This window comes from Paenibacillus phytohabitans, assembly GCF_013141775.1.
GTDB classification, from domain to species: domain Bacteria; phylum Bacillota; class Bacilli; order Paenibacillales; family Paenibacillaceae; genus Paenibacillus_AQ; species Paenibacillus_AQ phytohabitans.
This window is the reverse complement of record NZ_WHOB01000027.1, coordinates 115,344-173,014: the sequence shown is the minus strand read 5'-3', so window position 1 is coordinate 173,014 and position 57,671 is coordinate 115,344. Positions and strand designations below refer to the sequence as shown.

Annotated in this window: 43 protein-coding genes and 1 pseudogene (2 of these 44 cut by a window edge); 30 read left to right on the top strand and 14 right to left on the bottom strand. The window is 51.5% G+C overall.

Going from position 1 to position 57,671, the window contains the following annotated elements; translation table 11 throughout:
* On the top strand, positions 1-608 hold the final stretch of the coding sequence (locus GC101_RS11140) for a right-handed parallel beta-helix repeat-containing protein (protein WP_171717302.1). 691 nt of this gene lie to the left of the window's left edge; the window shows 608 of its 1,299 coding nt (coding positions 692-1,299); the start codon falls outside the window, past its left edge; it ends in the stop codon at positions 606-608.
* A gap of 118 nt (positions 609-726) precedes the next feature.
* Here GC101_RS11140 and GC101_RS11135 read toward each other — a convergent pair whose 3' ends face one another.
* Positions 727-1,608, bottom strand: a complete 882-nt coding sequence (locus GC101_RS11135; protein WP_171717301.1) for a helix-turn-helix domain-containing protein — start codon at positions 1,606-1,608, stop codon at positions 727-729.
* A gap of 123 nt (positions 1,609-1,731) precedes the next feature.
* Between GC101_RS11135 and GC101_RS11130 the strand changes: the two genes are divergently transcribed.
* Complete coding sequence (locus GC101_RS11130) at positions 1,732-2,508, top strand: sialate O-acetylesterase (RefSeq protein ID WP_171717300.1); 777 nt, start codon at positions 1,732-1,734, stop codon at positions 2,506-2,508.
* A gap of 299 nt (positions 2,509-2,807) precedes the next feature.
* Here GC101_RS11130 and GC101_RS11125 read toward each other — a convergent pair whose 3' ends face one another.
* On the bottom strand, positions 2,808-2,918 hold the full coding sequence (locus tag GC101_RS11125; protein ID WP_343049655.1) for a DeoR family transcriptional regulator: 111 nt from the start codon (positions 2,916-2,918) through the stop codon (positions 2,808-2,810).
* Positions 2,919-3,559: 641 nt separating this feature from the next.
* Here GC101_RS11125 and GC101_RS11120 point away from each other — a divergent pair.
* From GC101_RS11120 to GC101_RS11095, 6 genes are all read left to right on the top strand, one after another.
* Entirely contained in the window at positions 3,560-5,356 is a 1,797-nt protein-coding gene (locus GC101_RS11120; RefSeq protein ID WP_171717299.1) for a sensor histidine kinase, read from the top strand.
* Positions 5,349-6,617, top strand: a complete 1,269-nt coding sequence (locus GC101_RS11115) for a response regulator (RefSeq protein ID WP_171717298.1) — start codon at positions 5,349-5,351, stop codon at positions 6,615-6,617. Before GC101_RS11120 ends, GC101_RS11115 begins: the two co-directional genes overlap by 8 nt.
* Positions 6,618-6,713: 96 nt before the next feature.
* Positions 6,714-7,661 carry a carbohydrate ABC transporter permease gene (locus tag GC101_RS11110; RefSeq protein WP_246354285.1) on the top strand — a complete coding sequence of 316 codons (948 nt, stop codon included), beginning with the start codon at positions 6,714-6,716 and terminating at the stop codon, positions 7,659-7,661.
* The gene (locus GC101_RS11105) at positions 7,654-8,493 is read left to right on the top strand and encodes a carbohydrate ABC transporter permease (RefSeq protein ID WP_171717297.1); all 840 of its coding nucleotides are present in this window, start codon (positions 7,654-7,656) and stop codon (positions 8,491-8,493) included. The genes GC101_RS11110 and GC101_RS11105 overlap by 8 nt, the downstream gene beginning before the upstream one ends.
* A gap of 96 nt (positions 8,494-8,589) precedes the next feature.
* The gene (locus tag GC101_RS11100) at positions 8,590-9,942 is read left to right on the top strand and encodes an ABC transporter substrate-binding protein (protein WP_171717296.1); all 1,353 of its coding nucleotides are present in this window, start codon (positions 8,590-8,592) and stop codon (positions 9,940-9,942) included.
* A 42-nt stretch (positions 9,943-9,984) separates the two neighbouring features.
* On the top strand, positions 9,985-11,568 hold the full coding sequence (locus GC101_RS11095) for a glycoside hydrolase family 43 protein (protein ID WP_171717295.1): 1,584 nt from the start codon (positions 9,985-9,987) through the stop codon (positions 11,566-11,568).
* On the opposite strand, the pseudogene GC101_RS11090 reads toward GC101_RS11095, so the two are convergent.
* Positions 11,565-12,593, bottom strand: a pseudogene (locus GC101_RS11090) (alpha/beta fold hydrolase). The gene GC101_RS11095 and the pseudogene GC101_RS11090 overlap by 4 nt on opposite strands.
* A 227-nt stretch (positions 12,594-12,820) precedes the next feature.
* On the opposite strand from GC101_RS11090, the gene GC101_RS11085 reads away from it, so the two are divergent.
* The 12 genes from GC101_RS11085 (at position 12,821) to GC101_RS11030 (ending at position 28,719) form a co-directional block, all read left to right on the top strand.
* A complete protein-coding gene (locus tag GC101_RS11085; protein ID WP_144026097.1) occupies positions 12,821-12,967 on the top strand; it encodes a lmo0937 family membrane protein in 147 nt (48 codons plus the stop codon).
* 210 nt (positions 12,968-13,177) lie between these two features.
* Positions 13,178-13,741 (top strand): 5' nucleotidase, NT5C type, encoded by a 564-nt coding sequence (locus GC101_RS11080; RefSeq protein ID WP_171717294.1) that lies wholly within the window; start codon positions 13,178-13,180, stop codon positions 13,739-13,741.
* A gap of 1,028 nt (positions 13,742-14,769) precedes the next feature.
* The gene (locus tag GC101_RS11075) at positions 14,770-16,878 is read left to right on the top strand and encodes a cellulase family glycosylhydrolase (RefSeq protein WP_425497144.1); all 2,109 of its coding nucleotides are present in this window, start codon (positions 14,770-14,772) and stop codon (positions 16,876-16,878) included.
* A gap of 438 nt (positions 16,879-17,316) precedes the next feature.
* Complete coding sequence (locus tag GC101_RS11070) at positions 17,317-19,218, top strand: cache domain-containing sensor histidine kinase (RefSeq protein ID WP_171717292.1); 1,902 nt, start codon at positions 17,317-17,319, stop codon at positions 19,216-19,218.
* On the top strand, positions 19,215-20,510 hold the full coding sequence (locus GC101_RS11065; protein WP_246354284.1) for an ABC transporter substrate-binding protein: 1,296 nt from the start codon (positions 19,215-19,217) through the stop codon (positions 20,508-20,510). Before GC101_RS11070 ends, GC101_RS11065 begins: the two co-directional genes overlap by 4 nt.
* Positions 20,511-20,627: 117 nt before the next feature.
* On the top strand, positions 20,628-21,395 hold the full coding sequence (locus tag GC101_RS11060; RefSeq protein WP_171717291.1) for a response regulator: 768 nt from the start codon (positions 20,628-20,630) through the stop codon (positions 21,393-21,395).
* Positions 21,396-21,714: 319 nt separating this feature from the next.
* Entirely contained in the window at positions 21,715-23,085 is a 1,371-nt protein-coding gene (locus GC101_RS11055; protein WP_171717290.1) for an ABC transporter substrate-binding protein, read from the top strand.
* Between the two features lie 123 nt (positions 23,086-23,208).
* A complete protein-coding gene (locus tag GC101_RS11050) occupies positions 23,209-24,090 on the top strand; it encodes a carbohydrate ABC transporter permease (RefSeq protein ID WP_042138986.1) in 882 nt (293 codons plus the stop codon).
* A 3-nt stretch (positions 24,091-24,093) separates the two neighbouring features.
* Positions 24,094-24,927 carry a carbohydrate ABC transporter permease gene (locus tag GC101_RS11045; RefSeq protein ID WP_171717289.1) on the top strand — a complete coding sequence of 278 codons (834 nt, stop codon included), beginning with the start codon at positions 24,094-24,096 and terminating at the stop codon, positions 24,925-24,927.
* Between the two features lie 64 nt (positions 24,928-24,991).
* The gene (locus GC101_RS11040; protein ID WP_216626561.1) at positions 24,992-25,975 is read left to right on the top strand and encodes a glycoside hydrolase family 130 protein; all 984 of its coding nucleotides are present in this window, start codon (positions 24,992-24,994) and stop codon (positions 25,973-25,975) included.
* Between the two features lie 28 nt (positions 25,976-26,003).
* Positions 26,004-26,966, top strand: a complete 963-nt coding sequence (locus tag GC101_RS11035) for an acetylxylan esterase (protein WP_171717287.1) — start codon at positions 26,004-26,006, stop codon at positions 26,964-26,966.
* A gap of 163 nt (positions 26,967-27,129) precedes the next feature.
* Positions 27,130-28,719, top strand: a complete 1,590-nt coding sequence (locus GC101_RS11030; protein WP_246354283.1) for a sensor domain-containing diguanylate cyclase — start codon at positions 27,130-27,132, stop codon at positions 28,717-28,719.
* A 91-nt stretch (positions 28,720-28,810) separates the two neighbouring features.
* Here the strand turns inward: GC101_RS11030 and GC101_RS11025 are convergent, their stop codons facing one another.
* From GC101_RS11025 to GC101_RS11015, 3 genes are all read right to left on the bottom strand, one after another.
* Positions 28,811-30,577, bottom strand: coding sequence for an ABC transporter ATP-binding protein (locus GC101_RS11025; RefSeq protein WP_216626555.1), 1,767 nt, complete (start codon positions 30,575-30,577; stop codon positions 28,811-28,813).
* A complete protein-coding gene (locus GC101_RS11020; RefSeq protein WP_171717286.1) occupies positions 30,577-32,334 on the bottom strand; it encodes an ABC transporter ATP-binding protein in 1,758 nt (585 codons plus the stop codon). Before GC101_RS11020 ends, GC101_RS11025 begins: the two co-directional genes overlap by 1 nt.
* A 510-nt stretch (positions 32,335-32,844) precedes the next feature.
* Positions 32,845-33,402 carry an SMI1/KNR4 family protein gene (locus GC101_RS11015; RefSeq protein ID WP_171717285.1) on the bottom strand — a complete coding sequence of 186 codons (558 nt, stop codon included), beginning with the start codon at positions 33,400-33,402 and terminating at the stop codon, positions 32,845-32,847.
* A gap of 251 nt (positions 33,403-33,653) precedes the next feature.
* Here GC101_RS11015 and GC101_RS11010 point away from each other — a divergent pair, with 251 nt between their 5' ends.
* Positions 33,654-34,670 (top strand): suppressor of fused domain protein, encoded by a 1,017-nt coding sequence (locus tag GC101_RS11010; protein ID WP_171717373.1) that lies wholly within the window; start codon positions 33,654-33,656, stop codon positions 34,668-34,670.
* A gap of 72 nt (positions 34,671-34,742) precedes the next feature.
* Here the strand turns inward: GC101_RS11010 and GC101_RS11005 are convergent, their stop codons facing one another.
* A complete protein-coding gene (locus GC101_RS11005; protein ID WP_216626554.1) occupies positions 34,743-35,813 on the bottom strand; it encodes a sensor histidine kinase in 1,071 nt (356 codons plus the stop codon).
* Complete coding sequence (locus GC101_RS11000; RefSeq protein WP_171717284.1) at positions 35,810-36,481, bottom strand: response regulator transcription factor; 672 nt, start codon at positions 36,479-36,481, stop codon at positions 35,810-35,812. Before GC101_RS11000 ends, GC101_RS11005 begins: the two co-directional genes overlap by 4 nt.
* Positions 36,482-36,658: 177 nt before the next feature.
* Between GC101_RS11000 and GC101_RS10995 the strand changes: the two genes are divergently transcribed.
* Positions 36,659-37,765 carry an AI-2E family transporter gene (locus GC101_RS10995; RefSeq protein ID WP_171717283.1) on the top strand — a complete coding sequence of 369 codons (1,107 nt, stop codon included), beginning with the start codon at positions 36,659-36,661 and terminating at the stop codon, positions 37,763-37,765.
* Between the two features lie 337 nt (positions 37,766-38,102).
* Here the strand turns inward: GC101_RS10995 and GC101_RS10990 are convergent, their stop codons facing one another.
* Positions 38,103-38,918: a helix-turn-helix transcriptional regulator gene (locus tag GC101_RS10990; protein WP_171717282.1), complete on the bottom strand. Its 816-nt coding sequence runs from the start codon at positions 38,916-38,918 to the stop codon at positions 38,103-38,105.
* Between the two features lie 131 nt (positions 38,919-39,049).
* On the opposite strand from GC101_RS10990, the gene GC101_RS10985 reads away from it, so the two are divergent.
* Positions 39,050-42,673, top strand: a complete 3,624-nt coding sequence (locus GC101_RS10985; RefSeq protein WP_246354282.1) for a glycosyl hydrolase 115 family protein — start codon at positions 39,050-39,052, stop codon at positions 42,671-42,673.
* A 582-nt stretch (positions 42,674-43,255) separates the two neighbouring features.
* Here the strand turns inward: GC101_RS10985 and GC101_RS10980 are convergent.
* Genes GC101_RS10980 through GC101_RS10970 form a run of 3 tightly spaced genes read right to left on the bottom strand, consistent with a single transcriptional unit; the run spans position 43,256 to position 45,438 of the window.
* The gene (locus GC101_RS10980) at positions 43,256-43,999 is read right to left on the bottom strand and encodes an amino acid ABC transporter ATP-binding protein (protein WP_281365835.1); all 744 of its coding nucleotides are present in this window, start codon (positions 43,997-43,999) and stop codon (positions 43,256-43,258) included.
* 15 nt (positions 44,000-44,014) lie between these two features.
* On the bottom strand, positions 44,015-44,674 hold the full coding sequence (locus GC101_RS10975; protein ID WP_171717281.1) for an amino acid ABC transporter permease: 660 nt from the start codon (positions 44,672-44,674) through the stop codon (positions 44,015-44,017).
* Positions 44,675-44,703: 29 nt separating this feature from the next.
* Positions 44,704-45,438, bottom strand: a complete 735-nt coding sequence (locus tag GC101_RS10970) for an amino acid ABC transporter substrate-binding protein (RefSeq protein ID WP_425497143.1) — start codon at positions 45,436-45,438, stop codon at positions 44,704-44,706.
* A gap of 387 nt (positions 45,439-45,825) precedes the next feature.
* Between GC101_RS10970 and GC101_RS10965 the strand changes: the two genes are divergently transcribed.
* On the top strand, positions 45,826-46,329 hold the full coding sequence (locus GC101_RS10965) for a hypothetical protein (protein WP_171717279.1): 504 nt from the start codon (positions 45,826-45,828) through the stop codon (positions 46,327-46,329).
* Positions 46,330-46,354: 25 nt separating this feature from the next.
* Here the strand turns inward: GC101_RS10965 and GC101_RS10960 are convergent, their stop codons facing one another.
* Both GC101_RS10960 and GC101_RS10955 read right to left on the bottom strand, forming a co-directional pair.
* Positions 46,355-47,977: a response regulator gene (locus GC101_RS10960; RefSeq protein WP_171717278.1), complete on the bottom strand. Its 1,623-nt coding sequence runs from the start codon at positions 47,975-47,977 to the stop codon at positions 46,355-46,357.
* Positions 47,970-49,802, bottom strand: coding sequence for a cache domain-containing sensor histidine kinase (locus GC101_RS10955; protein ID WP_171717277.1), 1,833 nt, complete (start codon positions 49,800-49,802; stop codon positions 47,970-47,972). Before GC101_RS10955 ends, GC101_RS10960 begins: the two co-directional genes overlap by 8 nt.
* Positions 49,803-50,117: 315 nt before the next feature.
* Between GC101_RS10955 and GC101_RS10950 the strand changes: the two genes are divergently transcribed.
* From GC101_RS10950 to GC101_RS10925, 6 genes are all read left to right on the top strand, one after another.
* Positions 50,118-51,467, top strand: coding sequence for an ABC transporter substrate-binding protein (locus tag GC101_RS10950; protein ID WP_216626553.1), 1,350 nt, complete (start codon positions 50,118-50,120; stop codon positions 51,465-51,467).
* Positions 51,468-51,755: 288 nt separating this feature from the next.
* Positions 51,756-52,631 carry a carbohydrate ABC transporter permease gene (locus tag GC101_RS10945; RefSeq protein ID WP_171717276.1) on the top strand — a complete coding sequence of 292 codons (876 nt, stop codon included), beginning with the start codon at positions 51,756-51,758 and terminating at the stop codon, positions 52,629-52,631.
* Between the two features lie 20 nt (positions 52,632-52,651).
* A complete protein-coding gene (locus GC101_RS10940) occupies positions 52,652-53,476 on the top strand; it encodes a carbohydrate ABC transporter permease (RefSeq protein WP_171717275.1) in 825 nt (274 codons plus the stop codon).
* Between the two features lie 52 nt (positions 53,477-53,528).
* On the top strand, positions 53,529-55,787 hold the full coding sequence (locus GC101_RS10935; protein ID WP_216626552.1) for a glycoside hydrolase family 65 protein: 2,259 nt from the start codon (positions 53,529-53,531) through the stop codon (positions 55,785-55,787).
* Positions 55,765-56,475: a beta-phosphoglucomutase gene (pgmB, locus tag GC101_RS10930; protein ID WP_171717273.1), complete on the top strand. Its 711-nt coding sequence runs from the start codon at positions 55,765-55,767 to the stop codon at positions 56,473-56,475. Before GC101_RS10935 ends, pgmB begins: the two co-directional genes overlap by 23 nt.
* Positions 56,465-57,671, top strand: partial view of a DUF4432 family protein gene (locus GC101_RS10925; protein WP_171717272.1) — the 5' portion only. The gene runs 20 nt beyond the window's last position; only the first 1,207 of its 1,227 coding nucleotides appear in the window; it begins with the start codon at positions 56,465-56,467; the stop codon falls past the right edge of the window. The genes pgmB and GC101_RS10925 overlap by 11 nt, the downstream gene beginning before the upstream one ends.

Genomic DNA, 57,671 nt, shown 5'->3' with positions numbered 1-57,671 from the left:
GGAATAACAGTGATGACGGATTTGACAGTATCAGTTCTAGCGCAGCTGTAACGTATGACCATTCCTGGTCCTTTAACCATAGAGGAAATCAGGATGGAATTGGCGATCAGAACGGGTTTAAGGTTGGCGGATACAGTTACAGAACAGAAGGCTTCCCGGATCCAATCCCTGTTCATACCGTTAGATATTCATTAGCTGTTAATAACGGAGCTAACGGCTTTTATGCGAATCATATGCCAGGGAAATCAGCTGACTGGATTAATAATACTGCTTATAACAACAGTACATCTAACTTCAATATGCTGGAGCGTGTAAGTCCAACCGATATAAACAACATTCCTGGTTACAGGGAAGTACTGCATAATAACATTGCTTATGTGGGTACTGCAATTCTAAACGATAATCATGCGGCAGCAAATGTAACCAATAATTCTTGGACGATCAATGGCGGACTTAACATCACTAATGCAGATTTTGTAAGTCTGGATACGGCTCAGTTATCTGCACCCAGAAAAGCTGACGGCAGTTTACCTGATGTTACATTCATGAAGCCTGTAACTTCCAGTCCTCTTGCCCTGTATCAGTTAGGCTACCTTGCTGACCAATAAACGGATTTTGATCCTGTGAAAAACTAGGTTATCAGCTGGCATCGGAACTCTACCGGTGTCAGCTTGTTTAGTTTTCGCTGCGCCTATTTCGGTTGTTACATCGGCTATATACTCTAACTTAAGTCTTGCTATATATTTCTTTGACTGCTTTTCGATAAGAATTTGGAGTTAAACCCTTATGTTTCTTGAACAGCTGAGAGAAATACGGCGCACTGAAGCCTCCGGTGACGCGGCCAATTTCCCTTATTGAGGTATCTGTATTTTCCAGCAGTGCACATGCTTCACGAATACGGCGGCCAGCCAGATATTCGGACAAAGTCATACCGGTATGCTGCCGGAATAAGTGGGAAATATGAAACGGAGATAAATGAAGCTCCTGGGACAGTGACTCCAGTGATAAGGGGAGTCTGAAATGCAGTTCCATCCAGTCCACTATTCTCTCAACATGTCCTAAGCTCTTGTCTAAGGGGGAGTTCCCTTCGTGAATTCCAAAGACGTGTTGTTGAAGGTGCTTCAGCAGGGAGATGAGGAACAGCACCCTATCTTCTACACTCGGCTCGCCGCCGGATAGAGTCAGGGTATTGTTATAATTCGTGAATAAATTCTCTAAAGTCTGGTCTTCGCAAACCGTAAACACTTGTTGCTGGAGTGAACCTTTCATGAGGCTCTGCAAAAAAGCCTGCAACTGGGGGTACGGCTGCAGATAAGGATCCAGGATGTGGGGATCAAAGGTGAGATTTGTTCTAATGTAAGTGGAGCCCTCCATTGCGGGGACATCTACTTTATGCAATTGATAGGGCTGAAAACAAAAGAGTGTGTTCTGCCGCAGCACATACTGCTGGCTCTCTAGGGTTACAGTACCCGTCCCCTCATGTATATAAAGGAGCTCTAAACCCTGATGAGCATGTGACATTAGCCAATGCTCATTGTGTGTTTCTTTTTTATATTTTAAGAAAAAAGCGTTTGCTCCCAGGTTAAGAGGCTGGATGATCTTCGGCATAATGCCCTCCTTGCAATCTTGGAACCGCAATTTAGCTACATTATAACACAACCTTACTTAAACCAGCTGGGAGTATAATCATATTGTAAATTGATTCTGAAGTGGAATGGAGTGTCGTTGGGTATGGACGAAACAGGAAACCGGCAAATTGTAGATTTAGTGATGTTCATGGGACAGTCGAACATGGCAGGAAGAGGGACAGCGGAGCAAGCCCCCGTCGTTCCGGCGGGAACAGGATATGAATTCCGGGCGATGACCGATCCCGCAAGGTTATATGACATTATGGAGCCGTTTGGAGTGAATGAGAATAATACTGTCAGCGGTATAGCGGAAACGATTAAAACGGGGTCGATGATCTCGGCTTTTGCGATAGAATACTACAAATTAACCAGCCGGCCGATTGTAGGCGTGTCTTGTTCGAAAGGCGGTACTTCTATTAATCAATGGCAGCCGAAAGGGTCATTCTTGAACGATGCCATTAATCGGTTCAACTTAGCCGGCAGTTATCTTGAGCGCAGCGGCTATTCCGTGAAGCATAAATTCATGGTCTGGTGTCAGGGGGAGACGGACGGCGATCACGGCATGAGTATAGCTGAGTATAAGACGAAGCTTACGGCAATGATAGAGGCTATGCTTGCTGCCGGGCTTGAACATTGTTATCTCATCAGAACCGGCAACAACAGAGACCAGTCGACGCTCTATAATCAGATTAAAACGGCTCAGACAGAGCTGTGCGGAGAACATGAGAACACCACGCTAGTGTCTACCAAATTTGAAGAAATGGCAGCGGCAGGTCTCATGATAGATGCCTTCCATTACACTCAGAAAGCTTACAATATAACTGGTGCTGATGCGGGGAGGAACACTGCACGGCATATTTTGAGTCTGAAGAACTCTTGAGCACTTGGAAATCAATAAAAGAACGAAATCGTTCGGAATTTCCAATCTCAACGACCAACGTCATGGCAAAGGTACTATGACAGCGCGCAGGTTCACGCCCCTCTTCTGCAATCGCCACCGCAATTTTTTGACACATCCAAACCTACGTATTTTATGGTATTCCTCATAGTAACAGCTCCTTTCGTATCTAGCTCAGTTTATTTCAATTGATGATCCGGTATGATTGTGACCCAAAGTAATGTAAGACTCGAAACCAAGAAGCTCCGTTTAATGCCGATGACTCCGAAGCAGAGCCTTTGCTAAGACCCTCCATGCACTCGATGCAGCACCCCGATCATATCCAGTTCCCGTAAATCACGTCTGATCGTATCTTCGGAGACATTCAGGCGGCTGCTCCCCCTGTGCTGCACTTACGGACACAGGCGCTCTTATTTCTGCTGCAAATCATTTTTTCGCAGGCTAACGGACCTGATGTATATTGGGATTTGCACACTGATTTTAGCTGTTGCAGAGGCAATAAGTCGCTACGGTCCGTTAGCCGGCTCAATGTGTCTTTTTCGGGGAAATAAAGGCTCTGATGTCCGTAAGAAACAACAGAACGAAAGAAGCCTGAGCCTGGCGCTAGTGAAAGGGCCTTGGCCGTCAGCGGCGGATAAAGCGATATAATCGAACGCCGTGTTGCCAAACTGGATGCAGCACAGCAGTACGCGGACAGATACATAATCATCACGCAATGCTACCAGCTGCAGAACTTAGGAATACAGTACAAGAGTAGTGAATTATAACGGATTTCAAGCGGAGAGGGATGAACTCTGGATGGGCCATTGGCTTTGCCCTCTAGCGATTCTTAAGTACATTACAAGCACCTGAATGCTTCATTTCTTACTCCGGTATAAGCTGGTGCATCCCTGTTGCCCCTTATAATCAGGTGATAAGTTATGTTTCCAATTGCCCGGTTCTGTGCTAGACTCAGACTTTATTAAAGCCCTTACATCTGCGTCAGCAGGCAAAAACATCCGCTGTGCTGCGAGACAGGGGAGAGGAAGAGTCCATGAAACGTTATTTTCTCGATAAGCCCATACAGACCAAATTGCTGATTACCTTCCTGCCGGTCATGATTCTATCCGTTATTGCAACAGGCTCGTTCTCCTACTGGTCCGCCAGTGATCAGCTCCGCAAGAACTCGCTGTATTCATTAGCCGATACAACCTATCAGACCGCCTTGTTCCTGGATGATAAATTTCTGACGATCTTCGAACAGCTGGTTAATCTGGAGGATACCACCTCGCTGCGCAATCTGCTATCCGTGAACGATCAGGGTGACACTCCCCAGAAATTCAACGACATTATTGAACTTCATAACCGTCTTGAAAGCGTATACCACTCCTATAATGCCATGGTCGATTCCATTTATGTTGCCTTCAACAACGGCCGGTCTTTCAACCTCCAGCAGGAATACGTGCCCCGGAGCGTCTCAATCGATCTTCCGGCGTGGCAGGAACGGTATAACCATTCAGATAAAGGCTACTACTGGCTGAACAGCCACAAGGATGCCATCTTCGATACAGTGGAGGACAGGCGGGTGCTCAGCAGCTTCAAAATGATCGGCACGCCGACTTCCTCCTCCAGCGGAATTGTGCTGATCAATTTGCGTGAAAGCTACTTCCTGGAAATTATGCAGAATGTACAAATTAGCCCGAACGGCGCACTGGCGCTGATCAGCCCGGACGGGGAGCTGTTCTCCAAATCCCTGAAGGCGGATTATGGGGTGAAGCCGGATACTATTGCTGAATTGCGGCAGCTGGCAGGCGGGAACGGCAGCCTTGCCGTGGACAGTACAGCAGGCCAGAAGCTGGATATTGCCTATCAGACACTGCCGCTGAACGGCTGGGTGCTGGCCGCAATCGTGCCGGAGAAGGATATTCTCGCAGGCGCGTCGCGGATTCAGTGGATCGTTCTGGCGGTCACGCTGGTTATCCTCGTGCTGGCCCTGGCAGCCGCGACGCTGGCAGCGCGCAATCTGAGCAATCCGATCCGTTACCTGTCCAAACAGGTGAAGCGGTTTGAACGCGGGGATTTCAGTGTCAGCTTCCAGATTGACCAGCGCAATGAAATCGGCGTCCTGGCCACCGGACTGACCCGGCTCTCCGATTCGGTGGAGCAGCTGCTGAATGAGGTGCGCGAGGAGCAGGAGCAGAAGCGTAAGGCCGAAATGCGGGCACTGCAGGCGCAGATTCAGCCGCATTTCCTGTACAATACGCTCGGTTCAATCAAGCATCTGATTGATCTGGAGGAGCGGGAGCGGGCCTCTGTGATGGTGGGAGCGCTGACCCGGTATTTCCGCATCGGCATCAGTAAAGGCGCCGAGCTGATTACTGTCGCGGAAGAGATTGAGCATGTGCGCAGCTACCTGCTGATTCTGAACATCCGGTATAACCAGGATTTCGATTATGCCATCCAAGTGGATGAAGAGCTGCTGCCGCTGCGCATCCCGAAGCTGACGCTGCAGCCTATCGTGGAGAATGCCGTCTATCACGGCATCAAGAACAAGCGCGGCAAAGGAATGGTGACGATAACGGGTTATGCAGATGAAGCATCCGCAGTGCTGGAGATTTATGATAACGGACAAGGCATCAGCCCTGAGCGGCTTGCGCAGCTGCGCAGTTCACTGCAGGCGGACAGCACAGGCGACAATGCGCTGAGCTTCGGACTGTGGAACGCCCACCGCCGGCTGGTGCTGCAATACGGGCCGGTCTATGGCCTTGTCCTGGACAGCGAAGAGATGAAGTTTACCCGGGTCACGGTACAGCTGCCCCGGGTGCAGAAGAAAGGAGATTCCCATGATTAAACTGCTTATTGTGGATGATGATATGTGGATCCGGGAAGGCCTGCGGCGCAATATCCGCTGGGAGCAGGCCGGCATTGAGGTAGCCGGCACAGCCGCTGACGGGGAAGAAGCGCTGAAGCGGATGGAGGAGCTGCGGCCGGATCTGGTGCTGACTGATATCCAGATGCCTTTTCTGGACGGGCTGCAGCTGGCTGAACGAATTAACGCAGACTATCCGGGAACCAAGGTCGTCTTCCTGACAGGCTACGATGACTTCTCGTATGCCAAGCAGGCGCTGCGGCTGCAGGCGGCCGATTACATTCTGAAATATGAGGATAATGAAGTGATTCTAAATGCGGTTGCTTCTGCCGCCAGCACACTGCTGGCCGAGAAGAGAGGAGCCGAGACAGCCCGGAAGAGCCAGGCACTGATTCAGAACAAGTTCTTCGCAGAGCTGTTCGAGGGCTGCGCCAACCCGGAGTGGGCGCGGCAGGAACTGGACAATCTCGCCATAGCTGCGCCGGAGGCTTGCTTCCGGGTAGCCGTGATTCAGCCGGAGGACAACCGCCGCTTCGCCCGCTCCGGAGAAGGGGATAATGCGGAGCTGCTGCTCTTCTCCATCCACAATATCTGCTCGGAGCTTGTGTCAGAGCCATTTCCTTACCGGTATTCGGCAGTCTATAACAACCGGATCAACCTGCTCTTTAACCTGCCTGCTCCGGCAGACCGTGAAGGCACTGCAGAACACCTGACTGAACATCTGGAGGAGATCCGCCGGACACTGGAGAACTGTCTGAAGCTTCAGGTCAGCATTGGTCTGGGCAGCTGCCGGGAAGGAATTGAGCGCATCGCAATCTCCTACAGCGAGGCTCTGAACGCTGCCCAGCTGAAGCCGATCATCGGAGGGGCCGGTGTATTCGTCAGCGGTGAGATCCGCCATTCGCAGAATTCGCATCATACGCTGCTGAAGGAGATGGAGCAGTATATGCGGCTGCATTTTCATGAGGAGGAGCTGAACCTGACCGCCATCGCGGACCATGTTCATATTTCATCCGCGTATGCCAGCACGCTCTTCAAGAAATATAAAGGCATGAACTTAAGTGAGTATCTCATTCAATTGCGCGTAGACAAGGCAGCGGAGCTTCTGTCTACCACTGATGCGAAATCCTATGAGGTATCGGAGCAGGTAGGGTACCGCAATCCCCAATACTTCAGCGTGCTGTTCAAGAAGCATTACGGCAAATCGCCCTCCGAGTACCGCAGGGACCAGCAGCATTCCTAGAGCAAACAAAGGAGTGAAAGAAAACAAACAATCTTCGAAAGATAGTGTATTCAGCATGTTCACGCGCTGGTTTAAGATAAGCGTGGAGGTGCTGTTATGGAATTATCCCAATCAACCGGCGGCAAGACAATGTCCGTCAAATCTAAATCTTCCCGCAAAAAAATGGGCGACCGCTGGTTCCCTTACCTGCTGATCGCACCGACAGTCCTGCTGATCGCGGGACTTCTCGTCTTCCCGATCTTCAGGGTGTTCGATCTCAGTGTGCAGAGCTATGATTTCACCCGGCTGCAGAAAGCGGGTTACATCGGACTCGAGAACTTCAAGAATATATTCACGCAGGACGATATGTTCTACTCTTCTCTGTGGATCACGGTGAAATGGGTGCTGATAGAAGTAGTGCTGCAGCTAGTATTCGGACTCGTGGTTGCGCTGCTGCTGAATCAGGCGTTCAAGCTGCGCGGTCTGGTCCGTTCCCTGGTGCTTGTTCCCTGGGCGGTGTCCGGTGTGCTGACCACCATGCTGTGGTCGCTGATGTTCAACCAGCACATAGGAATCATTAACGACATCCTGATGAAGCTGGGCGTGATCTCCGAGCCGGTCGCCTGGCTGGCCAATATCCATACTGTTTTTGGTTCCGTGATTGTCGCCGAGCTGTGGCGCGGCATTCCGTTCTTCGCGATCACGCTGCTGGCGGCGCTGCAGACCATTCCGCACGAGGTCTATGAATCCTGTGAGGTGGACGGTGCGGGGAGCGTGAAGAAGCTCTTTTTCATCACACTGCCTTTCCTGAAGGAAAGTATTGTGTTCGCAACGCTGCTGCGTGCCATCTGGGAGTTCAACTCCATTGATATGATCTTTACGATGACGAACGGCGGACCAATGGATATGACCACCACGCTGCCGATTTATATGATGAAGACCTCCATCCTTGAAGGAAACTATGGTTATGGTTCCGCCATTGGCGTGGTCACCTTCGCGTTCCTGATGATCTTCGTTGTCCTGTACCTCAGACTGAACCGGTCAGGAGGGATGCAGGATGAATAGCAAATGGCAACGCAAGCTGGGTTCGAAGCTGCTGTTCTACATACCGCTGGCCCTGACACTGATGTTCGTGCTGGTTCCGTTCCTGTGGGCCATCTCCACCTCGCTGAAGCGGGAGGGGGATGTACTTAGCGGCACGGTCCGGTACATTCCGAGTCCGGCGACCTTCGAGAACTTCGTACATGTGTGGAATGACAACAATTTCTCGCAATATTTCATGAATAGTGTGTTCGTGTCGGTGCTGTCGGTAGTGGCGATTACGGTACTGTCTGTGCTTAACGGTTACGCCATGAGCCGCTTCAAGTTCAAGGGCAAAGGGGCCTTCATGCTGGTGCTGCTGGCGACCCAGATGATGCCGGTCATTCTGTTCGTCATTCCGCTCTTCCTGATCTTCAAGAATCTCGGGATGATCAACACGCCGTACGCGCTCATCTTGTTCTATATCGTGCTTCAGGTTCCATTCAACACGATTCTGATGCGCGGCTTCATCTCCTCGACACCGAAGGAAATCGATGAAGCGGCGATGGTCGACGGAGCCGGACGGTTCCGGATTATCTTCGCGATAATTATGCCGATCGTGCTGCCGGGAATAGTAGCAACAAGCGCGTTCGCCTTCATCGGGGTATGGAATGAATTCCTGGTTGCCTTCTCGTTCATTACGACGCCGGACCGCTTCACCATCCCGATCGGCCTCAAATTCATGGTTGGCGAATTCAGCGTCCAGTACGCATCGCTGGCGGCCGGCAGTATTATCGGGCTGATTCCGCCTGTGCTGCTCTTCATGTTCATCCAGCGTTATCTGGTCGAAGGATTGGGTGGCGCAGTCAAAGGCTAGTGTCCGGTATCGCAAGGACGGACACGGCCAGGCAGAATACGCCGGGTTTCGTCCTTTGAGGTATATACAAGAAATACAATTAGGGAGGATCACAGAATGATGGGGAAACACAAAGCGAAACGCACGGCGCTAGTATCGGCAGCATTGCTGCTGCTGCTGGCCGGCTGCGGCGGAAATAATGGCGGGAATAACGGGGGGAACAGCGCGGCAGCGGCGGATAACGGGGCAGGTAAAGCAGCAAGCGGAGAGAAAGCCAAAATCAGCTTCTGGGCTGCAGCTGTAACCACAGAACGCAATGCCTTCTTCGAAGAGATCGTGAAGCAGTTCGAGCAGGAGAATCCGGATATCGACGTGGATTATCTTGGCGTACCGGGAGACCTCGCGGCTTATGAGCAAAAGGTTAACGTGGCCATCTCTGCCGATCAGGCGCCGGATGTGATGAATGACTTCAAATCCGATCTGCTGGCCCGGGGGGTGCTGGAGCCGCTGGACACCTATTATGAGCAGTGGGCGGACAAGGACCTGCTCAACCCGGAACTGATTGCAAGTAACCGCAAGCTGGATACGGCAGAAGGTAAATTGTATGCGCTGCCATACAGCTCGCAAACCTGGAATCTGTGGGTTCGTCCGGACTGGTTCAAGGAAGCCGGACTGACCTTGCCCGATACCTGGGACCAATTCTTCGATGCTGCCGCCAAGCTGACGGATAAATCGAAAGACCGTTACGGGCTCAGTATCCGCGGCGGCGCAGGCAGTGCCAATACGCTCGAAATGCTGATGTATGCTTACTCCGGCATTACCGATTATTTCACGGCAGACGGCAAAGCAACAATTAATGACCCGCTTAATGTTGAATTTGTAGAGAAATACCTGGGCTCTTACAATGTCTATACACCTGAGGATGACCTCAATAAAGGCTGGAGTGAACTGGCCGCAACCTTCCAGTCGGGCAAAGCCGGAATCGTTGTGCATAACTTAGGCTCGGCCAGCTCCCATGAGAAAGCCTTCGGCGGTGACTATACGAAGTTCGAAGCTGTACCTTTTCCGAAGAGCGTGAAGGGCTACCGCGAACACCCTGGCCTTATGCCGCTGGGGCTGACGATGAGCAAATCGGCGAAGAACAAGGATGCGGTCTGGAAATTCATGACCTTCTACCTGTCGCATGATATCAACAGCAAATACGGCAAACTCTATGGCGAAATTCCTGCCAATACAGAAGCTGCCGGCGATGAATGGGTGCAGAGCGTGCCTTATATGAAATCGGCCTCCGATCTGCTGAACAGCCAGGAGACGAAGTTCTCCGATGTGCCTTATTATCTGGCGGGATATTCCAATGTGCAGAAATCGGTGGAACCGCTGATTCAGAAGGTGATGGCCAAGCAGCTGACCGCGCAGGAAATGCTGGATCAATGGGCATCGCTGCTGGAACAGGAGAAGGCGGCACAATAAACTGCCCGGGCGGTAGGCGTCCGGCGCTGAAGGAGTTATTCAATGGAGACAATCAATACGCCCTGGGTATCCGACCTTGGCAACGGCCGGTACCGCAATCCAGTGCTGTATGCAGATTATTCCGACCCGGATGTGATCCGGGCCGGGGATGATTATTATATGACCGCGTCGAGCTTCAACCACATGCCGGGACTGCCGATTCTGCATTCCCGTGACCTGGTGAACTGGACGATCGTCAATCACGCGCTGGACAGGCTGGATCTGCCGGGATATGACCGGGTTCAGCACGGTAAAGGCGTATGGGCACCCAGCCTGCGCCATCATGACGGGAAGTTCTGGATCTTCTTCGGTACGCCGGATGAAGGAATCTTCATGACGCAGGCTGAGGACCCGCTCGGGAAGTGGACTGTACCCCATCTGGTCAAAGCAGCCAAAGGCTGGATTGATCCTTGCCCCTTCTGGGACGAGGACGGACAGGCTTACCTGGTCCATGCCTTCGCGAAGAGCCGCAGCGGCATCAAGCATATTCTGCATGTGTGCGGGATGAGCCCGGACGGCAGGGAGCTGCTGGATGAAGGCCGGCTGATTATTGACGGAACGGTCGATCATCCGACACTGGAAGGTCCCAAAATGTACAAGAGGGACGGATGGTATTACATTCTTGCCCCTGCGGGCGGCGTGTCCACCGGCTGGCAGGCTGCCTTCCGCTCCAAGTCCATCTATGGCCCTTATGAGGATCAGATTGTGCTGGCACAAGGGGATACCCTGGTGAATGGTCCTCATCAGGGCGGCTGGGTAGAAACACCTGGCGGGGACAGCTGGTTCCTGCACTTCCAGGACAAGGGAGTGTACGGGCGGATTGTCCATCTGCAGCCGGTGGAATGGGTGGACGGCTGGCCGGTCATGGGGCAGGCAGCAGCGGGAAGTTTAACCGGAGAGCCGGTATCTGGGTGGTACAAGCCGGAGTCTTCAGGCACCGGGACAGCGCTGCCGGCGGCTCCCCGGACCTCCGATGATTTCGCGGACGGGCGTCCGGGGCTGCAGTGGCAGTGGCAGGCCAATCCGCAGGACGGCTGGCTTGCCTCCGGTCACCCGGCTCCGGGGCTCCGGCTCCGCTGCGCGCCGCTGGAGACGCAGCGGTTATACGATGCGCCGCAGCTCCTGATGCAGAAGTTCGCTGCGCCTGCATTCACGGCGCAGGTACAGATCAAACCGCATTTCGGAGCATTGTCTGAACGCGCAGGCCTGGTAGTGCTGGGGCATAAAGCGGTACATTTAAGCCTGTTCTCCGGTGAAGACGGCGGCTTATGTTTAGGCCGGTTCGAGAGCCTGCCGGCAAGCCCGGAGGAAGAAGCGGAGCGGGAGTGTGCGTTTACGGATGATTTTGTGAAGCTGGACGCTGACGCTGTATACCTTCAGCTTACGGTCTCGGAAGAAGCGGAATGCCGCCTGGCGTACAGTCTTGACGGAGAAGCTTACACGGATTTGGGATCTTCTTTCCGGTTGAAGGAAGGCGAAGGAGCCTGGGTGGGTGCCAAATTCGGCCTGTTCGCGCATGCTTGCGGGCCGGTTAACGCTGCGGCGGAGAACGGCTACGCTGAGTTCGGGCGGTTCGGGGTGCGTTAAGACTTTTCTTCGAGTACACTCAGAATTGCCCTGACGACCAGCTCCGGCTGATCGTGAATCACCATATGTCCGCTCTTCCCGGCGACGATAAGCTCACTGTTGGAAGAAAGGTTCAGCATGTTGCGCTGTCCTGCCTGCCAGATGGCTTCCAGCCGTCGGCCCGATTCTTCGGACATCCCAAAAGCAGCGTAATCCTGCGGCATTCCCCGGGCGATGATCTTCACCGGAAGTGTGCCTAAGGTCTGTCCGCGGATAGCATCCTCGGTAGAGCTTGCCAGCGCTGCTTCCTGCTCCTTGGCGGCAAAGTAGCTTGGCGTAGAGATGACGTTAATGAATTGCCCGCGGTCTTGTTTCGCAACCAGACCCTACAGCAGCTGGTTCTGGAACAGTCGAAGCGCACCCGAGCGCTTGAGTAAACTAAGCATGGAAGTGCTCGGGTTGCCGGCATAATTCTCGGCCTCCAGAATCGGCTTCGTCTCCCGGTCGTCATTCTCGGGTCTGGCATCAATAAGCACCAGTCCGGTTACTTCCTCCGGGTAGGTCTGAGTGAAGAGACGGGCATACATGCCGCCGAGGGAGTGTCCGACCAGCAGGTAAGGGCCGGGGATGCCCGCATTCTGAAGTGCGTTATGTAGTTCACGCACAATATTGGCGCCTGAGCGTTCCGTATCGGCCTGCTCACTCCAGGCATATCCAGCCCGGTCGTAACTGACAACGGTAGCTGTTTCGGCTAACTGTTCAGGAATATTTCTCCACGACAGGCTGGTTTCCCCGCTTCCGGCTTCCAGAATAATCGTGGGAGCTCCGGCTCCTTGTTGCAGGAGATGCAGGTTGTATCCTCCGGCATCCACCAGTTTCCCCGGTGCAGGATAATCTTTTTTGGCGGATGCGGAGGCAATGGCTTCATACAGGAACCCCAACCCTGTAATAAGAACAGCTGCGGATATAAGAATTAACAATAGCTTCATCAGCTTGCTACGCAGTTTGCGGGAAGCTGAATTCTTAATAATGGAAGAATTTATCATGGCGTTTGGTTAATCTCCTTTTATAATACAATTGTATTATTTAAAACAGTATAGCAGTATGCCCGCTATTCAAGCAAGCTACGGGTCATGGGAATGGCTCCAGCCGGAACGGCATCTGCCGGTTGGGCACAGGACCACGGCCTCCGGTCTGCTAAGCAGCCGTTTGAACCTCCTTCCAGAAGGGTAAAAAGAGAGAAACACCCCTCGAGGAGAAAGGCGGTAAGCTTATGCTGTGGGGATTAATCGGACTCGTTGTCGTAGTATGGCTGTTCGGCTTTATCTTTGATGTTATGGGCAATCTGATTCACCTTCTGCTATTTGTCGCTGCGGTACTGTTTGTAATTAACCTGTTCCGGGGACGATCCCGGAGTTAACAGGACATAAACAAGAGCTGGTTCAAATACTTAATTAAGCAGTTCACACACAAGCACGCGGTACCCTCATAGGGACGCGTGCTTTCGTGCGTAATCCTTAAATTCTCCCGCAGAGGAGACCTTAAGGAATAGTCCTGCTTCCGGCAAGTCTGGACACGTCCCCTCCGGATGCCTATAATGTAATCACTATGCAACCCTGGAGGAGAATCAATGAATAAGCCGATCATCGCCGTTGATATGGATGATACCATCTGCCATCTCGTCAAACGTGCGATATACCACAACAACATTGAGTTTCCTACGCATCCGCTCCGCTACGAGGATATGATGGACTGGAACACAGACCACCTTCGCCATCCGGACAGCACGATGGACCTTTTCTTCGGCAGACCCGGTCTGTACGAGGAGTTGGAGCTGTTCGATGAATATGTGACCGAAGAGATGGAGAAGCTTCACAACGCGTATGATGTCATTATTGTTACAGCCGCTGTGCCCAAAACGGTGCTTGAGAAATGGAACTGGCTGCAAAAGCACATGCCGTATATCCCGGCCGAGAACTTTTTCACCTGCAAGCGCAAGCATCTGATCGGCTTCGATCTGCTGATTGATGACGGTCCGCATAATTTGCTGCCCGCTGTACAGGCAGGGAAGAAGGTGCTCTGTATCCCGCATCCCTGGAACCTGCGGGCCCGGGAGGAATATGCCTTCCCGCTGATGACCTCCTGGCAGGGGGCGAAGGAGCGGGTGGATGAAATTCTGCAGACACGGCAGTAGCCGTAGTCCGGAGAATGCATCTCCTATAAAGGGCTGTCCCAGCAAGCCATGAAATGGCTGCCTGTGATAGCCTCTTTTTATTGTTAAGGAAATTGTAGAGTTTCCGGAAATGTGGAGAGGAACCTGGTTATGAACGGAGGCACCCTTGCCGGGCAACAGTTGGATAAACAGCACTTAATATGTCGGGAATCACTCCCAGTAGGGTGAAAGTATGAAATTAAATGACTTTTATACAACTAATTACCTTAAAACATCCAAAACCTCTGAATTAAGATACGTTTTTCCAACTAATATTTGCGGAGCCGGAGTCAGCGCCAGAGCTAGAGCCGGAGCCAGCGCCGGGGTCACTGGAGGTGTCTTGGCCAAGCACCCGCGGAAGCCTGCGGGAAGTGCTGACCGCAAACGTTACTCACCCGTTAGGGTGATTTTTCTCTAGTAGAATTATCTTGAGCGCATGGTATACGCCGCACGCAATTCCGTATTCCACACTCCTAAGGTGAGTACAAAGTCCCGGATGCTGAAAAAATGTAATCCAGTCATACTAACAAGAATCTAATATTTATATAAATGTTGCAAAATGAGTGTCTTAAACTACAGCTCTTGTGTATAGAAAGGATTCGCTTTCCCGTCAATGACAGCGGCCATAAGGAATGGGCTGAATTTCATGTATCGGGATAAGCGGCGAAAAGGGGAGGAGTTGTCCTTCATTTTCCGTTAATCGAAATAATAAGGAGGAAATGTATTATTTTTTTGCTTTTTTATAAGAAGAAATTGGGTTTATGTATATAATTTGCTATAAAGCGGATGTTCATCTAGATAACAAAACAAATAGGCGGAAAGAACCAAAAGTTATAATTATGTTATTGAAACCATTGACAGTTATGCTAACAAAACAATATTCTGTAGTCGTTAGAGGGCTACTGAATCCATTAGGAGAAAGGAGGACGGGGCTGGGTCTATATCCATTCAAACGAAAGTGGAATTAATGCAGGGATTATCCATTACGGGAGGGATGTTGCTTGAAGAAAATGTTGTCATTAATTATGGTGTTCGGATTGCTTATTGGGGTGGTACCGCCCTTGGAGACTAGTGCAGCGGCCAACCTTGCAGGGAACACAACCGCAGCTGCAAGCTCAAGCGAGGATTCAACAAAAACACCGGATATGGCCGTTGACGGAAATTCTTCCACCCGGTGGTCCTCTGATTATGCAGATCCGCAGTGGATCAGCGTTGATCTTGGAAGCGCAAACAATGTGAATGGGGTTAGGCTAAACTGGGAAGCTGCCTACGCAAAAGCGTATCAAATTCAGGTCTCAACAGATAACAGCAGCTGGAGTACGGTATACTCGACAACAACAGGTGACGGCGGGATTGATCAAATTTCATTTGAACCCAGAAGTGCCAGATATGTGAGAATGTATGGAACGCAGCGGGCAACCCAGTACGGGTATTCCCTCTGGGATTTCGAGGTGTATTCGGATAGCGGACCCGTGGATAACGGCATTACTTCCGGAGCGGTGTATAAGCTTACCGTCCGTCATAGCGGCAAAGCTCTTGATGTGGCTGGAGGTGCAGCCGCAGACGGAGCCAATGTGCAGCAGTGGACAGATAATGGCACCCCCCAGCAAAGGTGGAAAGTGATTGATGCGGGGGATGGGGCCTATAAATTGATCGCCGAATCCAGCGGCAAGGCACTGGATGCTGCAGGACCTGCAAATACAGACGGAGCCAATGTCCGCCAATGGACGGACAACAATGCAGCCAGTCAGAAGTGGAGCATTGTTGCTGCAGGCAACGGATATTACAAGTTAATATCCAATAGCAGCGGTAAAGCCCTGGATGTAGAAGGAGGCTCATCTGCAGATGGAGCTAATGTACAGCAATGGACAGATAACGGGAACGCACAACAGAGATGGAGATTTACACAGATCGTAACTACCCCGGACTCCACTCCGCCAACTGCACCAACAAATCTCCAGAGCTCCTCAAAAACGGAAACCAGCGTAAGCCTTACCTGGACAGCATCTACAGACAACGCGGGAGTAGCAGGGTACGACATTTATAATGGATCGGCTCTGGCTGGAACGAGTACAACCACAAGCTATACGGTAACCGGCTTGACTGCCAATACAGCATACAATTTCACAGTCAAGGCGAAGGACGCAGCAAGGAATATATCTCCGGCAAGCGCAGTTTTGAGCGTAATCACCGCTTCGACTTCCGATAACAAGGGATTTTATATACAGGGAACGACCTTGTATGAGTCTAACGGAACTCCGTTTGTGATGAGGGGAATTAACCATGCTTACACCTGGTACAAAGGCCAGGACGCCGTTGCCATCCCTGCAATAGCGCGGACAGGAGCAAATACGGTAAGAATTGTTCTCTCCGATGGGCAGCAGTGGTCGAAAGACAATCTGGCAGCCATCCAGAGTCTGATTACCTTGTGTGAACAGAATAAACTGGTAGCCGTCCTTGAAGTCCATGATGGAACCGGCTCGGACAGCGAGACTGTTCTGAATAATATTGCGAATTATTGGATTGAAATGAAGAGTGCGCTTATCGGTAAAGAAAAGACGGTTATCCTCAACATCGCCAATGAGTGGTACGGCACGTGGGATGGGGCTAACTGGGCTAAAGGATATACAGCTGTAATACCGAAGCTTAGAAATGCCGGTATCCAGAACACCCTTATGGTTGACGGAGCAGGCTGGGGGCAATATCCGCAATCCATAGTTGATTATGGAACACAGGTATTTAATGCGGATCCCCTGAAAAATACGATGTTCTCGATTCATATGTATGAATACGCAGGCGGGAACGCGGCAACGGTTAAGACTAATATTGATAATGTGCTGAACAAGAATTTGGCGCTGGTTATCGGTGAGTTCGGAATCAGACATACGAATGGTGATGTCGATGAAGCGGCTATTATGAGCTATTCCCGGCAAAAAGGCGTCGGGTATCTCGGATGGTCTTGGAAAGGAAATGGCCCCGGTCTGGAGTATCTGGATATGTCCAATGACTGGGCAGGAACCAGCTACACCGAACAAGGAAATGCGCTCATCAACGGGCCGGACGGAATCAGAGCAACCTCGAAGCGGGCTGCGGTTTTTGATGCAGCAGCAAACAATTAAGCAACTGCCATTCATGTATCTTTCACCGCTCCAAGACTGTGTACCCGTTATCGGGTTGCAGTCTTTGTTTTTTACAGCTTTTTTTAATGGAATACAAATACAGTTATATAAATGTAAACACAGCCCCTGTTCATTAAAGAATCTGCTGATAAAATAATAATAAATCGCTTTCATGACAATTATTTAGTTTGTTTTGATAATTATTTACAGGGAATAGAACCGCAATCCTAATCACGTGAGCTTTAACTTTGCTGCCCTTTCACTTCCCGCTAAGAAGTGAAAGGGTATTTATTAATGTTTCCGCGGCATTACTAGTTAATAGAAGCAACAGGCAGTTTTCCTTGTGTATGCCAAAGCTAACAAGTATAATTGTTTTGTTAGTTAAATGTTATGGTTTATTGTAAAAAGTTAGGTAAAGCTGATGAAGGGGAAGACCAAATGATGGATCAACACAAACACAGCAGGTGGTCTTTTATCAGGGACATGGGCATGGAGCGTAAGCTGCTGCTCGTCTTTCTGGTTATTATCACACTGCCTCTTTCTATTATCAGCATCATCAGCTTTAAGAGCTATTCCGAGTCGATTCAAGCGAATACCGTCGCTTATTCAGAGAAGCTGATTGATCAAATGATGGATGGGATCGATGACTACATAGAAGATATGAAAAGGATCTCCTCAATGCCGGCTTATGTAAACGATATCAAGCAGAATCTGATCGCGTCCAACCGGTATTATGAACAGAAGAAAATGACCCAGGGGGACCATGGAAACGCCGGGGTAGCGCCGGGCGATTTCGATCTGCTGCTGTCTATCCAGAGGGGAATAGAGGGCAACATCTCCTTCATTAACAATATCAAGCGGGGGACGAACTCCGTCTATATTTTTGACGCCTACGGTAACGGTTATTACTCTGCCAAGGATGGCGGCGTGCGGCTTGATCTGGATCAGAGCTACGCCTTCTGGACCGAGCAGGCCAAGGATTCCAGCGGTGAAGCGCTGCTATTCGGCACACAGGCCTACACTACCAATCTGCAGAGCACCCGTTATGCTTATACCGTTGTCCGCAAAATTGTCGACAGTCTCTGGAATCCTGTCGGACTGATTGCGGTGGAGGCTAATATCAGCAATATGGAGACCCAGGTAGCGGAGCTTGACCGGGTAACCCGCGGTACATCGCTGATCGTGGACGAGAAGGGCAAGGTCATTTATGACAGTGACCAGAAGCTGCTGACGAAGGATATCTCGCAGACTCCGCTATTCCGCAGCGCTCAGGGCGCGGCCGGAAGCTTCTATGATACAGTCTCGGGCAAGGAGCGGCTGAATATTTACTCCAGCTCCTCCAAGACGAGCTGGAAGGTGATTATCTCCATTCCGGTTGATGAATTAACCCGTGATGTGAAGCTGACCCGCAACGCGACCCTGGCGGCGACACTGATTATTATTGTGCTGGCCTTGTTCATTTCCATTGTGCTGTCCTTCGCGCTGACCAAACCGCTGACGCAAATGATTCAGCTGATGAAAAGGGTGCAGGGCGGTGATCTGGATGTTAACTTCCGCGTGAAACGCCGGGATGAGATTGGCCTGCTCGGCCATCAGTTCAACCGGATGCTGGCCCGCATCAGGCAGCTGATTCAGGATATATACCGGATCGAGGAGCAGAAGAAGGAAGCGGAGCTGCATGCGCTGCAGAGCCAGATTAACCCGCATTTCATCTATAACACACTGGAGTCCATCCGGATGACGGCGGAGATTAACGATGACGTAGAAGCTGCCGATATGATCTCAATTCTGGGCAAGCTGCTGCGGTATAGCACCAGTGAATTGTCAGGCCGGACAACGATGAAGCAGGAGCTGTTATATGTCCGCAATTATGTTGAGCTTCTGGGCTGCCGTTATCCGGGACGGTTCGTGCTGCAGATTGATGTACCTGAGGAGCTGGATCATTATTCGATCATCAAGCTGGTGTTCCAGCCGATTATTGAGAATGCCGCGTACCATGGGCTTGATGACAGTAAAGAGCATATGCATCTCAGCATCAGCTGCGAGATCACCAGCCAGAAGCTGCTGTTCCATATCCGCGACGACGGCTGCGGGATGGAGCAGGCGACCCTGGACAAGCTGAACGATGATCTGAAACGGGAATCGCCTCCGAAGAAAAGCATCAATGGCGGGATCGGCATGAAAAATGTGCATCAGCGGTTACAGCTGAACTACGGGGCAGCTTATGGCATTGAGGTGTTCAGTAAGCTAGGCGAGGGAACGGATGTTATCCTCTCGCTGCCGCTTCCCCCGTACCGCTCGGCCAGTGAATCAGAGACAGAAGGGAGTCAACCGGATTGAAAAAGACGAACGCACACCGGCCTCTGCGTATAATGTTGTTACTGCTGCTTCTGCTGTCTGCGGGCTGTGACAACTCCGGCAGCCAGCCGGCCGTTCCGGCAACGCCTGCAGCAGACCATGAACAGCAGAGCCTGTCCGGTACCATTCTCATGCTGACGAACCGGATTGATCTTATTGAGAACGGTACAATGCAGGGGTATGCCGACCAGTTTATGAAGAAGTATCCGGAAGCAAGCGTAGAATTCGAAGGCTTATCCAACTATGCGACCGATATTATGGTGCGCCTCTCCACCAAGGATGCCGGTGATGTGCTGCTGCTGCCGGTCAATCTGCCGGCGAAGGAGCTGGATTATTTTTTTGAGCCGCTTAGTGCGGAGATGTCTGCCGGGGAGAGGTTCACTACCTTTGCTGCCTATGACGGCAGAAGATACGGACTGTCTACCGGGACAACGACAAGCGGGATTGTCTACAACAAAAAGGCGTTCAAGCAAGCGGGCATCACGGAAATTCCGCAGACGCTGGATGAATTCTACGCCATCTGCGCCAAGCTGAAGCAAGCGGACATTACGCCGATCTATATGAATTACGGTGCAGTCTGGCCTCTGCGGGAATGGGGCAATAATATGGTTAATTACATGACCGGGAATCCCGATTACCTGAACGATATGGTTCATGAGAATGCTCCCTGGCAGCTTGATAATGAATGGGGCCGCTTACTCGGAATTACCCGTACCATCATAGCCCGCGGTTATGCAGAGGAGGAGCTGTTCTCGAATAATTGGGAGATTTCCAAAACCAAGCTGGCTAAAGGGGAGGCCGGGATGTTCCTGAGCGGCAACTGGACTATCCGCCAGATCCTTGATGCCGGAGCGGCTCCGGAGGATATCGGTTTTTTCCCGTTTCCCTATGATAACGGGCTGAAGCATTATGCACCTCTGAATCCCGACTGGTTCATCGGCGTCAGCAAATTCAGCAGAAACAAGGAGCTGTCGATGGCCTGGGTGGAATTCCTGGTCCATGAAACCTCTTATACCGCAGAAGGATTTCTTCCGCTGGACGGTAACGCAGAGCCTTCCATGGAACAATACCGTGAATTTCTCTCCTATCAGCCTGAGCTGGTAGAGGCGACCGTACAGACGGACACCTTTATTGATATGGCCAACCGCTCGAAGCTGTCCTTTGCCTCCGGAGACTATATCCAGGAGCTGATTGCCGCGCCGGATTTACAGAAGGCCTTTGACGGGCTGAATGAGAAGTGGGAGGAAGCACGCACTTTAACGGACACAAAGTAAAGAGAAGACTATAAAAAAGCAATACAGCACATTTTATATTGCCGGGATGAAGCCTATAATTGAAATGGTAACGCAATCATTGTGCAAGCGATAATAAGGCTGGAGGCGGTTTGCCAAGTGATCAGAATCATGATTGCGGATGATGAGGAAGTGATTCGCCGCGGGCTTGAGAAGATTACTTCCAGAATGGATGTGGAAGTGGAGGTTATCGGCTCGTATGGTAACGGTCTGGAGGCGTGGAATCACCTTTCAGCAATGTCATCAGGGGATCTTGATCTGCTGATTACGGATATCAAGATGCCTAGGATGGACGGCTTTAAGCTGATTGAAGAAGCCAGAGGCCATATGAAGAATCTGCCCATTGCGGTACTGAGCGGGTTCAACGATTTCGAATATGCCCGGAGGGCGATCCGTTTCGGCGTGATGGATTATCTGCTGAAGCCAATCGAGAAAGCCCAGTTATACGAACTGCTGAAGCGGGTAGAGGAGAACAGGCAGCTGAAGTCTTCCGGAACGGAACAGCCGGTATTGCAGGCTCCGGGAGGCAGGGAACATCACGTGGTCGAACAGACCAAAGTGATCCTGGAGAAGGAATACAGCCATAACTTCGAGCTGGAGCGCCTGGCGGAGACGGTCGGAATGAATGCCAGCTATATCAGCCGCCTGTTCAAATACAAGACCGGACAGACGATTACCGATTATCTGATTGGTATACGGATTGCGAAGGCCAAGGAGCTCCTGACCGGGCAGCCTGAACTCAAGAATTACGAGATTGCCGAACGGGTCGGCTATAATGATCCCGTATATTTCAACAAGCTGTTCAAAAAAATATGCGGCATGACTCCCAAGGATTATAAGAGCGGCTGCCGAGTTCCCAAAGAGTAAGAAGCGCGGATAAATGCATGTGAACAGGATGAAATGAATTGCGGAGGGCGAAAGCCCTCTTTTTTTGATGTTTTTTTGTATTAAATAATAAAATAATAAAAACAAAAATAACAAATTGAAGACCAGAAAAAACAATTCAAACCATCGTTTTAGGGTTGGATACGATCTATAATTAGTCTGTAAGCGATACCAACACTCTTTTTCACGAGAATAGGCATTAATTAAGCTCATGTGTGGGGAATTAATCTTTAATTCCGTGAAAGTTTGTTAGTTTATTGTTATTATGATCTGTGAATCGGAGAGAGGGGTCTAACCAGCAATGAAGAAGACAAAGGCAGTTACAAGTTTAGCAGCATTGACGCTGATGGCGGGTTTATTCGCAGGCTGTTCGAGCAATAACAATGCGGATAATGCAGCAGCAACTAACGCAGGGAATACGGGAACAGGCACGGAGGCTACTGCCGCTCCTGAGGGAGATGCAGCCAAGGATATTAAAGGCAAAATCACGGTAATCACCCAAAGAACGGATATCGTTGATACCGTATTCAAGGATTACGCAGCCAAGTTCAACGAGAAATATCCGGATGTCAAAGTAAACTTTGAAGCGCTGTCGAACTATGAGGACCAGATCAAAATCCGGATGAGCACGAGCGATTACGGTGATGTGCTGCTGCTGCCAACCAGCGTGGCGATCAAGGACCTGCCGGAGTTTTTTGAGCCGCTGGGTAAAATGTCCGATCTGGAGCAGCAGTATACGGGCCTGGAAGAACGCACGGTTGACGGCATTTCCTACGGGATTCCGGTCACCGTTAACTTCTCCGGTGTGATCTACAACAAGCAGGTATTCAAAGATGCAGGTATCACTGAGGTTCCAAGAACCTTTGAACAGTTCCAGACTGCTCTGCAGAGCATCAAAGACAAGACGGATGCAGTTCCGCTGTACACGAACTATGCAGCAGGCTGGACGCTCACCCAATGGGAATCCGATCTGGCTACGGTTGCCGGAGACCGCGATTATGTAAATATCGCTCAGGTTGCCTCGGATGATAACTTCGTGCCGGGACAACCCCACTACGACCTGTACAAAGTAATGTACGACGCCGCGAAGAACGGACTGATTGAAGAAGATCCTACGACTACGGACTGGGAATCCTCCAAGGCTGATCTGGCGAACGGTAAAATCGGGACGATGATGCTCGGCTCCTGGGCCATCGGCCAGATCAAAGGCCTGGCTGCCCATCCGGATGATGTCGGCTTCATGCCTTTCCCTACCAACGCAGACAAAATTCTGGTCCCGCTGTCCGACGATTATAACCTGGGTGTAAGCATCCACAGCCAGAACAAGGAAGCGGCAAGAGCCTGGGTGGACTGGTTCATTAATGAATCCGGCTATCCGACCACAGAAGGCGGCGGCATGAGCCCGGTTAAGGGCGCTGAGCTTCCGGAAATCCTCAAGCAATTTGAAGGCACGGACGTAACCTTCGACACCCTTGCACCCGCCAAAGCCGGTGAAGAGGGCTGGGTGGATGCGATCGATAAAGAGGCAGAGATCGGCCTCTGGCAGCCTGACTTCAAGAAGGTAATCATTGAAGCCGCCATCGGCAACCGCAAGGATTCCTATGACGATATCATGAAGGACCTGAACGACAAATGGAAAGCGGCAAGAGCTAAGATTACAACTGCACAATAAGCTTTAAACCTCGCAGAGTGAAGACAAATTCAAGAGAACGGGGAGATGCGTCAGCGCATTTTCCCCTTCGCTTTTGCGGGTACAGGCAGGATATGGAGTAATAAGCTAGTGTTCTTAGGAGGTGTGGAGAGATTGTCCAACTTAAGCTATAAAAATCAGCGGATATTGATCATCCTGCTGTTCTCGTTAGTTCCGGTACTGCTGCTGTTGACGTTCTCATATTTACCCGTATTCAAAATGTTCCAGTACAGCTTCACAAGCTGGGACGGCTTCAGCAAGAAAATGGATTATGTCGGTTTCGACAACTATAAGACGATCTTCACCAAACCGGAGTATTTCGCCGTGTTTAAGGTCAGTCTGTATTATTTCTTCGCCACCTTTGTGCAAATGGGACTGGCCCTGTATTTCGCGACCATCCTGAGCTTCAATGTCCGTCTGAAGAACTGGTTCAAAGGCATTCTGTTCTTCCCGACACTGCTCAACGGGGTAGCCATCGGGTTCATCTTCCTGTTCTTCTTCAAGCCGGAGGGAACCCTCAATACGCTGCTGGACCTGGTTGGACTCGGCGCATGGCAGCAGAAGTGGCTGCTGAATCCGCATCTGATCAACATTTCCCTCGCCTTTGCTTCCGTCTGGAGATACATGGGGATGAACTTCATCATCTTCCTCGGAGCGATTTCTTCCATCGGCAGCGATATTTATGAAGCTTCGGAAATTGACGGTGCGAACCGCTGGCACCAGTTCAGACATATTATCATTCCGAGCATCAAGCGTATTCTGCAGCTCAATCTGATCCTCGCGGTGAGCGGAGCGATCGGTGTCTTCGAAATTCCGTATGTCATGACCGGCGGCTCTAACGGCAGCGGTACCTTTGTCATTCAGACCGTCGATGTGGCCTTTAAATACAGCAAGCTGGGTCTTGCTTCGGCAATGGCTGTAGTGCTTCTGGGTATTGTTATTGTCGTGACCATTCTGCAGCGTGTGCTGATTAAGGAGGAGAAGTAAGAGATGCAACCTTTCAAATACAGCGCAGCTTCTTTCTTCAAGTACCTTACCTTAGTCTTAGGCGCGCTTGCCGCCCTAATTCCGATTATTGTCGTCTTCTTCGCCTCGCTCAAAACCAATGCGGAGTATGCCAGCACCGGACCGCTTACCATGCCGGAGAACTGGCTGAATTTCACCAACTATACCAAAGCTTTTGTCGACGGCAAAATGCTGCTGGGCTTCATGAACACCATCATCATCGTACTGATCTCCATTGCCGGCGCTACCCTGACCGGATCGATGATGGCTTATATTCTCGCCCGCTTCAAATTCAGAGGCAGCAGCCTGCTGATGGGCGCTTTTCTGCTGGCAACCCTGATTCCGGCGGTAACCACACAGGTTGCTACCTTCCAGATCATCAACTCGCTGGATTTGTTCAATACGCGCTGGGCGCCCATTCTGATGTATCTTGGAACAGACATTATCGCCGTTTATATTTTCATGCAGTTCCTTGACTCGATTTCCGAGTCGCTGGATGAATCGGCCATGCTGGACGGGGCCTCGTACTGGACGATTTACTGGAGAATTATTCTGCCGCTGCTGAGCCCTGCCATTGTTACGGTCATTATCGTGAAGGGCGTTAACATCTACAATGACTTTTATACGCCTTTCCTGTACATGCCAAAAAGCAGCCTGCAGGTCGTTTCCACCGCGCTGTTCAAATTTAAAGGGCCTTACGGCTCGCAGTGGGAAGTCATCTGTGCGGCAATTATGATTGCGATCATTCCGACGCTGATTGCCTTCGTCTCCTTGCAAAAGTACATTTACAACGGCTTTGCACAAGGTTCAGTAAAATAAAAACATTTGGAGGAATCCTACATTGAAAGAAATTAAGCTGACTACTGACCAGAATATCCCGAACATGCCTTGGCAGGACAGACCCGCAGGCAACGACCAGCCGGTGTGGAGACACAGTGACAACCCGGTGATCAAACGCAATCCGGCCAAAGGCGTTGCCCGGATCTTCAACAGTGCCGTTATTGCTTATGAGGGCAGCTTTCTCGGCGTGTTCCGTGTAGAGGACAACACTACCCGCCCTCACCTGCGGATGGGCCATAGTGCGGACGGTCTGGACTGGAGAATCGATGACGGGCCGATTCAGTTTATAGACGAAGCGGGCCAGCCGTATGCACCGCGTTATGCCTATGACCCGCGTCTGGTGAAGGTGGAAGACACCTATTACATCATCTGGTGTACAGATTTCTATGGTGCTGCCATCGGGGTAGCCAAGACACAGGATTTCAAAACGTTCATCAGCCTGGAGAATCCGTTCCTGCCCTTCAACCGCAACGGCGTGCTGTTCCCCAAGAAGCTGAACGGCAACTTCGTGATGCTGTCCCGGCCGAGCGACAGCGGACACACGCCGTTCGGCGATGTATTCCTGAGCGAAAGCCCGGACTTCGTGTACTGGGGCAAACACCGTCATGTCATGACCAAGGGCGGACAAGGCTGGTGGCAGAGCACCAAGATCGGCGGCGGTCCTGCCCCCATCGAAACGAGCGAAGGCTGGCTGATGTTCTATCACGGGGTTACAGGAACCTGCAACGGCCTCGTGTACAGCATGGGTGCGGTGATTCTGGATAAGGACGAGCCGTCGAGAGTCAAATACCGCTCGAGAAACTTCGTGCTTACCCCGGAAGAATGGTATGAGGAGAGAGGTTTCGTCAACAACGTGCTGTTCCCTTGCGCAGCGCTGACCGACGCCGAAACCGGCCGCATCGCCATCTACTACGGCGCTGCTGATACCTATGTAGGCGTGGCTTACACCACTGTGCAGGATATTGTGAACTACGTCATCGACACCCATGAGGAAGTGGGCGATGATGCCGGCCTGGGCAAGATCTAGGACATCATCAACCCTAAGGAGAGTCAGCATGAACGAAAGATCACTGCCGCAACTGCAGGCATACGAAGGCAGCAGCCCGAGGCCCGTGGACTTTGAGGACTACTGGGAGCGCGCGCTGCGCGAGCTGGAGGCGCAGCCGCTGGATTATGAGCTGGTTCCGGCGGAATTTACGAGCCCGTTGGCGGATTGCTTCCATCTGTATTTCACCGGTGTCGGCGGAGCCAGAATACACTGCAAATATGTAAGGCCGAAGACCCTATCCGGCGGGAAGGGCGGTCCGGGCGTGGTCATGTTCCACGGCTACGCCTGTGACAGCGGCGACTGGCTGGAGAAGGTGGGGTATGCCGCCCACGGAATCAGCGTACTCGCCATGGATTGCCGCGGCCAGGGCGGATTGTCCGAGGATAACCTGAGCGTTCAGGGCACAACGGTCCGGGGGCATATCATCCGCGGGATCGATGATCCGGACCCGGATCATCTGTACTACCGCAATGTATTTCTCGATACCGCCCAGACCGCGCGTATCCTGATGGCCATGCCGGAGGTTGACCCGGAGCGGGTCGGCGCGTTTGGGTTATCGCAGGGCGGAGGGCTTACTATTGCCTGTGCCTCGCTGGAGCCGCGCATTAAGGTGGCCGTACCTGTATATCCGTTCCTCTCCGATTATAAGCGGGCCTGGGAGACGAATATTACAACCTCTGCCTATGAAGAGCTGAACTATTATTTCCGCTTCTTCGACCCGCATCATCTGCGCGAGGATGAAATTTTTGGCCGCCTGGGTTATATCGATATTCAGAATCTGGCAGACCGGGTGCAGGCTAAGGTGCTGTGGGTAACCGGGCTGACAGATACCATCTGTCCTCCTTCGACCCAATTTGCTGCATATAATAAAATCACGTCTGACAAGGAACTCCTGGTATATCACGAATACGGCCATGAGTACCTTCCGTATCTTGCCGACCGGACATTGCAGGCATTTATGGTGTTGTGAGATGAACAACAGCCCGTTCACCATTGTGAACGGGCTGTTTTTTGTTGTCTTTTTTTCTGAAACTAATCAAGAATTCTCCTGCAAATAATCCATTGTCGAACAATACTATAATTCATTGTAATATTAAGTTACTATGTTTTCAGACACCAAGGAGGATTGCAGGTTGCTTAATAGGTTAAATAATGCGCTTCTCATGAGTAATAAGCTGAGTCTCACAACGCTGCTAACGGGGCTCGTGACGCTGGTAATTCTGCTAACTTCGGGTATTCTTCTGGTGGGTTCATATGAGTCCAAGAAACGATCATTGACGGAGACGACGCTCCATCTGAATTATATTAATGCTGACCGTATGTCGAGGACGATGGATTCCTTATTTCTATCCATGCAGGGCAGCTTGAAATACAATGCCGGTATATTGTCCGGTATCGAGACCATGGCACCGGAGAAAGTGAATGAATATTTAGATCTGATGCGCAGCAGCAGCAATTTCTTCAATTCTATGACAGTGGTCGAAGCAAGCGGATTAATCCGCAATGTATCACCTGTCAGCTTGGGAACAGCAGGTAAGCACATCACCTCCAGCAATAGTCTGGAAGCCTTAGCGGTCCAAAAACCGTATATATCCTCCCCGTATCTGACAGCAAACACTAAGCGGCTGATCGTGTTTTTGAGCCAACCGGTCGTTGGTAACACCGGTACATATCTCGGAATGTTAAGCGGCACGATCTATCTGCAGGAGAATAATGTCCTGTCTGAAATTTTTGACAACGGCCAGGAGGAGGATTCCGGCGCTTATTATTATATTGTGGATTCGGACGGGCATCTGGTGTATCACCCGGACAAGCAGCTTATCGGAGAGAGTGTCAGCAGCAATGCAGTTGTCCAAAGATTGATGAATAAGGAGAGCGGGGAGCAACAGGTGCGGAATACCCGGGGCACCGAGCTGCTTGCCGGCTACTCGAGCGTTCCGTCCAATGGATGGGGAATAGTGGTTGTCTCACCGATTGGTCAAATCCATAAGGAACTGATCGGCCACATTCGTATCCTGATCGGGTATTCCTTATTCCCGTTTATCATCATGCTGCTGGGCGTTATTCTCTTGGCGCGCAAGTTTGCGAGCCCCTTTGTCTACCTGGCCAATGTGGTGAGCAAGATGGGGAAGGAAAAGATAGAATTACGGGAAGCGAAGCAGTATTGGAGCCGTGAAGCCTATTTGCTGACCAATGGTGTATTGCTAGCCTTGGCCAATATTCAGGAGCAGACCGATCAACTGACCCAGGAAGCTGCGACGGATGCTCTGACAGGCCTGATGAACCGGAGATCCCTTGAACAAACGATAAATCAATGGATAACCGCAGATTTACCCTTTTCACTTGTCATGCTGGATGTAGATAAGTTCAAGCTCGTTAATGACACTTATGGCCATAACAGTGGTGATGAAGTGTTAATACATATTGCCAGGGTGGTGGCGGCCTCTCTCCGCCCGGACGATATCTGTTACCGCTATGGCGGTGAAGAATTCGTTATTCTCCTGGCCCGCACCACGCCTGAAGAAGCCTTTAAGGCAGCTGAACGCATTCGCCGGGCAGTAGAACAAAGCGAGGCACCGGTTCCTGTGCAGGTTACGGTTTCTCAGGGCGTCGCGCATTATCCATCGCATTCCCCTGAACAGGAGGGATTGCTGGAGAAGGCGGATCAGGCGCTGTATCTGGCGAAGAGCGGGGGGAGGAACCGAACGGTTATCGCTGAATGAACACGAAACAACGGCAGGCTCATTTACGAGCCTGCCGTTGTTTTTGCGGTTTCAATGTGAAGGAGGCTCCACATTGAAGGGCAAGCTCCGCTTAGGAAGCCTGCTCAAACTGGCTGTTATAGAGCTCGGCATAGAATCCGTTCTTCGCCAGCAATTCTGTATGGCTGCCGCTTTCCAGGATATCGCCGTCCTTCAGGACCAGAATCACATCGGCGTTTTTGATTGTGGACAGCCGGTGGGCGATGACGAAGGAGGTTCTGCCCTCCATCAGCTGATCCATCGCCTGCTGAATCAGCAGCTCAGTGCGGGTATCCACGGAGCTTGTAGCTTCGTCAAGAATGAGCATCGGCGCATCCTTCAGCATCGCGCGGGCAATGGTCAGCTGCTGTTTTTGTCCGGCGGACAGGTTGACCTTATCGTTCAGTACGGTATCATATCCGTCGCTAAGGCTCTGAATGAAGCGGTGCAGGCCAACCGCCTTGCAGGCTTCTACAAGCTTCTCATCCGTGATATTCTGCTGATTGTAGATCAGGTTCTCCCTGATTGTTCCTTCAAACAGCCAGGTATCCTGCAGCACCATGCAGAACAAATCGTGGATGTTCTCCCGGGTCAGGCTGCTAATCGGTGTGTCATCGATGTAGATTTCTCCGCCGGTCAGCTCATTGAAGCGGATGAGCAGATTGACGAGCGTAGTTTTGCCTGCGCCGGTCGGGCCGACGATGGCCACCTTTTGCCCCGGCTTCACTTCTGTCGAGAAGTTTTTGATTACCAGCTTCTCGGAATTTTCATAAGCGAATTTCACCTGGTCAAAGCTTACTTTGCCTGCGGCAGTTGCCAGTGTGTTCTCTTTGCGGGTCTCGTCTTCCATTTCCGCTTCTTCGAGGAATTCAAACACGCGTCCGCCTGCGGCCGATGCCGATTGCAGGTTCTGCGCGGCCTGGGCGATCTGGGATAACGGCTGGGTGAAGTAACGAACATACATAATGAAGGCGACGATAACCCCGAAGGAGATAGTTCCATCCAAGGCCAGTACAGCACCAACGACACAGACGGCAACGAAACCAAGATTACCGATAAAGCCCATTAGCGGCGGCATCAGGCCGGAGAGGAATTGCGCTTTGAAGGCGCTGTTCTTCAGCCCCTGATTCAGTTCCTGGAAGGTGGTGCGCATCTGCGCTTCACCGTTGTAGGCTTTTACAACATTATGTCCGGTATAGACTTCCTCAACATGACCGTTGATTTTGCCCAAGAATTCCTGCTGGCTGGCAAAATACTTCTGCGATTTCTTCATAATAACCGCCATCAGGCCGAAGCCGATAATTGTTGCTACGATAGCGGTAAGGGTCATAATTACATTGGTCCGGAGCATCATGATGATCGAACCGATGAACATGGCTACGGCGGTTACGACTGTACCGATGCTCTGATTCATCGCCTGGCCGATGGTATCCACATCATTCGTTACCCGGGAGAGGATATCCCCTGTGGCCGACTTATTATAGTAGGAGATCGGAAGCCGGTTCATCTTATGTGCCAGATCGGTTCTTAATTTCTTGGAGACCTTCTGGGTAATATTCGACATGATCAGGCCCTGCGAGAGTGAGAGCACCGCACTGATGGCGTAGATCACGACGAGGGTAATGCCTATGGCAGCAATGCCGTCCATATCGATTCCGCTTGAGAGACCGGCAGTGATTTTGTCCGTAATCTCGGAGAGCATATCCGGACCGAGCAGGGTGAGCACGGTTCCGGCCGCCGCGCAGATCAGCGCAATGACGATCACCGGAACGTATTTACGGCAGTAACGGAGCAGCTTGCTCCAGGTATTCTGTCCTTTAGCTTTGGTTTTCATCTTCATTAGGCGAGCTCCTCCTTGGTCAGCTGTGAGTAAGCAATTTCCTGATAGACGGCGCAGGTCTGCATTAATTCGTCATGCGTGCCCATACCGGCAATTTGCCCGGCTTCCAGCACGATGATTTTGTCGGCGTCTTTAATGGTACCAATGCGCTGGGCGACGATCAGCATCGTGGACGCATGAGCCTCCTTCTTCAGCTCGCTGCGCAGCTTGCGGTCCGTCTTATAGTCAAGCGCCGAGAACGAATCATCGAAGATCAAGATTTCCGGGCGCCGGGCAATCGCTCTGGCAATCGAGAGCCGCTGCTTCTGTCCGCCGGACAGATTGGAGCCGCCTTGGGCGATGTGGGCCTCATAGTTGCCCTCCAGCTTCTCCACAAATTCAGAGGACTGGGACGTGTACACCGCATCTACAATATCGGAGCTGAGCACCTCACCGGCACCGTTCTCGCCAAAAGCAATATTCGAAGCCACCGTTCCGCCGAACAGTACCGCCTTCTGGGAGACATAGCCCATTTTATTACGCAGCACCTGCTGGTCGTATTCTTTGACATTGATGCCGTTCACTAGCACTTCGCCTTCAGTAGCATCATAGAAACGTGGAATGAGATTAACGAGCGTACTCTTGCCGCAGCCTGTTGAGCCGATAAAAGCAACCGTCTCCCCTTGCTTCGCCGTAAAGCTGATATTCTCCAGCACATAATCCTCTGCGTCAGGATATTTGAAGCTGACTCCCCTGAACTCAAGCTCATCCTCACGCTTCACAGGGAAATGGGTGATTGATCCATTCTTCAGGCTAGGCGCAGTTTCCAGCACTTCGTTGATACGTTTGGCCGATACCTGGGCACGGGGCAGCAGGATGAAGATAATAATCAGCATCATAAAAGCCATTACGACCTGCATCGCGTACGATGAGAAGACGATCATATCCGAGAACAATCCCATCTTGGCCGTGCCCTCGGCGGCTTGGATAAGCACGGCACCGATCCAATAGATCGAGAGGCTGAGTCCGCTCATGATTAAGGAGATACTCGGCATCAGCGTGGTCATTACGTTGTTGGCGAACAAATTGGTGCGGGTAAGCTCATTGTTGGCAGAAGCGAATTTCTCTTCCTGATAGCTCTCGGCATTGTAGGCCCGGATGACCCGCAGACCGTTCAGATTTTCTCTGGATACGCGGTTCAGGTTGTCCGTTAACTGTTGCAGCTTTTTGAATTTAGGAAGAACGAGAGTGACGCTGACTGCGACAATCAGCACCAGCAGCGCAACAGAGGCGCCGGTCGCCAGCGTCCACTGCCAGCTTTTACCCGTAATCTTGAGGATCGCCCATACGGCAAGGATGGGTGCTTTGACCAGCAGTTGCAAGCCGATGACAATTAGCATCTGCACCTGGGTGATATCATTCGTGGAGCGGGTAATCAGGCTGGCGGTCGAGAAGTTGCTGATCTCCTCCATCGAGAAGGACTGCACCTTATCGAACAAATTGGCGCGTAATCTGGCTGACAGGTCGGCCGCGATTCTGGCGGCAATCCCTGCCACGACAATCGAGGTCGCCAGACTGCCGAGCGCACAGAGCAGCATCCAGGCTCCGGCCGTAATGATCTCACTCATTTCGCTGCCCGGGGTCTGGATCAGCCGGGTAATATCACTCATGTAGTCAGGCAGCTCCAGGTCCAGCCAGACCTGCGCAATAATGAACATGAGGCTGATGCCGAATAAGAACCATTCTTTGGGCTCCAGGTTCTTCAGTAATTTCAACATAAGAATGACTCCTTTGCGTGTTTGTTGCTATGATCGTACCGGAGAATGATAAACTGAAAATTAACTTTTGCTGAAACAAGCTGAAAATACTATGAAAAAGAGGCCGTCCCGGGAGCGGCCAAGAGACTTGCTATGATAAAGAGGCCGTCCCGGGAGCGGCCATGAGACTTGCTATGACAAAGAGGCCGTCCCGGGAGCCGCCAGGAGACTTGCTATGATAAAGAGGCCGTCCCGGGAGCGGCCATGAGGTGGCCGTTCAGCTTGGGATAGCCTCTAGTCTGGTAAGAGTCATCAAAATCCTGTACAAAATACAACAATTCCCTCGTCAAATCGGCCAAAATTCGAAATTGTTGTACAAAATACAACATTCCACTTCCATTTAAGCGTTGTAGCGGGATAATTGTTGTATTTCATACAACAATCCTTCTGAACACCTGTGGTTCTTGGGATCAAAGTTGCAATTTGTACAACAATTAGCAAGTTCGGCGATGCGATAAATACCTCACTGCTTCAAGAATTATAAAGTACATCTTCCGCCGAGACGGTTCCCCGGCATAGCTCTTCGAAGCTGCCGGCAATCCATGCCGCATCCTCATAACCCAAGTTGCCGGAATGGGCGATGAGGATGGGATAGGCACCATCTTCCCGGGCCGTGCGCATATCCCAGATGTAGTGATGGCCGCTGCCGTCCATAGCGAAGGGAACCCCGCCCGGCATGTATTCGGGGAATTCGTAGGCAAGCATCATAGAGCGTAACTGGTCCGTACCGAACAGCTGGACATACCGTTCACCGTTGCCGAATTCTCCGCCGTTAGAGTAACGCAGGAAACTCAGGTATGCTGCAGGCAGAGGCAAGTCAGGAATGGTCCAGAGTGCCGGATCGAACGGCCGGTATACGGCATAAAGCGGATCGTTAACCGGAAAGGGATTCCGTTGCCGTCCGGTGATCTCCGCAATTTCCTCTTGCGTCAAAGGCTTCTGCCATTCCTCTGTGAAGCGTGTCAGCTCAGGCTCAGAAGCCCCCGGATGCTTCTGGTAACAAATCTCAAACAACGATTCTACATTCATCTTCTGGTAGCCCCCTTAAGTCTTGTAGATTTAGTGTAACATGAACAAGAGCGGCAGGTTAATCAGGGCAATTACTTGGAGGCAGCTGAATCTTGCACTGGTTATAGCTGATTATGACAGATAAATTCCGGGTAATGAACGGGAGATTAAGGGCTTGAATAGGCCGAAAATACATAATTTCGAATTCGGAGGGAACCAAAGTGAGCGAGGAAGAAGTGGAAGCAACCGGCTGGGATGCCATTGAGGAACAGATGTCGGGTTTGTATGGACAACAGGAGCCGAAGCATTATGCTGCCTTGTTGCCTTACATGCTAGGCGGAAAGGACCCGCTGAACGGAATCAGTGCCTATAAGGCGGAGCTGCCTTATCCCCATTGGCACTTTGTAACCTTCGGATTCTCTGAGCTATATGACAAGGAATCAGAGGACCCGGAATACAGCGGCTACGGATTTGAGCTGACCTTCCGGCTGGCACGTACTGCCGGAGAAGAGGAGCCTCCGGCCTGGGCGATGAACCTGCTGCAGAATATGGCCAGATATGTGTTCAGCAGCGGCAATATTTTTGCTTCCGGACATTATCTGGATGCGAACGGTCCTATCTGTCTGGGTGCAGACACGAGGCTGACCGCTCTGGCTTTTACCGGTGATCCGGAGCTTCCGGCAATTGATACCCCGAATGGAAGGGTAGAGTTTCTGCAAATGGTGGGGATTACCGCCGATGAACTGGAAGCCATGATGTCTTGGAATACCAACGCATTCCTGCAGGCCAGCCAAGAAGTACTACCTGCATTTATCACCGATCTTGGACGGGATTCACTGCTGCGGCTTCCGGTAATAGAGGATGCAGTGCGGCAGGGGATTGAACGTGACGGGTCCCAGACAGGCATCCTGTATGTGGATCAATTGGACTTCGAGCCTGGCAGAAATCGTCTGCTCAGCAAAGCACCGGCCGTCCTGGCTATGGGGGCACAGCAGGCAGCAACGGTAGCCAGGCTGCTGCGCGGCCGTCTGCTGAAGGGCAGGAAGCTGACGCTCACCAGCCCTAAGCTGCAGGTTGTGCTGGAACCGGCACAAGAGACCGGCTGCAAGGAAGACGGCGGGAACATCCGCATCGGCCTAAGTGAAGCTGCTGTCCTGGAGCTGGAATCGAAGCTTAAGCCTAAGGAAAGCGAGTTCAAGCTGTCCACGGCCAAAGAACTGATGATACGGGTGAGAAAGACGTATATCAAAGACCAGGAGGGCAAAGTCGTGGATACCATCGGACAATAGGTGGGGGCGGTCAGGTGGACCGCCCTTTGTTGAGTAATCATCGAAGATAAGGCCCCACTTTGTGGGGATATTTTATTTGGTGGACGGCAGCTTCTTTGAGGCAGGGAGCAGCAGGGTAAAGGTGGTTCCTTGCAGCGGAACACTATCACAGGTGACGGTTCCGCCGTGCAGCTCAGTGATTTTACGGACAATGGTAAGCCCCAGCCCGTTACCCGCAGTGGAGTGGGAAGTATCCTGCTGATAGAACTTGTCGAACACCCTGGGAAGTGCAGCCGCACTGATCCCGGCACCGTTATCCCGGACGGTGATTTCGATCTTGTCTTCGGCCTGTCGCATCGAAACTTCGATTTCGCCATGCTCGGGAGTGAACTTGATGGCATTGTCGAGCAGGTTCAGCCAGACCTGATTCAGCATCTCTTTATTCCCCGGCACCTCATAGTCCTGTACGTTGGCTGTGATGGATATATGCTTTTTCTCCATTTTGGGATGCAGAAGTAAGACACATTGGCGGATCTGTTCGCCAACGTTGAAGGGCTCGCGGCCCGTTAATATTGTCTGGGCCTCCACTTTGGACAGGCTCAGGACGTTGGAGGCGAGGGCGGCCAGACGGGTGGATTCCTCAATGACAATATCCAGATATTCATTCCGTTCTTCCTTGCTCAGCTCATCATCCTTGAGAATTTCGGCGAACCCTTTGATAGACACAATCGGGGTGCGGAACTCATGCGAGAAATTGTTGATGAAATCCGTGCGCAGAATCTCAATGCCGCCCAGCTCATCCGCCATCCGGTTGAAATTAGCGGAGAGAATCTTGAATTCTGGCGGATTATTGAGCCGCAGCCGGGTGGTGAAATCTCCTCCTGCCAGCTGGTTGGTGGCATCGATGAAGGTACGGATGGATTTCAGCATCCTCCGGCTGGCCAGACCCGAGGTGACGGTGCCGATCATGATGCAGGCAATTAATGTGATAAAGGTAAGGACTTTGAAATCCTGAATGATGCGTTCATTGAGCACACCAAAGACCATCAACAGATAGACCAGTATACCGGTAATCAGAACGGTAATGAGGAAGATGATAAATACAGCAAGCGAGAAGTAGAGCGACAGGCCGATTTTACCCGTCAGCCTCTTGATCATGTTCATGTTCTCACCGCCTTATATCCGAGCCCGCGGACAGAGACCAGCTCGAACTCCGGATAGGCTTCAAAACGTTTGCGCAGGCGGTTGATATGCACATTCACCGTAGTGTCCGTGCTTTCGCTGTCCATCCCCCAAATCTCGTCCATCAGCTGGATGCGGGTGAAGATGCGGTCCGGATAGGATAAAAGCTTATAGAGCAGATAGAATTCCTTCTGCGGAAGCGTCTGCTTGTCCTCGTCCCGGGTCACGGTTAATGTGTCATAGTCCAGATGAACCCTGCCGATCACCAGCTTACGGGCACTCGCAATCTGCGAGCGGCGGAGGAGGGCCTGGATTCTCAGCAGCATTTCTTCTGTATCTACAGGCTTGGTCATATAATCATCGGTTCCGAGCCGGAAGCCTTTTTTCTTATCCTCAGGTAGCTGTTTGGCTGTGGCCATAAGGATGGGAATTCGATTGTCCGCTTCCTTGAGCTCTTCGGCAAATTCGTACCCGTCCATCTCCGGCATCATAATATCCAGAATAATCAGATCGATATGCTGGACTTCAAGAACCTCCAGAGCTTCTCTTCCATTCTCAGCCGTTACCACGTCATAACCTTCCCGTTTCAGGACAGCGTTCATCAGCTTGCGTACATGCTTATCGTCTTCTACAACAAGGATCTTTATCATGGTTTCACTCCATAGGTTATCGGATTTGACCGCGTTTCCCCATCATTCTAATGTAAAAAAAGGCTAAAGACAAAATCTTTAGCTTTTCTTTAGACTCGATTTAGTCTGAATTAAGAATGACGCACTATATTATAGGGAAAAGAACCGCCGGTTCAAATATGAAAACGGGAGTCACTCATGGCCAAACTGAATTTGTTTATCCGCATTTGTATTGCAGTGCTGCTGGTGCTGGGAATTATCTATGTAAGCTCACTGGTGGACTTTATTTTCACACCTATTATCTCGCTGTTCAGTGTTGTCATTGTGCCGTTAATGCTGGCCGTCTTCTTCTATTATCTGCTGCGTCCCTTGATTGATTACCTGGCCTCCCGCAGGCTGAACCGGACAGTCGCTATCTTGCTGGTCTATCTGGTTATCGCGGTGCTGCTGCTGGGATTCACGGTAGGTGTCTGGCCGTCGCTGCAGAATCAGCTGGTGAATCTGGCTAATAATATGCCTGGCGTATTCAATGCCGTGGGAGAGCAGCTGACGAAGCTGGAGGACAGCGATTTGTTGTCGAAGCTGATTCCTGCGGATATGAATCCGGCCAGCCAGCTGATGGATTATTTGAATAAGGGCTTTTCGCTATTGACGGTCTATGTGTCGGGGCTATTCTCCTTTGTCTCCAATTTCGCCATTGTACTCTTTACCTTTCCGATCCTGCTGTTCTATATGCTCAAGGAAGGCGGGAAGTTCGGCGATAAGCTCGTGAGCTTCTTTCCAAAGCGGTATCATGAGGAGGGGGCGTCCGTTGTTGCTGAAATCGACGGGGTGATGAGCAGCTTCATCGTCGGGAGGGTGCTGGTCAATCTGGCGCTGGGGGTGCTGATGTATTTCGGTTTTCTGCTGATTGGGCTGCCGTATGCGCTGCTGCTGACACTGGTGGCTGTGCTGATGAACTTCATCCCGTTTATCGGGGCAATTCTGTCCACCGTGCCGATCTTCATCTTCGGTCTGATCGAGTCGCCGTCCACGGCCATCTGGTCAATCGTGGTTGTGCTGGTGGCGCAGCAGATTCAGGATAACCTGGTGGCCCCTTATATCTTCGGGAAAAGCATGGATATCCATCCGCTGACCACGATCATTCTGGTCCTGGCCGGAGGCGATTTCGGCGGTATTATCGGCATTTTGCTGATTATTCCCGTCTACATGATGCTGAAGATTATCACAGTCAAGCTATATGAGCTGTTTGTCCGGCAGCGCTGGGAAAAGGAACCGGAGGTGCCTGCGGAAGCGGGGGATTAAATGGTATAGAGGAAGGACCGGGAGGCCGTTTTTAGGCTTTCCGGTCTTTTTTGGACTTGATGATGCTTATTAACGGCGCCGGGGATGGCCCGAATGGTGAAAATAGAGGGATAAATCCCACTACCAGGGCCGTGGATGGCCCGAATGGTGAAAATAGAGGGATTAATCCCACTAACAGCGCCGGAAATGGCTCTGATGGTGAAAATAGAGGGATAAATCCCATTAACGGCGCCGGAAATGGCCCGAATGGTGAGAGATAGAGGGATTAATCCCACTAACGGCGCCGGAAATGGCTCTGATGGTGAAAATAGAGGGATAAATCCCACTAACAGGGCTCTTACTGCGCGGCCTGTTTTCTGAACTCGCTGGGCGTTACCGATAGCGCCTGTTTGAAGATTTTACAGAAATACATGGAGGAGTTGAAGCCACAGGCATTCCCGACCTCAAGAATGGACAGATTGGAATTCACAAGCAGATTGCAGGCATGCTGGATCTTGATATTGTTCAGGTATTGGATCAGGGTGAGACCAGTCGCTTCTTTAAAGACATGGCATAAATAATATTTGGACATGAAAAACTCTTCGGCGATTTCTTCGATTTTGCTGATCCGGTTATAGTTCTGACTGATGTATAGCAGGATCGGGGCGAAGTTTGCGTAGGCCGCAGGCACATGCTCCACTCTGGGTGATCTTACATTCTCATTCAGGATGTTCAGGATATCCGCTAAATAGATGAAAATCCGGTTAGAGGGATCATCAATGTTCTCCTTGTCGAGCAGCAGCAGCAGCTTCTTAATTCTCGGAAAAGTTTCTTTGCTGGTGGAGATGATTTCTTTGTCGAAGCAGCTCAGCAGCGACTGAATCGAACGGTCCGTGAAGTGCAGCCGCAGAAAACGGTCGGTGAAATACAGGCAGGTCCTGGCACAGGAGTGATTACCCCGGCTTTTGTGAAAGGAATTGGGCTTGAATAAGGCCACGTCATGCATCGTGATGTCGTACAAGGCGTCATTGACCACGAAATGATGATAGCCGTCTTCGAGAAAATATAGCTCATAAGAGTTGTGATAGTGGAACGCCGGCATCTCGTAGTTGGAGTCATGTTTCTCGTATTCCATGGAGAATAACGGATGGGCTTGATATAAATCAGCTTTCATAAATGACGCCTCCCTTATCTATAGCAATATAATACAACAAATCGTGAAATGAACAATATACTAAAAGATTATTGCTGTGATTTGCTGTATATTCGAGTCAATAAATAGAGTTGATATAGGAGGCAAACAATTTGTCGTACGAATTAGTTAAGAGAAACACCACAATCCAAATCTACATGTCCGAAAGAGAGAATAGCGCGGTACATATAGCGGTTAACAATCTTATCCGTGATATTGCGGCGGTATGCGGCTGCAAGGCGGTCCTTTCCCAAGAAATTGGTCAATGCAGTATTGTAATCGGGACGGCAGATAACGAGGCGGTGGCTGAGAACATTTCAGGGAAGTGGTTATCGCTTGACAAGCTTAGAGCTGAAGGCGCTTACCGCTGGGAGGGTTTTCTACAGGAGCTTGTAGACGGTGTATTGTACATTATCGGTACAGACAGACGCGGGACTATTTATGGAATATACGATTTATGTGAGCAGCTCGGCGTTTCTCCGTGGTATTACTGGGCGGATGTTCCGGTTAAAGTTAAAGACACCTTCAGTCTCCCTGCGGATTACTCCAAGGCGGATTGGCCGTCTGTGAAATACAGAGGGATCTTCCTGAATGATGAAGAGGAGCTGAATGATTGGGCGAAGCTGCATACCGCTGACGATACGATTGGCCCTGAGGCATATGAGAAAATTTTTGAGCTGCTGCTCCGCCTGAAAGCCAATTACATTTGGCCGGCGATGCATGTGAATTATTTTAACGGTAACCTGGAGAATGGTGCTCTTGCTGAACAAATGGGCATTGTTGTCGGGACGTCCCACTGTGATATGCTGCTGCGCAGTAACCAGAACGAATGGACACCGTGGATCATGAGCAAAGGGTATACGGATGCTGTCTACGACTACTCTATTGAAGGCAGAAACCGCGAGATTCTACTGGAGTACTGGCAGGAAAGTGTGGAACAGAATAAGAATTACGAAGTCAGCTTTACGATGGGCATGCGCGGCATTCATGATTCCGGATTTCATACGAAGGCGATCGATGAAGATGATTCCTTAAGCGCGGAGGAGAAGACTGCGGCTAAGGTCCGCCTGCTCGGTGAAATTATTAAGGATCAGCGGGAAATTCTGACAAAAGCACTCGGGGAAGCTAAAGGGACGGAGGTGCTGCAGACTTTTGTCCCCTATAAAGAGGTGCTGGATCTGTACAATCTCGGTCTTGAAGTGCCGGAGGATGTCACGCTGATCTGGGCCAATGACAATTTCGGGCATGTGCGCCGTTATCCGAATGAGGCGGAACGGGGGCGCAGCGGCGGGCACGGGCTGTACTACCATTCATCCTACTGGGCGCACGGGGGAACAGCGATGAGCTATCTGTTTATCAATTCGATCCCCCTGGCCCACACCGGCAATGAACTGCGGAAGTCCTATGAATCGGGAATCCGTAATATATGGGTGCAGAATATAGGCGGACTCAAGCCGCTGGAGCAGGATATGGAATTCTTCATCCGCTACGGCTGGGAAGCAGGTAGAGAAACGGGAATCACCAAGAACACCCGGCAGTTCACCGAGCACTGGATCAATACGAATTTCTCCGGCAATCACGGTGCTGAAGCGGCTGAGTTATATGAAGTTTTTGCCCAGGTAACCAATGTGCGGAAGATTGAACATATGAATTCGGATGTTTTCACGCAAACGGTGCTGGGTGATGAGGCCGGACGGAGGCTGATGAAGCTTGAGGATATTTATAGACGGGGAAATGCCATTCTGGACAGCCTGCCGCCGGAGGAGCATTCTGCATTCTTCCAATTGTTCCTGATGAAGATTCACGCATCCTACTATACCAACCATGAGTTCTATTATGCTGACCGGAGTAACCTTTCCTACGCGCGGGGGAATATGCAGGCAGCAGACCAGTACACGGAGCTATCCGGTAAAATGCTGGATTACAAGCGGACCATGCTGCATTTCTACAATTATAAGATGAGCGAAGGAAAATGGGAGGGCATCCTCACGCCTGAGAGCTTCCCGCCGCCGCCGACAGCGATGTTTCCGGCAAGAACACCTGCGCTTCGCATATCCGGAAGCGGTGCAAAGGTGGATCTATGGAATAATGATGAGGTGCTCTCATTCTCAGCTTATGGAGTGGCGCAGAAGTGGATTGAGATTGGGAACCAGGGAGCTGGCAGCCTTCCTTATTCTATCGAAGTCACTGAAGGTACGGACTGGATTACCCTCTCTGAGAGTGAAGGGACGATCCATACCGAGAAAAGGATTCTCGTATCTGTATTGAACCCAGCGGAGCATGCGGGTAAGCAGGGAGTTATTAATGTCCATGATCACAGGGACGGCAGCGTATTTCCGGTTAAGATTCAAGTTGAGGAAGCCGCAGACCTCCCCGAAGGGGTTGCCCCTTATATTGAAGCGGACGGCTATGTATCCATCCCGGCAGCCGGATACGACCGGAATATTTTTCATGATGGTGTGGAAGGAGAAGCGGCGAAGGCTGGCTGGGTAACCGTGCCGGGCCTCGGAAGACATGAAGGGGACGCGGTAATGGCCTGGCATTCGGAGCTCACTCCGGCCGGGGATGTGCTGAAGGAGAATCCTCATCTGGAATATGATCTGTATTTGCAGCATAGCGGGAAGTTCAAGCTGGAAATCCACAGGTTTCTTACGCTGGATTCAACGGGGCAGATCCGCTTCGGCGTCGGCATGGATGAAGAAGAGCCTTTTATTGTAGAAAGTGAGACCCGTGACGAATGGCTCGGCAACTGGAAGGAAGCTGTGTTCGATAATGGCGAGAAAATCATGGTGGAGCTTCCGTTCCTCTCTTCTGGAGCCCATACCCTAAAAATTTATATGGTCGACCGTTATGTGACCCTTACCAAACTTGTGCTGTATACCAACGCGCAAAGCGGAAGCAATCTTGGTCCTGTCTTCAGCAGACATGGTGAAACACCGGTTCCCGCCTATGGACTCGAGAGTCCCGATGTGCAGTGGGATAAGCTTGAACAGCTGGGCAGCGGGCTTTATTTAACAAGTGCGGATGAAGTTCCTCCCCCTAATGTCCTGTATGCGGACCGGGAGTTCTTCAAGACGATGAACACTGAGATTTTTAATAAGCTAGTGAATTCCCCGCAGACTGAGCTAGGTGAGCCGCGCTATGCTAACATCAGCGGAAATGACGGGAGTAAGGATTGGCTTCAGGAATTTGGTTCGGGTGTCTTCGTTGAACAGGACGGGGTTCTGGCGATTGAAGCGGAGTATGCCCTGGAGAATTCAGCGAATGCTTATCTTACAACGGCTGCGGACGGAAGCGGCCTGAGCTGGAGCCATCTGCAGGCGGAAACGAACGGACGGACCGGGCTGGCGATGCACGTAGCTCCGCCGGGAATCCGCTGGGATCACCCGGAGCAGGCTCCGGCGTTGCATTACCGGCTGAATATCAGTACACCGGGAACTTACCAGGTCTGGATGCTGCTCCGGCATTATAATGACAAGTCGGACTCCTGCTATCTGGCGCTGGATGGCGAGGTGCAGCCGATATCCGAACAGTTCGGCGGAGGTACGCTGCATACGTACAACACTGCGTATGTGTACTATTGGTGTGCGATATCTGACCTTGCCCTCACCGCCGGGGAGCATGTACTCTCCGTCTTGGCCAGAAAGTCGCAGCTGCGGATCGACCGGATCTACTTGACCACCGGTAACGAGCTGCCGCCAGTTGATGCGGAGTGGAAGGACTCGGAGCGAAGATAGCTACGGGGAATTGAGGAACTCGTGGGGAATTGAGGGGATTAAGAGAATCGAGGGAATCAAGGAATCAAGGGAATAAAAGCGGCAGCCCGGGAATTGGAATTCCCGGGCTGCTGTTTTTTTTGTTACGGATATAGAGGGATTCCTCTGAATCCACCGATAGCGGGCAAACTGAGGAAATGAAGAGCATAAGTGCCCCTGAATCGGCCGGAAGTGGGAAATATGAGGAAATGAGGAGCACTAGTGCCCCTGAATCCGCCGGAAGTGAGCAATGTGGAAGGGTAAACGAACCGAATGTATGCGAAAAACCGAATACAATATCCCCCTGCGGAGGTAAACGACCCAAACGTATGCGAAAAACCGAATACAATGTGCAACTGCGAGGTTAAACGAACCGAATGTATGCGAAAAACCGAATACAATATGCCGCTGCCAGGGGTAACGACCCGAATGTATGCGAAAAACCGAGTACAATGTGCCACTTTGAGGGCAAACGAAAAAGAGAAAAGGGAAAAGGGAAAAGGGACAGTCCCGAGTGGCCATTGTATGGCTAATGGGACTGTCCCTTTCCTGATCCACTTTCCGTTACTCCCGGTTCAGAAATGTCCGGGTCCGCTCCAGCTGCGGGTTGCCGAAGATTTCCTCCGGTGTGCCGGACTCGGCGATTTCGCCGTTATCCATGAAGAAGACGCGGTCGGCCACATCGCGGGCAAAATTCATCTCATGCGTGACGATAATCATCGTCATGTGCCCCTCGGCAAGCTGGCGGATGACCCGCAGCACCTCGCCGGTGAGCTCGGGATCCAGTGCCGAGGTCGGCTCGTCGAACAGGAGAATGTCCGGATTCAGCATCATCGCTCTGGCGATTGCGACCCGTTGCTTCTGCCCGCCGGACAGCATGGAGGGATACACGTCTGCTTTATCGGCAAGACCTACTTTGGAGAGCAGCGCCTCGCTTTTGGCCGTAATATCCTGAATACTCTCCCGCTTCAGCGTTCTCGGCGCAAGCTCCAGATTCCCCCTTACGGTGAGATGCGGAAACAGATTAAAGTGCTGGAACACCATGCCCATGGTTGAGGTGATTTCCCTAATCTCCGCGCCGCTGGCATATTTGCCGTTCTCCACGAGCGCCCGGCCGCAGATCAGGATGCTTCCCCCGGTGACCTCCTCCAGATGCACAAGACTGCGCAGCATGGTGCTTTTGCCGGAGCCGGAAGGCCCGATCACCGCAACGACTTCCCCGGGGTTAACGTCAAAGGTAATCTGTTTCAGCACATCAAGGCTGCCGAAGGATTTCTGCAATTGCGATACTTCAATCATACTACTCATAGCCAAACAGCCCTTCTACTCAAATTTGAAACGTTTCTCCAGCGTCTTGAAGAACAGCGTAAGCACCAGTGTCATCAGCAAATATATTACGCCCGCTACGACAAAAGGGGTGACCGTGAAATCACGGTTTACCGCCGTTTTGGCGAAATTGAGCAGCTCCGGTACGGCTACGGCATACAGCAAGGCAGTGTCCTTGACCAGGGTTATGGACTCATTGGCTACCGCAGGCAGCGCCACCCGGAACATCTGGGCGAGAATTACCTTGCGCAGGGTCTGCCATTTGCTAAGCCCGAGTACCTTGGCTGCCTCATGCTGGCCTTTATCGATGGAGAGCATTCCCCCGCGGAAGATCTCAGCGAAATAAGCGCCATAATTCAGAATGAATCCAAGGCTGGCCGCGACGAAACGGTCCATGACCAGATATTGCCCAATCACGGGAATCTGCGGCAAGCCGAAGCAGAAGAACAAGAGCTGCAAGAGCAGCGGAGTGCCGCGCATTACGTAAATATACGTATGTGCGATCCAGGCCAGCGGCTTGATCGAGCTTTTGGCCATCAGGGTAACCACCATCCCAAGCGGAATGGATAATACAATCACGATCAGGAATAGCAAAACCGTTGTCCGTGCCCCCTCCAGCATCGGTCCGGAAATTTTAATAATATAGTCCATATTCATATCTTCACCCGACTCCTAAAGGAAACCATCTAGTTAAGTACTTTGTTCTCTCCGAACCATTTCGTGGAAATCTCAGCCGCCGTTCCGTCACTGCTCAGCGCGTCCAATGCCTTTTGCAGCTCCGTCAGCAGGTCCTCATTGCCCTTCTTAATCCCTATACCATACTGCTCTGGGGCCAGCGATTCATCCATCAGCTTGTAAGTTTCCGGCTCCTTGGCTATGTAGTATCTGGCCACAACTTCATCAATGACCACTCCATCCAGTCGACCCGATTTCAGGTCTGTCAGGGCGAGCACATTATCAGTGAATTCGGAGACATTTTTAAGCTCTGCCTTAATCGGATTAGCATCCAGGGCATCGGCAGCAGAGGAGAGGCTTTGCAGTCCGACCTCTTTGCCGGCCAGATCCTTAAGCGTAGACAGCGCTGAATCCGCAAGCACGACTACAACCTGGCTGTTCTCCAGATAAGGCTTGGTGAATAACACTTTTTCCTTACGCTCGTCCGTAATGGTGTAGCCGTTCCATATCATATCAATGCGTCCGCTATTCAGCTCCGATTCCTTGGCAGACCAGTCAATCGGGAGGAAGGTAACCTCTTTGCCCATTTTCTCAGCAGCCGCTTTCGCATAGTCAATATCGAAACCTACAATTTCATTGTTATCATCCCGGAAGCCCATCGGGGCAAACTTATCATCTATACCGATCACCAGCTTACCGTCATTGCCACCCGAACTGGAGCAGCCTGCTATTATAGCAATCGCCATAATTACCAATAAACCCAATATCCCTTGTCTCTTCATCTCTCTATTCCCCCTAGTAGATTACACGCAGCAGACTGCGCTTTAGTTCGTTAATACGTTATCAGTTTATCATAATAACATATGATGTGAGTTAATGTCGATAGAGTAGGGGAACACATTTGTGTCCAAAATAAATCAAAGCATGCCGCTCCGCAGACTCTTATTTTATTTATTTTTTCCATTTTATCTCAATTCGTAATCGGATACGATTCCTGTAACAGGTACACAGGCGGCCTGAAATAAGGAGGAATGTCTAAGGTGATAGAATTGAATAACGGGCAACAATGTTTTTAACCAGGCGCTCACGGAATCACTGGGGTTCTGGGATCAGGTCACACCGGATAATGAAGAGTGGAGATTGAAGATACCAGAGGTTCATCGGTTCATCCCAACAAATATATACGGGAGTATACAAGACACCGGTACATTGTAACCCGTGAGACGTTCACGCCAATCGAACTATCGCTGCCTGAGGGGGATGTGCTGGAGAAGATAGATTTGCCGGAGCTGCGGAAGAAGCGGGCCGTAGCAGAGCGGGTAGGCTTCAAGCTGGCGGATACCTATCCCTCTTTCACTTCCTATGCTCCAATTGAGAATTTTGCGGATCTTAATGATGACGGCTGGTATGAGTGGGGGGGCTATCTGCAGCAGGCTTCACAGAAAGAGCCCCGGCTGTACCTGGAATGCCTGCACTGTTACGTCAAGGCAAATGCCGTGGAGAAGGCACAGGAAATCGTGCGGGAAATGACTAAGGCAGAGGTCGAATGCGATCGGGAGGAATTGAACGGAGCCATTGCGTACTACCGGAGCGAAGGATTATGTTCGGCCTTCAAGGCTCCGGAGTGGAAGATATGATCAACGTCTGGTGCACTTCTTCCGGTTATCCCAGTTCGGTCTGTGAATAATTCAGCTTATATTCCTTGGGGCTCATCCCTGTGTATTTGGAGAACACATGAGTGAAATAGGCAGGTGTCTCAATGCCGACGGCTTCCGCGACTTCGAATACTTTACTTGCCGGGTTCCGGAGCAGCTTCTTGGCCATGTCAATCCGGTATTTGTTGATCACATCGATGATGGACTCACCGGTGACCTTCTTGTACAGGCGGCTGAGGTAGCTGCTGTTGATATGGATATGGTCGGCAATAATCTGCAGGCTCAGGTTCTGATTGTAGTGTTCTCGTATATATTTCTGGCATTCAATTACGATGTAATTAGGCTGTCTGTCACTCCGCGCCACGGCCCTTGAGCAGCTTAGAATCAGGCGCCCCAGAATATCTGCCAGCAGCTGGATGCTTTTGCTCTCCTGAATCTGCTTATACACGGCGGATTGGCTCTCCTCCATCTCCGGTGCGAAGGGCTGGCTTGTGCTCAGCAAGCGGAAGCAATAGGAGCTGATCAGCAGACAGGCTACCTTCACATTCTCAATGGGCTCTTTAATGCTTCTGTAGTTCTCCAGCAGCTGGTCCAGCTGCCGGATGGCCGACTCGCTGTCTCCCTGCTGCAGATGTCCGGCAATCTGCTCGGCGGCATGATGGGGAGGGGCTGCAGGCGTAAGGGCCTGGTTCGTATGAGGGATATATACAGCCACATAATTATCATTATAAAAGCTGCCCTGCAGCGCCTCTCTCGCTTCAAGATAAGCCGTTGACAGCGTCGATATATCCCGGTGCCGCAGGCTGATGCCGATATTGACATGATATTGCCTGAAGTTCTCCGCCATGGCGAGGATTTCATTGCTGATCGTGAGCAGGGCCTGGGTGGAGACCGCGGTATTGCCGCCGGTCATGGAGACAAGCGCCAGCAGGGTGTTTTTCTCCATGGCCATAATATAAGAGGGATGCTCCCCGAAGGCCAGGGCAAGGAATTGGCGGATGGAAGCCAGGAAGCGGTGATGGTCATTCGCCGGGCTCCCGGCAGAGCCATGGGGTCCGGGTATATCTTTTACCTCCATATAGATGGCGAAATAGTCCTCCAGCTGCAGCCCCAGCTCGCTTGAGCGGCTGAACAGACCGGCTTCATCGCTAATCAGGCCATAGACGGCTTCCCGGAGGAATTTTTCGCTGATTTCGGACAGATTATCGTTGATTTTGCTCTCCAGCTGCCGGACCTTCTGCTTCTGCTCCCGTTCTTTTTCCAGCAGCAGTGTGGCTTTCTCAATCGCCCGGGGAATCTGCTCTGTGGGATTGGTCTTGACTACAAAATCGACGACTTCATATTGAATGGCCGTTTGGGCATAGGAGAAGTCCGCGAAGGCCGTAAGAATGATAACCTTCGTCTGCGGAAAGTGCTGGTGCACATAGTCTGAGAGCGCAAGCCCATCCATTCCCGGCATGCGGATATCCGTGACAACGATATCGACATCGTAGTAGCCCAGCAGCTCGACCGCCTCCAGCCCGTTCGACGCCTCACAAACAACCTCGCACTCAAGAATACTCCAATCGATGAAGCACTGCAGCCCTTTTTTGATCACAGGCTCATCGTCTACAATCATCACCTTATACATGTGTTAGTTCCCCCTGATCTGCCGGTATATGTAGAGTGACTCTCGCGCCTGCCCCAGGCTCGCTCTCGACCTCAATGCCATAAGGCTCGCCGTAGAGCAGCTTAACCCGTTTATGCGTGTTGATCAGGCCGATATTGTTGTGGCCCTGCTTGCGCATCGTGTCGCTCTCGAAATGATTCCAATTCTTAGGCACATGCTCAAACCCGCTGCCGTTATCCGTAATCTCGAAATAGACCGAATCATTATCGCGGTAAATGCGGATGTTGATGTTTCCTTTGCCGAGCTTCCGCTCCACCCCGTGCACCACAGCATTCTCGACCAGCGGTTCGACACTGAGCTTGGGCAGCAGCAGATCCAGTATGGCCTCATCCTCGATCTGGATCGTGTACTCCATTTTGTCCTCGAACCTTTCCTTCTGCAGATACAGATAGAATCTGATGAAATCGAGCTCCTGCCGGATCGGGATTTTGGCCAGGCTGTTGGAATAGATGCTTGCCTGCAGCAGCTCAGTGAGGGACGTGACCATTTTGTAAACGGTCTCATCTTTGGACAGCTTTGCCTTATAACCGATGGTAATCAGTGTATTGAACAGAAAATGCGGATTCATCTGAGCCTGCAGAAATTTGAACTCTGACTCTTTGACCAGCAGATGCTTCTCATAGACTTCCTTGATCAGATAATTGATTTCGTCAGTCATGTTGTTGAAGGTGGAACTGAGCTGGTTGAGCTCTGCATCCTTGAAGGCCGGCATCCGGGTGTTGTAATCCCCTTTCTTGACCTTACGGATACTCCGCAGCAGATCACGGATAATCCGGGTGAAGCGAAGCGACAGCAGGACACCTGCTGCAAGCGAGACGAACGCAATCAGCGCGATAAACCAGATATAATTGTGCATGCTTCCCGATAATTTGGCGAGTACCTGCTTCCTCGGAATGCCGGCAATGAAGGTAAGACCGGTAGTACCGATGCTGCGGGAAGCGGCCAGATAAGTTTCCTGATTAAGCTTGACCTCACTTACTTCCGTATGATCCCTCAGCGCGAGCACATCGGGAGGAACAGTTGAACCTAATTCCTGCTTACCCGCACTAGAATAGATGACTCCCTGGTTATCAATAATGTAAGCTATGGCGCCCGGGTATTCGAGCAGTCCGGCATATTCCTCTGCTAAATCAGCTTCATTCGTGCCGAAGATCAGCACCAGGCGCTGCTCGGGAAGATTAATATTGGACATCACCCGGGTGAAATAGAGCGTGGGATCGCCGGGACTTGGCGTCAGGATTTCTTTGCCGCGGACCATTCTGCCGTTAACCGACTGATAGACTGCGAGATTGTTCCGGTTAATCTGCTCAATGTTTGGCGGGGACTTCAGAACGGATACATAGTTGTCGTTATCAAAAAATACATAGGCCGTTGACAGCAGGCTGATATTCCAAGCATTGTTGAACATAAGGCTGTACTTCAAATCCTCCTCCATTTCACTTTTATTGACGAATTTCTTGTAGAAGTCATCGCTTAGCGACATATCGTCGATTAACCAGTTTCTTAACATTTTAGTAGAGAGGAAATGCAGGGAGGTATTATCGATAATTTGAAAGGACTTCTCGATATTGTCGTTGGTCTGGCGGATCAGCAGGGACAGATTATCATTGGCATTCCTCGTTAGAATCTGGGAGATGCTCCAATAGAAGTAGCAGCCGGCGAACGTCATCGGAAGCAGAATTAGCAGGAAGATAATAATGACCATTTTATTTCGTACCGGAATTAGGGAGAAACGTCCGAGTAGGGGACGAAGGCTGATCCGCTTCAGGATATGCTGATTGGACATGTTGGTTGCTCCTTGCTGATGAGTCTGTAGTACAGCCATTATATATTCATTTCTTGGCAGCGAATAGCAGAGCCGGGTGAAATCGGGCCGTTTCCGGCCAGATGGTAAAGAAAACGATACAGAGTTAAAGAAATCTGAAAACCCTTACACCCGCCCCGCTGCCAAATCAGATTTGCTCAAGATATTATAAAAGATCATGCGGAAAAACGAATTCATAACTTTTTTTCTATGTTCTACAATGAGAGCTGTAAACAACTGTAATCGGCTGCAGGGTGATGCCCTGGCTTAAGCCATCATTCTAAAGGGGGATTTATTGTGCAAAAGTCTTTGTACAAAGCGGGCTGTACCTTAGCAGGCATGCTGATGCTGACCATGTCCATTACGGCATGCGGATCAGGGAATTCAGCAGAGAATAATGGAGCGGCCGCAACGGCAGGCTCAGGAAATGCAGCAGCGCCTGCGGCTAAAGCGCCGGTCAAAATTTCTTATCTTACGTTCCGGGTCGGCACGCATGCATCAGCCAAGATGGAGGAAGAGCAGATCAAGCAGTTCAATGCCAAATATGGCAATGAAGTGGAGGTTGTGGTTGAAGAGATTCCAAGTGATGCGGCATACGTGGATAAGATTAAGATTCTGGCAGCCTCCGGGGATGTGCCTGATGTCGTAATGGGCAAGGACGGAATTAATGATGTCTTGATCAAAGGGAATCTTGCAACCCCTTTCAATGATTATTTAGACAAGGACGCGGAATGGAAGGCAGCTATCGGAGAAGATGCACTTGCTTCCAATACCCGGGACGGGAAGATCTGGTCGATCAGCGATCAGAAGCAGAATATCGGCTACTTTTACAATAAAGAAATGTTTGACAAGGCAGGCATTAAGCCGGCGGAGACTTGGGATGAATTCATGAGCAACAACGAGAAGCTGAAGGCTGCAGGCTTCGTTCCGCTCGCCCTGATGACCGGGGAGAATGCCTGGACATCCAACCTGATTCTTGCTGCGATGATCGGCACTAACGGGGAGAACGGCAAGACGTTCATGAACACCCTGCACCCTACCGACTTCAATACGCCCGAAATGATTCAGGCGCTTAATATGATGAAGGAGCTGCTGGAGAAGTATACGACGAAGGATGCGCTTGGGGCGGGATATGCCAATGCAGCGAACGCGTTCAGCCAGGGCAAGGCTGCGATGATTGCCAACGGTCCCTGGATGATTGGAGACTTCAGCGATCCGACCAAATCCAGTGAAGGTTTCGATGCAAAAGTGGGTGTCGCCGCGTATCCGAATAACAGCCTGATTTCCACTTATGAGGTTGGCTATATGATCGGAGCCAAAACGCCGGAAACCCGCGATGCTGCGGAGAAATTCATCAAGTTCAAAACAGGGCTTGAAGGACAGACCCTCGCTCTTGAATACGGCAATGTCATGCCGGTATCGAGTGAAGTTCAGCCATCAGATGCACTAAAAGAGAAATATCCGATCATGGTCGAATCGATTACAGTCGCTCAAAAGACACAGCTGCATTACCGGACACTGGATTCCATCGTCTATCCGAACGTAACGGATGCCTGGAAGAACCTGTATCCGAAGCTGGCAGCGGGCCGGGCAACGGCTGAAGAGATTGCCAAGGAACTGACGGAAATTGCCGCTAAGAATAAATAAAGAGCAACGTAAGCTGAATAAAAGAAAATAACAAAAAGTGAGAGGACCGGAGGGGGATTTTGGAACTGTAGGAGCGATAGCGATCGCCTGAAAGCTTTCCGAGGAAAGCTCACTCCGGAAGCATAAGCAGTCACCGGATTTCACCCGCGAACAGCGGTTTAAATCAAGAAATCTGGGGGCGGGCAGCGGCCGGAAGTCCAAATATTCACCGCAGTGACGATTGAACTTTAAGTTAGCATCTTAATTTTAGCTTATATTGCATGACGAGGATTGGGGAGGACCATATGGATGGTTAGGAAAAATAGAGGATATATCACGCTTTTCCTGCTACCGACTGTAGCATTGTTTATTATTGTCTATGCCGTCTCACTTGTCATTCTGTTCAGCACATCCTTTACGGAATGGTCGGCAGGACGCAGCCCGGTGTTCATCGGTCTCGCTAACTATATCAAGCTGTTCACGGACGATGCCGATTTTCGCCAAAGCGCACTGAATACGGGGATCTGGGTCGTGCTGCAATCTACGGTCCACGTTGCCATCGGCACCCTGTTCGCGGTTATTCTCAGTATGAAGGAATTCTACTGGAAGTTTGCCCGCACAGTGTACATGTTTCCGAATATTATCTCAGGGGCTGCCGTAGGTATGCTGTTCCTGTGCATGCTCAATCCTGAATTCGGTGCAGTGAACAGTATCGTCCGTTTATTCGGCAATGCGGATTACTCCCAGAACTGGTTCATGGATTATGCCACAGCCTTTCTATCCGTTACGATGACCTGGCTGCCGTATGCGGCAGTCGTCACGATTCTCATTCTGGCCGAGATTGCGGCCATTCCGGAAAGTCTGTTCGAATCGGCACGTATCGACGGGGCCAGCAATTTCAAGATCAACCTGTACATCATCATTCCTATGCTGCGTAACATTATCGGGACCTGCGTGATTCTGTCGGGAACAAGCATGCTGCAGAAGATGGATATTATTCTAATGACGACAGGCGGCGGACCCGGCAATCAAACGATGAATTTGCCCATTTACATTTACAAGACCGCTCTCATGGACAATAACTTCGGTTATTCCAACTCAGTGGGCGTTTTCCTAATCGGCTTTGGCTTGATCTTTGTCCTGCTATGCCGAAATCTGTTCAGAATAGGCAGCTCCCAAAACTGAATGGAGCGGATGGGGTGAGAATGTTGAAAAAAAGTTTGGGTGTACTTAAGTATGGATTTGTAATCCTGATTGTCCTGTTGTCGCTGGGCCCGTTCCTGTGGGTGCTGCTGGCATCGTTTAAGACGAATGCCGAGATTCTGAGCAATTCGCTCGGCTGGCCAAGCAGCTTCCGCTTCTCCAATTACACGAAGGCCTTCCAGATCGCGCCGATATCCCGGTTCTACATCAACAGTGTAATTGTAGGGATCTTCGGAACACTGCTCAATCTGCTTCTGCTCGGAATGGCAGCTTATGTCCTGGCGCGCTTTCACTTCCGCGGCAAAAAGCTGCTGATGGGAGCCTTCTCCCTCTCGCTGCTGATTCCCGGCGCTGCGATGCTGCAGCCGCTGTACTTGACGGTTAACGCGCTCGGGCTATATGACAAGCTGATCGGACTTATTATTGTCTATACCGGCTTTGGGTTGCCGGTCTCGCTCTACATTCTATCAAGCTACTTCCTGACGATCCCCAAGGAGATGGAGGAATCGGCTTACCTGGATGGTGCCAGCTTCATTCAGACCTTCTTCCGGATTATACTGCCGATCTCGAAGCCGGGCTTCGGCACGGCGGGAGTCATGCAGTTTCTGCTCTGCTGGAATGAATTTCAATTCGCGATCATTCTGACGACAGGCAATCAGAGCCGGACCCTGCCGCTGGCGCTCTATTATTTCAAAAGTCAGTTTGCCAGTGACTACGGCGTCATGTTTGCCGCTACGATGGTCGTCATCATTCCGAGTATTGTAGTCTATATCCTGCTGCAGGAGCAGGTAGTATCCGGACTTGCTGCGGGAGCGGTCAAGGGATGACGGAGCGGATGAGAATGCCATGGAAAGATACCGGAGAATTGAGGGGTTGCAGATGAATGAGGAACACCTGTGGTGTCTGAAAGAAAACGGGTATCATGCCGGACTGCATAAGCATTATGAGGGGCTGTTTACCCAAGGGAACGGCTACATGCATGCCCGTGGAAGCTTTGAAGAGGGATGCAGCGATGCCCCTCAGGATGAGGAATATCTGCGTTTTCCGGATAACGTCACGCTGGAGAAACCGCGGCATCCGAAGTCCAAGCAGGGGACATTCATCCCGGGCATTGTGGCCCGGCATCCGCTGCTGAAGGAGGAGATTGTTAATCTTCCTTATATGTTGGGGCTTGAATTGTGCTCTGCAGGGGAGAGCCTCGATATGGACCGCTCCCGGATCAGCGGCTACAGACGCTGGCTGGATCTGCGCGATGGAAGCCTTCATCGTACATTGATCTGGGAGACAGCAGAGGGCATGCAGCTACAGTGCACCTTCGAGCGCTACATCAGTATGGCGGATACCCATCTGTGTATCCAGCGCATACAGGTTGAGGTGCTGGCGGGGGAAGGCAGGCTGGAGGTTGCTGCTTCCCTCCGGGGAGATGTACGCACCAATGGGATGAATCATTTTGATAGTGTAGTTCCCATGGCGGAAATTGGGGGCAGCCTGTCGCTTGAAACGCTGACGGAGCAGGGGAACCGGATCTTCATGCACTCTGCGCTGGAAGCCTCTGAAGCGGTGACATGGCAGGAGGAGAATAGCCTGGTGACGGCTGCGCTCCGGGGTGAATTCGCTGTGCAGACCGGGGACCGGCTGACTGTCAGCAAGTTGACGGCGGTGACCACGGACCGGGATATGGAGGAAGGCGAAGCCGGCAGCAGAGCGCTTGCGCAGCTTAGCCGTGCACGTGAAATAGGATGGGACCAGCTGTATGAACGGCATGCAGCTTGCTGGAAGAGCAAATGGCAGGAGGCCGATATCATCATCAAAGGAGATGATCTGGCGCAATTAAATGTCCGCGCTTCACTCTATCATCTGCTTCGTGCCAACGCACCGGAGGATGCCCGGGTGGCGATTTGTGCCAAGGGGTATGCCGGTGAGGCCTATTTCGGCCGGTATTTCTGGGACACAGAGATCAACCTGCTGCCCTTTTACCTGCACACCAACCCGCAGGCGGCCCGCAATCTGCTTCTGTTCCGCTACAATACACTGGACGGAGCCAGACGCAATGCGCAGAGTTATGGTTACAGGGGAGCAAGGTATGCCTGGGAGTCCTCGTTAAGCGGGGAAGAGCAATGCGCCAACTGGCAATACGCCGATCATGAAATTCATGTAACAGCGGATATAGTGTATGCTCTCTACCATTATGTGCGGGCAACAGGCGATGAAGATTTTCTGGAGCACTACGGCATTGATATTCTGGTGGAGACGGCACGGTACTGGTGTGACCGGGTAGACTGGAACCGGGAAGGAGTGGGCGAGCTGCTCGGCGTGATGGGACCGGACGAATATCTGCCCTTTACCCGTAACAATGCCTTCACCAACCGCATGGTCAAATTCAGTCTGGAGCAGACCGTAACCTGCCTGGACAGCCTGCAAGGCAGCAAACCGGATAGCTATGCAGCTGCTGTAGAGCGGCTGGGTTTTCGCCCGGAGGAACAGGAGCTGTTCCGGCATACGGCAGAGAAGCTGCGGCTGCCCTATGACAGCGGGACGGATATTGTTCCGCAGTCTGACGATTTTGCTTCCTTTGCGGATGTGGATTTTGCCGGGATCTGGACTGACAGGTCCAGACCCTTCGGCCATTTCATCTCCCAGGAGCGCAATTACCGCTCCAAGGCGCTTAAGCAGGCGGATGTGCTGGAACTCATGCTGCTGTTCCCGCAGGAATTCTCCCGGGAGCAGCTGAAGGCGGCCTATGACTATTATGAGCCGATCACAACCCATGATTCCTCCTTGTCCGTGGCGGTTCACGGCATTGTGGCCTCCTGGCTGAATCAGCCGGAAGCGGCGGTGAATTTCCTGCAGCGGGTAATGGCTATCGACCTTTCGCTAGAGAAGAAGGGTGCTGCCGAGGGGATTCATATCGCCAATTGCGGCGGCTTGTGGCAGCTGATCGTATACGGGTTAGCCGGTCTGAAGAGTGCGATGTGGAGCAATGACATTGAGCTTGAGCCGCAGCTGCCTAAGGGCTGGACGGAGCTGAGCTTCCAGCTTGCCTGGCAGGGGGAGCGCTACCGGATCACGATTCATCCGGATGCTCATGAAGTGCACAAGCTGGAAGGGAGGAGCTATGTTGCGGGCACAACCCTTTGAGGCAGCTATCTTTGACCTGGACGGTGTCATTGTCGATACCGCGAAATTTCACTATCAGGCCTGGAAGCGACTTGCCGGTGAGCTCGGCTTCGATTTCAGCGAGAGCACCAATGAGCAGCTGAAGGGCGTTAGCCGTATGGAATCGCTTGAACTTCTGCTGCGCTCCGGCGGAATCACAGACCTGACGGCGGAACGTAAGGAGGAGCTGGCTTCCCGCAAAAATGAGTGGTACAAGGAGCTGCTCGATACGCTTACTCCGGGCGATGTATTACCCGGTGTAAGCGGCTTTCTTGGGCTGTTGCGCTCACGCGGAGTCAGGACAGCGATTGCCTCGGCGAGCAAAAATGCTCCGCTGATTCTGGAGAAGGTGAACATCAGACCGCTGTTCGACGCAGTGGCGGACGGGAACACCATCGGCAGGGCGAAGCCGGACCCGGAGGTGTTCCTGCAAGCAGGCAGGCTGCTTGGAGTAGCCCCGGCCGCTTGTTTTGTCTTTGAGGATGCGGCCGCCGGTGTAGAAGGGGCGATCCGGGCGGGCATGCGGGTTGTTGGTATCGGTGACGGGGCACTGCTTGCCCGCGCTCACCTTACCATCGCCAGCTTTGAACAGCTCGAACCCGTGTTTCTGCTTAGCCACATTGGCTTAAACGGTGACAGCGGAAGGGGGGATTGTTCGAATGAGGAATGAGAGGGAAAGTGAGGAGCTAGTAAGCAATGGGCGAGTAAGCGATGAGCGGATAAGCAATGAACGAATAAGCGATGAGCAGATAAGCAGTGCACAGATTAGCGAAGGGCGAATAAGCGAATTGACGCTGGAGCAGCTGCAGCCGGGCACTCCCCAGGTGCTGCCTGGAGGAGGCTTTGTCACCCTGACACTTGTTACGGACTCCTTCGGCTCGCACCTACACCTTTTGACTATATCCAATGGCCGGCTTGTCTTTACCGTGATTCTGGAACGGGGGATGGACATTGGGGAAATCCGGCTGGATGCGGAGAAAATTAGCTGGGAGCGTGAAGAGCGGTACCTGCTCCATCCGGATCATGTAGATCTATCCGATAATGAGCATTCGGGCTGGGATTCAGGCTTCTATGCAGCGGTGGCTGCCATTGGGCCGGAAATCTTCGGTACCCCGGATGAGGTAAGAACCGTCCACGGGACGGGGTCCTATTCCCCGGCACTGCCGGAATCGGTGCGGCTGACCTGGGATGAGCAGCAGATCTGCCTGGAGGGTAATGTTCCGGTGAGGGGATACGGGCCCTTGCCTGTGTATGCCAAAACAGTCCGGATCGTAACCCGCTACGGGGCAGCCACGCTGTTCCGGGAAGATACGGTACGGAATTTAACGGAGGTTGCGCAGCCAGTGGATGACGGGTTCCATATTCAGCTGGCGGGAGCGTATATGACGGGTGGGGGGAGTTATATCCTGCCGGTCTCCACCGCAAAAATGCTGCTCCGCGACTCTGCCCCGCCTGAGGTGGACCCGTTAACCATCTACGATTCCGAGACCAGGCTGGACCCGATCCGCTGTTATCAATACGTTCCTGAGCCGGTAGAGGGGCTTGCGGATCTGCCGCAGGTCCGGGACTATTGCGCAGACGGGGGCGGGGAGCAGCTGACAGCCGAGATGCTGGTGAACGCCGGGCAGGATACGGCAGCCTATGTCATTCGTTCCCTGCAATGTTATCCCCGTTCACTAATCGCCAAGCGGGCGGTCACTGACCGGATGTATGCGCTGGAGCCTAGCAAGACCAGACCCAATTCGCTGGAGCAAAAAACCATAGACGGTGAAGTAGTCTATATCGGCCCCCGCGGTCAGAGCACCGGCTGGATCATCATAGGAGCAACACGTGATCCGCAGGAAATCACAACCTTTGCGCACATGA

Bases quoted from the DNA above. Each gene is read 5' to 3' on its own strand.
- GC101_RS10980 (WP_281365835.1), bottom strand. From the start codon at position 43,999: ATGAGTAGTATGATTGAAGTATCGCAATTGCAGAAATCCTTCGGCAGC.
- GC101_RS11115 (WP_171717298.1), top strand. From the start codon at position 5,349: ATGATTAAACTGCTTATTGTGGATGATGATATGTGGATCCGGGAAGGC.
- GC101_RS11070 (WP_171717292.1), top strand. From the start codon at position 17,317: ATGATGGATCAACACAAACACAGCAGGTGGTCTTTTATCAGGGACATG.
- GC101_RS11040 (WP_216626561.1), top strand. From the start codon at position 24,992: ATGCCTTGGCAGGACAGACCCGCAGGCAACGACCAGCCGGTGTGGAGA.
- GC101_RS11130 (WP_171717300.1), top strand. From the start codon at position 1,732: ATGGACGAAACAGGAAACCGGCAAATTGTAGATTTAGTGATGTTCATG.
- GC101_RS11045 (WP_171717289.1), top strand. From the start codon at position 24,094: ATGCAACCTTTCAAATACAGCGCAGCTTCTTTCTTCAAGTACCTTACC.
- GC101_RS10935 (WP_216626552.1), top strand. From the start codon at position 53,529: ATGAATGAGGAACACCTGTGGTGTCTGAAAGAAAACGGGTATCATGCC.
- GC101_RS11010 (WP_171717373.1), top strand. From the start codon at position 33,654: ATGTCGGGTTTGTATGGACAACAGGAGCCGAAGCATTATGCTGCCTTG.
- GC101_RS10955 (WP_171717277.1), bottom strand. From the start codon at position 49,802: ATGTCCAATCAGCATATCCTGAAGCGGATCAGCCTTCGTCCCCTACTC.
- GC101_RS11080 (WP_171717294.1), top strand. From the start codon at position 13,178: ATGAATAAGCCGATCATCGCCGTTGATATGGATGATACCATCTGCCAT.
- GC101_RS10940 (WP_171717275.1), top strand. From the start codon at position 52,652: ATGTTGAAAAAAAGTTTGGGTGTACTTAAGTATGGATTTGTAATCCTG.
- GC101_RS11105 (WP_171717297.1), top strand. From the start codon at position 7,654: ATGAATAGCAAATGGCAACGCAAGCTGGGTTCGAAGCTGCTGTTCTAC.
- GC101_RS11110 (WP_246354285.1), top strand. From the start codon at position 6,714: ATGGAATTATCCCAATCAACCGGCGGCAAGACAATGTCCGTCAAATCT.
- GC101_RS11015 (WP_171717285.1), bottom strand. From the start codon at position 33,402: ATGAATGTAGAATCGTTGTTTGAGATTTGTTACCAGAAGCATCCGGGG.
- GC101_RS10960 (WP_171717278.1), bottom strand. From the start codon at position 47,977: ATGTATAAGGTGATGATTGTAGACGATGAGCCTGTGATCAAAAAAGGG.
- GC101_RS11005 (WP_216626554.1), bottom strand. From the start codon at position 35,813: ATGAACATGATCAAGAGGCTGACGGGTAAAATCGGCCTGTCGCTCTAC.
- GC101_RS11100 (WP_171717296.1), top strand. From the start codon at position 8,590: ATGATGGGGAAACACAAAGCGAAACGCACGGCGCTAGTATCGGCAGCA.
- GC101_RS10945 (WP_171717276.1), top strand. From the start codon at position 51,756: ATGGTTAGGAAAAATAGAGGATATATCACGCTTTTCCTGCTACCGACT.
- GC101_RS11025 (WP_216626555.1), bottom strand. From the start codon at position 30,577: ATGAAGATGAAAACCAAAGCTAAAGGACAGAATACCTGGAGCAAGCTG.
- GC101_RS10990 (WP_171717282.1), bottom strand. From the start codon at position 38,918: ATGAAAGCTGATTTATATCAAGCCCATCCGTTATTCTCCATGGAATAC.
- GC101_RS11075 (WP_425497144.1), top strand. From the start codon at position 14,770: ATGTTGTCATTAATTATGGTGTTCGGATTGCTTATTGGGGTGGTACCG.
- GC101_RS11095 (WP_171717295.1), top strand. From the start codon at position 9,985: ATGGAGACAATCAATACGCCCTGGGTATCCGACCTTGGCAACGGCCGG.
- GC101_RS10975 (WP_171717281.1), bottom strand. From the start codon at position 44,674: ATGAATATGGACTATATTATTAAAATTTCCGGACCGATGCTGGAGGGG.
- GC101_RS11135 (WP_171717301.1), bottom strand. From the start codon at position 1,608: ATGCCGAAGATCATCCAGCCTCTTAACCTGGGAGCAAACGCTTTTTTC.
- GC101_RS11035 (WP_171717287.1), top strand. From the start codon at position 26,004: ATGAACGAAAGATCACTGCCGCAACTGCAGGCATACGAAGGCAGCAGC.
- GC101_RS10970 (WP_425497143.1), bottom strand. From the start codon at position 45,438: ATGGCGATTGCTATAATAGCAGGCTGCTCCAGTTCGGGTGGCAATGAC.
- GC101_RS11055 (WP_171717290.1), top strand. From the start codon at position 21,715: ATGAAGAAGACAAAGGCAGTTACAAGTTTAGCAGCATTGACGCTGATG.
- GC101_RS11020 (WP_171717286.1), bottom strand. From the start codon at position 32,334: ATGTTGAAATTACTGAAGAACCTGGAGCCCAAAGAATGGTTCTTATTC.
- pgmB (WP_171717273.1), top strand. From the start codon at position 55,765: ATGTTGCGGGCACAACCCTTTGAGGCAGCTATCTTTGACCTGGACGGT.
- GC101_RS11000 (WP_171717284.1), bottom strand. From the start codon at position 36,481: ATGATAAAGATCCTTGTTGTAGAAGACGATAAGCATGTACGCAAGCTG.
- GC101_RS11120 (WP_171717299.1), top strand. From the start codon at position 3,560: ATGAAACGTTATTTTCTCGATAAGCCCATACAGACCAAATTGCTGATT.
- GC101_RS10995 (WP_171717283.1), top strand. From the start codon at position 36,659: ATGGCCAAACTGAATTTGTTTATCCGCATTTGTATTGCAGTGCTGCTG.
- GC101_RS11085 (WP_144026097.1), top strand. From the start codon at position 12,821: ATGCTGTGGGGATTAATCGGACTCGTTGTCGTAGTATGGCTGTTCGGC.